Raw genomic sequence first — 57,671 nt, forward strand, 5'->3', positions numbered from 1 at the left:
GCATTCTGCACTGAGCATTCTGCACTGAGCATTCTGCACTGAGCATTCTGCACTGAGCATTCTGCACTGAGCATTCTGCACTGAGCATTCTGCACTGAGCATTCTGCACTGAGCATTCTAATCGCACAGCGAGCGAAATCGCCCATCCATGAGACGCTTCGCCCGACGGCACTCTCGACAAAACTTGCTTGCCTTGAAATTTTGCTGCGATGTGTGCGGTGCTCTGAACTTTCCGTGGAATGGCACAGTCTTCGCATTCAGATGTGACCCAACCCGAATTCAACTCTTATCAGGGAGACTCACAGTGCGGCATATAGATAATCGGCTCATCACAAAACTTGGTTTGAGCTGCGGTTTCGTTCTTACTCTTTTATTTGCAGCCATGTCACTCACTCATCAGAATGTCGTCGCTGACGATGCGACAGATTCTGCTGAGATGGACCAAACTCATGCGGTACATCCTCCCAACGCGATGTCACTGGTTGATCAATTGCGTGAATTGCAACAAAAGGTAGCAAAGCTCGAAGCAGCGTTGAAACAAAACCATTCTGGCCAAGGTGAAAGCACCATGAATGGCATGGGTATGGGAAAAATGGGCATGGCGAAAGGGATGCAAGGGATGAAGATGGGGATGGGCATGCGAGGCATGGGCATGGGGCAAATGCAAGGTGGAAGCATGCAAGGGATGTCTGATTCAAACAACTCGGGTACCGGTATGAATATGAAGGGGATGGGTGGGATGATGCCCGAAAAAGGGAAGATGGGCGGTGGGATGATGTCGATGATGGGCATGCAGCCGGGCGGCATGAAAACAATGACCATGACCACAGCCTTACCTGGTTTTCCGGGAGCGTCTCACCTCTACCATGTCGGCTCAACGGGGTTCTTTCTTAACCATTCTGATCACATCACACTCACAGCCAAACAGCAGAAGTCACTGAATGAGATCAAACAACAAGCACTCCTAGAGCAAGATGAAGCTGATCGGAATACTGAAGCTGCTGAGCAAGAGCTTTGGAAATTAACGAGTTCTGACGCTCCCGAAATCGATGAGATTGAAAAGGCGATTCGTAAAATCGAATCGTTGCGTGGAGGTCAGAGAATTGCCTTCATTCGTCGTGTGGGTGAGGCCGCAAAGATCCTGACCGATCAGCAACGGAGTGAACTCGTTGGTGCGATTTCAAAAGACCATGCCAAGGAAGAGTGACCCATCTGGAAGTCGTGAAGTTCCCAATTTTTCAATTCGTTTCCTTGAGGTGTGAAATGTCCAAACAGTCGAAGAAATCTATTGAATTTCAGTGTTTCGCAGCAGAGGCACAAGAAGTATTCCTCGCAGGCACGTTCAACGATTGGCAGCCCAATGCGACTCCCATGAAAAAGGACGACGATGGAATTTGGTCGATCAAACTGAAGCTGTCTCAGGGGCACCATGAGTACAAATTCGTCGTTGACGGAGAATGGTGCTGCCTGGCTCTCGACCAACAATCACATGATTGTCCCAACTGCGTTCCGAATGAATTGGGCTCTCTGAATCAGTTTGTTGACGTGTGATGATGCTAGTGAATTGTGCCGCCACGAGCAGCACTTCTCTCGTTGAAACTCATGTCAATGATCTTCTCCTTCAACCTTAACTACGAAAAGCAAAACCATGAATTCATTCTCAAAGTATTATCCCAGCGTCATTGTGTTCGCGTCGATTGCTGTCGCTGGTGTTTTGTTTATCAAGACAATGAATCCTGCACAAGCCGCACATGAACAACATGAGAAGGCACATCCTGTTCCGCAGCACCTGACACATATCAATACCCAGGCAGAAGCAGAATCGCTGAAGCCAGGGGACTCCCTCGCCATGGTGTGCAGTCATTGCAAGATTGTCACCGTACATCAAGTCGGGAAAGATCAATCTCATGTCAGGATGATGACCATTGGCAACAAGCATAACTGTCACGTCTGCAAAGGTTCTGTTGAAGTGGTTGGGACGGGTGATGGTCAAGGAAAACACAAGCAAGTCAAACATGTTTGCTCAAAATGTGGTGATGACGCCATGTTTATTTGTGCGACGAAAACAGGTCACAAGCATCAGCATGAAGACCATGACTAGAGGGTGTTCTTACTGGATTGAATGAACTCCGACGCTTGCTTGTCTGAAAGAACTCCTTATGAATCAAGAGCTTACTCACAGTCTCTTCTCGGATGCATTGAGCCGCCTCGATAAGGCTTCTCAGTACATTGATTTCGACACCGAGGCTTTCCAACGGCTTCAAGAACCGATTTCAATGCTCGAAGTCGTCGTCCCGGTTCGCATGGATGATGGATCTCTGAAATTGTTTCATGGATTCAGAGTACGTCACGATGACACGCGGGGTCCGACAAAAGGAGGGCTCCGTTTCCATCCCCAGATCAACCTCGATGAGATTAAGACGCTCGCATTTTGGATGACATGTAAATGTGCGGTCGTTGGAATTCCATTTGGTGGTGCTAAAGGAGGAGTGCTCGTTGACCCCAAACAACTTTCACGACTGGAGCTTGAACGCCTGAGTCGTGGCTTCATCCAACGCATGGCAGACTTCATTGGCCCTGCAACAGATGTCCCTGCGCCAGACGTGTACACAAACCCAATGATCATGGGCTGGATGATGGACGAGTATTCCAAAATCCACCGTGAACGCACACCCGCAGTGATCACCGGCAAACCGATTCCGTTGGGAGGGAGTTTGGGGAGAGACGATGCAACGGGTCGAGGAGCGTATTACTGCATTAAAGAACTGGAGAGAATTCGGAACTGGAGTCCAGAGAATATCCGAGTGGCAGTCCAAGGGTTCGGAAACGCAGGACAGCACGTGGCAAGATTGTTGTTCAATGACGGCTACCGCATCATCGCTATTAGTGACTCTCAGGGGGGGATCCTTCAACCGGAAGGAATTGACATCCCCACGGCAATTCAACGTAAAAATGTCGGTCAGGGATTCTATCCTGAACAATCGGTTTGCGATTGCCAACTCTGTGGCAAAAATGACTGTCACTGCGAGACGGAAGCCAACGCTTCACGCACGCGAATCTCAAATCAAGAGTTGTTAACACTCGATGTGGACATTCTTATCCCGGCAGCACTTCAGGAGCAGATCGTTCTCAGCAACGCCAAAGACATTCGGGCCTCAGTAATCATCGAAGTCGCAAACGGTCCAACCTCCGCGGAGGCAGACGAGATCTTGAAGGAAAATGGAATTCTCATTGTCCCAGACATTATGGCGAACGCGGGTGGAGTCACCGTCAGCTATTTCGAATGGGTTCAAAATCGAACAGGAGACCCTTGGGAAGTCGAGAGGGTCACGTCGCGACTGCAATCGATCATGTCGAGAGAGTTCAACAACATCTACCATTTGTCAGAATTGCATCAAGTTGATCTGAGAACAGCCGCATACATCCATGCTCTCTCTCGGCTTGGTGAAGCAGTGAGTTCGCTTGGCACCAGTACATACTTTTCTGCACGTCCCGCTGCCTCGTCCCCATCAATAACTCCAGAGCAGCGAACCGAATCCGTCCTCTTGAAAGATCCTGATGATTGCTGAAGTCACCCATTGGTCACCCAAACCTGTTCTCGTGGGATACTGGCGTGAAATGTTGAATCAACTTATCAAATCTGATTTCGACCATCACGATCATCATACGCGACTGATGATATTGATTATTTTGATCTGCTTGAGCATGGCAGGCGATATTCATGCTCAGGTCTCTCCCGAAGAACATGCGAAGCACCATCCTGAACAAGCGAACGCTGCGCAGTCCCAAGGCGGAGGTGAGATGCAAGGTAAGGGAATGCAAGGTAGTGGAATGATGGGCGGTGGTGGAATGATGGGCGGTGGCGGAATGATGGGCGGAGGTGAGAATGGCGGTGGAATGATGGGTGGCATGATGAAAAAGATGGGAGCCCCCAAGCCGAAGGAAATGTATCCCCGCTTGATGGGACTGCCCGATCTCCCTATGGAAGAACGCATGCAGATCGAAGTCGAAGCTCATCAGCGGATGATTGATGGAACACAATTCATGAATCAAGGATTCGATCAACTGACAGATGCAGCGCCTGGCAATGACTTTACAGCCATGCAAACTGCGACCACTATGATCAGCGAAGGTCTCGCTCAATTTGAAAGTGGTTTAGCAGCACATCGCGCGATCGCCGAAGGTCAAGCACCACGAAATGTGGCCGTTCAGTGGTTTCGGAAAGAAATGAACCTCTTCCCCCCTGCACCAGAAGCAAGGGGTTTTCAAATTTTAGGGATGTCAGCCTTTCACACGTCGATCATGCTGTTACTATTGCTGTTCTCAGGTGTGATGATCTGGATGTATTTCTTCAAGATGCGGCGAGCAACTGAGTTGATGCAGATGCTGGCATCGGGCGACTCAGCAGGTATGAGCACAAGCACCGCTGTTGATCCTTCTGTGGCAAAGCAACGTGCGGTCGTCGAGCTAAAGCCAACCAGCCAACCAACAACAACCAAATCAGGTACAGGAAGTGACACCTCCGCTGAAGCTGATTGTTGCTCGAATACTGATGATGATTGTACCGCTGGTACGATCGACATTGATGCCGAAAATCTCTCCGAAGGAGTATTACGAGTTGCAAAACGCAAACTCTGCCGCTTGCGCGTTTCTCAAATGTTTCAGGAGACCGAAGATGTCAAGACCTTCCGACTTGTCGCCTGTCACGGGGGACCGCTGCCTTTCAGTTATCTACCAGGTCAGTTCCTGACACTGAAACTTCCTGTCGGTGACAAGCCGATTCGTCGTAGCTACACGATCTCTTCGTCTCCCACCCAAGGGTATTACTGTGAAATTACCGTCAAGCGGGAAGACCAGGGAATCGGGTCACGGTATCTCTGCGACACGGTGAAAGAAGGTGACATGCTCGAGGTTCAGGCCCCGAGTGGAAAATTCATTTTCACTGGGAGTGAAGCGAACAGCGTCGTGCTCATTGGCGGTGGAGTCGGGATCACACCAATGATGAGTATTGCCCGAGCATTGACTGACATGGGATGGCCAGGAGAGATCCAATTTATCGCGGCTTGTCGCGACCCAGAACATTTCATCTTCAAGGATGAACTCGAACGTCTGCAACACAAACATGCGAATGTTCATCTGCATGTCGCCATGAGTCGTATTGAGAAGGATGTCGCTGGTTACCGAAAAGGGCGACTCAGCAAAGAACTCTTCAGGGAATGGATTCCTGACATTGAGTCACAGTGGGTTCATCTGTGTGGTTCACCAGCCATGATGGACTCGACAAAAGAGATGCTCGTCGAACTCGGTGTTCCCGCTGATCGAATTCATACCGAAAACTTTGGCTCGCAACAAAAGCCCCATATTAAGGCTGCGGCACGGCAGGCAAAGTCTGAAACGACCGAGTCTGCAGCAGCCAGTTCCTCGACCGGGAAAGTGACTTTCAGCAAATCGGAACTGTCGACGTCATTGGAGGCAGATGAAACGGTTCTCGAAGCTGCGGAACGCGTTGGAGTCGATATCGATTACTCCTGCCGGGTCGGCACCTGTGGAATTTGTGTAGCGAAGCTCCTGGCTGGAGACGTGACGATGGAAGTCGAAGATGGTTTAGAGCCTGACGAAAAAGCAGCCGGAATGATTCTCACTTGCCAGGCGAAGTCAACAGGTGACGTAACTGTGGAGGCCTGATATGAAAGAGAAAGAACGTCTGATTGTATCCGGGCTCGTATTGCTCCTGCTCGTACTCTGGCTTGGGTTCCCGTTTCATCAGTCGCCCCGCTTTGCGGGGAGTTGGCTCGGAGGCATTTTCGGGGTGAGTGGAGCATTGCTCATGATGGTTCCATTACTCTACCTCATTGTCAAAAGAGTCAAATCGTTAAAACAACGTGTTACAAAATACGTTTCCATGAGAACACTACTGGCATGGCACATCTATGCGGGAGTGCTTGGTCCAGTCTTGGTCGTCATTCACAGTGGTCACAAATACGAAAGTCCATTGGGGATTGTGTTGACAGCGATGACAATTCTCGTGGTCTTGAGCGGGTTTGTGGGACGGTATTTGATGAAACAATTTTCATCGGAAATTCGTGAAAAAGAAGCATTGCTGGCAACACTGCAAACCACCTATCAGGCAGCGATAGCTGACGTCTCCGCAAATCCGGAGCGCGCCCAGCAACTGCAACAATCGAGCGGGATTGTCCAACGTCTTGTGAACTCCATGTTTCACATTGAGACTACGACAGCTTCGGGCAGAGATGTCGAGAACATGATCCGTATGTCTGAGTCCATCGCGGATGTTGAATATGCGATCAAAACACATGAGCATTTTAAATTGTGGTTTGGAAAATGGCTTAAATTTCACATCTTGATTTCATTCGTGTTGTACATCCTCATGGCGCTACACATTTGGGCTGCTATTCATTTTGGTTTGCGCTGGTTCGATTGAAGGAATCAGTCGTTAGTTTTTCGTATCCACTGAATTTGTTTGGAGTCGAGATGGCAAAGCGAGGCAAGAATATCGTCATCGCTACTGGTATTGGAGTTCTTCTGATCACCGTCTGGCTATTGACACCTGCCGATTCTGGTTTCAAACAGCCAGCGACATGGCAACGTATGACGGAACCTGGCGCACTCTCCGCGGCCCATTCACATTTAGAGAACAACTGTGCTGCTTGCCACACGTCGGTTGTGGGGGTCGAGACCTCCAAATGCATCGTGTGTCACGCGAACAACGAGTCTCTTTTGAGGCGTCAACCGACTTCATTTCATGCCAACGTCAGTAGCTGCAAGGAATGTCATATTGAACACCTGGGGTTGAATCATCGCCCCACAAACATGGATCACTCACAATTGGTCAAGATCGGTTTACGACAACTCAAGGCAGAGCACAGGCCAGATCACCAATCACAACAGATTGCCCAGAAAATCGAAGACTGGATACTTAGCGGAAGCCTCAAAGCGAATCCGCCTCATCCACACATCACACCCGGAGAAGTCCTCCTGAACTGTGCCACTTGCCACGCGAATGATGATCGGCACTTCACGCTCTTTGGCCAGGACTGTGCACAGTGCCATGCCACGGATCGCTGGACAATTCCGGAGTTCCGACACCCCTCTCCCACATCAACCGATTGCGCTCAGTGCCATCAAGCTCCTCCCAGTCACTACATGATGCACTTCAATATGATCTCTGCACGCGTCGCTGGGAAACCACACGCCAAAGTGAACCAGTGCCATCAATGCCACCAGACAACATCCTGGAATGACATCCTGGGGGCTGGTCTCTATAAGCATCATTGACCTCATCAGAGCGTTCTCCATAGAAGCGGTTGGGGCCGCCTCATCGGCTTGATACGGTCATGGTGAATTCCGTGGGTGAGCAGTAGAGCAGAAGGTTCTAAATCTCTTTTCTGTGTGATCGATTCGAAGACGTTTGTGGTCGATGCGATTAAGAGCTGTTCAGCTCAAGCCACTCTCAACGCAGTGACAATTGCTTACCTGCACGGAATCCCACTAACCATTTCGCGAATCCGTTTTTGGTCGATTCATGGCACGTTACTTGCCTTTATCACCTGCGAGACAAAAACCTCAACATCAAAGGGATCGGTTGTGCAGGAAGCACCAGGTGATTTGTCACAACAATTACTAAGGAACTTGAATATGTTCGATTTGAAACACAGAATTCACCTGGGAATTATCGCTTCACTCGTTGCAATATCGACAACGTCGTTTGCACATGACGGTCACGATCATGGTGACCAACTTCCAGGAAGTCACCCACCCGTGCCCAACTTTTCGACTTCAACGATTCAATCTGAGCGTATGCAATCCGTACCGAGCGGAATCGCTCCTGCACAACAATTTTCAAATGCTGCTCCGCTAGGAAGCTGTACAACAGGTTGTTGCTCCGGAAACAACAATGTGCAGGTCAATTCTGAAATTCTGCCGTCCCGTTACTTCGGCAACTCTCAACTTACAACTTTCAATCGCTCGCGGACAACAGAACTTGAACAACTGGCGACCCGCCTTGCCAACTCATTGCGTTATGAAATGCAGGGGCATCAATACCTCTCCAGCATCATGGCTGATGCGAATAGTATCGTCACTGTCACACAGACTCTCGGTCAAAGTGAAATTCGTGGAGCAACTCCAGACATGCTTATTAACGAAGCACGCCCGATTGTCATGCCGTTACAGCGTTTGAGCCAATTTCTGAGAAGTTCACAAGCAGGGCAAAGTCAGCAGGCGGTCGATCAGCTGGGACAATCACTCGTACTGTGGGCGCGGGAAAAACAAAGTCCTTCGATGATCGGATCTCCTCCACCGCTTCCTACTGGAAATGTGAGAACTCCAATTTCGCCTGGCCGTGTTCCTCAGCAGCAAGTTGATATTCCCTCAGAAATGAAAGGCGTTGCGTTGTTACCTACAAATGAACAACCGATCGCCTTGCGACAAAAAACGTGCCCAGTTACAGAGGGACCTTTGGGATCGATGGGCAAGCCGATTCGAGTGAGTGTGGGAGGCAAGTCGATCTATGTCTGTTGCCAAGGATGCGTCGGGACCGTCCAGAACAACCCCGAGAAATACCTTTAGGATTTCCTTGTCACGATCATGAGAGTCAATGACGCCCACACCCTTTGCCAGGTGTGGGCGTTTTCGCTCGCACTGAAGTTACTTTTCAAAGAATTGCCGTTTTCTCGAATTCATTGCGAGACACAAAAATGGCGGGTCGTAGAATAAGAAAGTCGCCGGATGGAATCGGTTCAATTGCAGGAAGCAGAAAATGTAACTCAATTTAAGAGGTCTATTATGAAACATCTTCTACTCGGATTTGCAATCTTGGGGCTAACTATGTCTGTTGCTGAGAATTCAGCAGAAGCTGGTCGGCGAGCGCATCGCCGTCACGGGCATGCCTACTCAACGGCTGGATATTCATACGCCCCTGCGTATAGCACTTACTACAGCCCTAGCTTGAGTATTGGAATCGGTCATGGGTACTACGGAGGAGGTCACGGATACTACGGTGGTGGACATGGCTACTATGGTGGCGGTCATGGGGACTACGGTGGTGATCACGGTTACTACGGCGGTGGACATGGCTACTATGGTGGCGGTCATGGGGACTACGGTGGTGATCACGGTTACTACGGCGGTGGACACGGCTACTACGGGCACTAATCTTCGAATCTTACAAGGAACGTCGTCATCACCGTTTCAATTGGCTCGACTGAACGAAACAATGCGGCAGTCGGGCTTTTTGTTCGTGGTGCAAACAAAACACATCGCGACAGAACGAGAAGATACGGAGCTAAGAAGTTAAAAATAAGCCTTCACTACGTATTGCTGCATCATGCGTTGCGTATTGAAAAACGAGCCATTCAGAGAAATGGCGTGTCTCATCACTTCCGCGTAGTCTTGCGTGACCTGCAAATAGAGCGGGAAGATGACATGCTCAAGTTTATCGTAGAGTGAGTTCGCGTCTTCGCAACGATCAGTTGCATGTTGTTGATGATCGTCTTCGCCGATCGCCCAACCGGTGACACCTTCCGTACAGCCCTCGATCCACCAACCGTCAAGGATGCTGAGCGACGGAACACCATTCAGGGCTGCTTTCATTCCACTCGTCCCAGAGGCTTCCAGGGGTGGTTCAGGTGTGTTAAGCCAGAGATCGACACCAGATGTCATCAGCTGACCCAACTTCATTTCATAGTTCGGTAAATAGACGAGCCGAATCTTCTCACCGAGGGATTTTCGTGACTGGTACACATGATGAATGATCTCCTTTCCTTGATCATCATGCGGGTGGGCTTTGCCTCCATACACAATTTGCATGGGACCAAATTGGTCTGTGAGCTTCTGCAAGCGGTCGATGTCATCCAACAATAGGTCAGGGCGTTTATAGGCAGTGGCTCGGCGGGCAAAACCAATCGTGAACACATTCGGGTCGAGTGTCTCGTTGGTTAATCGCTCCACTTCATCCAGTAATTGCTGCTTGGCTACTTGATGCGCTTGTGAAATTTCGTCTGTCGGAATTCCTGATGCGTAACGCAAATTGAAATTATCTTCGCGCCAACCGGGGATTCGGCGATCAAATAGGTCTTGGAATGCCGGAGAAACCCACGTCGCTGCATGGACACCATTGGTAATGGAATCAATTTTGTATTTTGCGAACATATGTTGCGATACTTCACCATGACGTTTGGCAACCCCATTGATGTAGCGACTGAGATTCATAGCCAGAAACGTCATGTTGAGTTTCCCTTCGCAGCAGAAGATGTTTTTCATTCCGTAGACATCTCGATCTCCCAGGACACGTGACACCAAATCCATCGGAAACTGATCATGTCCTGCAGGAACTGGGGTATGCGTCGTAAAAACGCACTGATCGTGAACCGTTTCGACATCTGCGTCAGTTAGAATAGACTGACCTGATTGTCGTAACCTTTCATCGAGAAGCTCCAATGTCAGTAAGCTGGCATGACCTTCGTTCATATGAAATGTTTGAAGATTACTGTACCCCAGCGCCCGCAGCATTTTGACCCCGCCGATTCCTAGAATCACTTCTTGACAAAGTCGATAGTGTTGATCACCTCCATACAGGTGATCTGTCAAGGATCGATCCCACTCGGAATTCTCTGGTAGATGACTATCCAGTAAAATGACAGGAACGCGGAATCCAAAACAACCGATAACTTCGTACTTCCAGGCGCGGAGATGAACCGTGCGGTTTTCAATGAGTACGTTGACACGCTGTGGAAGTTCGACCAGTTTACTTTCTACCTCCCACGCGGCGGGTTGCTCGAATTGTCGCCCTTCCGAATCGATTCCTTGAGTGAAATATCCTTTGCGATGCAACAACGAAACAGCCACCATGGGAATCTTCAGGTCAGCGGCAGAGCGTATCGTGTCGCCAGACAGCATCCCCAAGCCACCACTATAAGTCGGAATCTCCGGGGCAAGGGCGATTTCCATCGAAAAGTATGCTACTGAATTCTTGTTGGGAAACATCATTGATGCCTGACTAATTTGCATGAAGAGCAGTTATTGAGTGTGCAGCGTAACGACATTGACAAGGCAAGATTCTCTCAGTCCGAGGAATCATTCCTCGAAGCACTATTGTTCTAAAAGTGACAAGCGATGACCTGGGTATCACGAATTTGAGAGCGACTATTGATCGCAATGCGAATCCGATTCACCATTCTATGACGATGGGAGTTCGAGACTGCTCTGGCAATCAGTGGGAAGAAAATTTGTCGAGTTGCCATCGACGCGGTGAATCGGAATTGAGGGATCAGCACGAATGCCAATGGTCACGCGGCGACCACGAACGCGAACAACCGAGAGTTCGATGTCATCGGAAATTCGAATTGTCTGACCTTGTTTGCGACTGAGAACGATCATCCTTGCGTCCCTGATAGGTTTGGTGGTGAGAAAACAGAGCCTATTGAGTTCTGACTGTGATCAAGTTTTGCACAGAGTGTACTCCAGTGATCGCGAAGACGGTTTCCTGAGCGAGTTGCTTTCGGTACCAACTGGATACGTTGCCACGAAGAACGACCTGGCCCATGGCAACATCAACTGAAATTTCAGATTGAGAGAATCGACGAATTTCGAAGAGCTGTTTTTGAACAGTCTCTTCGATATGTTGATCCTCCCCACAATTGCTTTCGAAACAACTCCTGATCATGCCTCACTCCCCTTGCCTCATACAATTCTTGACGAGCAAACCTCAAGGCAAAGTCCATACCAGTCATCAAATTTTTGACGATGGATTTCCGACGTTGGTCTGAAACTATCCCAGAATGAGAAATCACCAGCTTTTCTTTATTCGTGGCAGTACGCTCAGGATCGTAAGAGTCTGGAAATGATGAGCGATATCGCCTGCGGGGCTCCGACCAAGGAGTCAATTTGGTATGAACACCAAATTACGACTCATTGATGAGTGAGTACAACCACCGAACGTGGCTGGAGAACGTAGTACGGTTGATCGAGAACGCTCGCTGTCTCGGAGAGCGAGATATATTGAGAATCAATGCGGGCAGTGTCGATTCTCAGTTGCCAATTCATTTCCTGTTTGGCACTGATTTTAAATTGTACTTTCTCAGCACTTGAGTTGACCATCACGTAGAGATCCTCGTCCTCTGGAATTTCTTTCTCCAGGAAGAAGGCGAGGGTCCGTGAGGGGGCAGACATGTCGACAGTCCCGTGAGCGCCGTACCACTGGATATCGTTGCGCCAGAAGTGGGAACGTGAGAGTGTCGGATGTGACTTGCGAAAAGCAATCATCTGAGATACGAACTGAAAGACGTCCTGATTTTCTTCGAGTAAATTCCAGTCCAACCAAGAGGTTTCATTGTCTTGGTTATAGGGATTACTATTGCCCTGTTGAGTGTTTAGAAATTCGTCGCCCATCCGAAACATCGGAGTACCGTTCGACAGCATTAACAGGCAAAAGAAGTTTCGGACCTGTAGTTTTCGGAGTTGAATGACGTCTTGCGAAAGATTGTCGTCACCTTCTGCACCACAATTCCAGCTGAAATCGTCGTGTCCATCCATGTTGTTATGCCCGTTAGCTGCGTTCCGCTTTCGGTTGTAGGAGACAAGGTCGTAAAGCGAAAAACCATCATGTGACGTTACATAGTTGATGCTTTGAAATGGTCGAAACGCTTGTGACAAGTCGTCAGAAAAGAGGTCAGCGCTGCCGTACAGACGCGTCATGAGGTCGCCAATCATACCGTCATCTCCACGGACGAATCGCTGTAGTGTGTCACGATAGCGACCGTTCCATTGATGCCAATGAATCCCAGGAAAAGCACGACCGAGCTGATAGGCACCGCCAGCATCCCACGGCTCGGCAATCAATCGAACACTCTTGAGAGCAGGATCGTCTGCGATTTGGGCAAACAAGGGTGGGTCTTCAACGTTGATTCCACCGTCAGGATTTCGTGTAAAGATGGACGCCAGATCAAAACGAAACCCATCAACGCCCATTTCAAGAGCCCAATAGCGGAGGCTGTCCAGAATTAATTGCTGTACAACTCGATTTGACGTCTGCAGAGTGTTGCCTGTTCCGCTGAAATTGGCATACGGTTCGTGATTTGTTGAAGCTTCATTTGCGATGTAAGTTGAAGCTTCATTTGCGATGTAATATGTTCCATTGTCAAATCCCTTATAGCAGTAGGTCGGACCGGATTGACCACCTTCGCTTGTGTGGTTGTAAACGACATCAAGAATGACCTCGATTTCAGCGGCGTGCAGGGCATCGACCATCTCTCGGAAATTCGTATGTTGCTGGCAGGCGTCTCCTTCAGTGGCATAGCTCTGATGGGGAGAAAAGAAGTTCAGCGGCATGTAACCCCAGTAATTCTGCTCATCTGGATCGAACTGAAAGACTGGCATCAATTCAACAGCAGTGACCCCGAGTTTTTTTAGGTAAGGGATCTTGTCGATGATCCCCGCGAAGGTCCCCTGTCTCTGTTCGGAAACTTCGGAACTCGCATGTCGAGTGAAACCCCGCACATGCAATTCATATATGATGAGATTCGCACCGTGACGAATTCGATGAACCGGTCGGTTCGGCGATGGGCACTGACAGACCGTCAACAAGCCCAGCGGTGCTTTCCCATCGTTCGCTCCGGGCTGACTTGCGGATTCACGGTCGAAATTCTTGGGAAAGTGTACTGATTTGGCATACGGATCTAGCAGAATTTTACTGGGGTCGAATGCGATGGCGTGGAAGCCGTTGTCATTCTCTGGTCCCGCTACTCGATAGGCATAGTATTTTGCAGCGGGACAATTAGAGCGTAAGATGCGAGCGTGCCAGACTGGACCAGACTTGTTAAGGATGCCATCAAATTGAAATGTGAGGAGTGGATCAACGAGGTCGTCTTCGGAGTACAACAGTAGTGACAATGATGTTGCGTGCTTCGAATAAAGTGCAAAATTCCAGGCTTGCTGCGGTACGATCCAAGAAACACCAAGTGGAAATGGGGTTCCTTCAGAAGCTTCCCAATCAGGAACGATTGGACTTTGCAATTCTGCTTCACTTGCGTGTTTCTTACAATGCAGGCAGGAGTACTGGGTAGGCTTCATTTTATCTCAGTTTTAAAGTGGCTCGCCAGCTCAAGGCTGAATGAGCGATATCGCCCCTCCGCTCGGTCACATCCGCTCAGGGCGAGATTGCGTTTTTGAATGCCTGACTTCTCCAAGATACGATATTGGTGTTTCTTCTTCGTAAGTAACAAAGAGGTATGTCGTATGCTGGTTAAGGAATCACAAACAGTCATGGGCAATTTGCACTTCTTATTCCACACATCACTTGACTTATTGAATTCAATTTCGCAGGAAATGTCATGGCACCATCTTCATCTACAGAAACCTTCTCTCGAATCGATTCCTGGTGGCGAGCAGCGAATTATCTTTCTGTCGGGCAGATCTATCTACTCGACAATCCGTTATTGAAAACGCCTCTGTCCTTTGACAATGTTAAGCCTCGATTGCTTGGACACTGGGGAACGACTCCAGGGTTGAACTTCATTTATGCTCATTTGAATCGTGTCATTAAGAATCATGATTTAGACATGATCTATATCACTGGTCCCGGGCATGGTGGACCGGGAATGGTTGCCAACACCTACCTGGAAGGGACCTACTCCGAAGTCTATCCGACGATTTCTCAGGATGCGGAAGGAATGAGCTTGTTGTTTAAACAATTCTCTTTTCCTGGTGGAATTCCCAGCCATGTCGCTCCTGAAACTCCAGGTTCGATTCATGAAGGGGGGGAACTGGGGTACGCCCTGTCCCACGCCTACGGGGCAGTCTTTGACAATCCAGACCTGATTGCCACTTGTGTGGTCGGTGATGGCGAAGCAGAGTCCGGTCCGCTGGCGACCAGTTGGCATTCCAATAAGTTTTTGAATCCCGTTTGCGATGGTGCTGTCCTCCCGATTCTCCATTTGAATGGTTACAAGATCGCAGGTCCGACAGTTCTCGCGAGAATCAGTCATGAAGAGCTTGATCAGCTCTTTCGAGGTTATGGGTACACACCTCACTTTGTAGAAGGTGATGATCCGGCAGCCATGCATGTGAAGATGGCGGAGACGTTGGACCAAGTTGTTCGCGAGATTCGTCAGATTCAACATGAGGCGCGCGGGAATGGTTTTCGTTCGCGTCCCAAGTGGCCCATGATCGTCTTACGCACTCCCAAAGGCTGGACATGCCCCTCCGAGATTGATGGTCATCCCGCAGAAGGGTCTTGGCGGTCACATCAGGTTCCTCTGGGATCGATGCATGCAAACCAGGAACACCTAGAAGTGCTGGAGAATTGGATGAAATCGTATCGACCGGAAGAACTCTTCGATGAGAATGGTCGACTCCGAGGAGAGATCGCTGAACTTGCACCAGTGGGTCAACGTCGGATGGGAGCGAATCTTCATGCAAATGGTGGCGCACTTTTACGAGATCTCAACCTGCCTGACTTCCAGAACTATGCCGTGGACGTCCCTCAACCGGGACGGGTTGTCGCTGAAGCGACACGAACTCAAGGCAACATGATTCGTGACATTTTCAAACTGAACGAAGAAACTGCTAACTTTCGAGTATTCAGTCCTGACGAAACGGCATCCAATCGTTGGGGAGCTGTTTTTGAAACAACGGCTCGGTGTTCGACAGCAGAGATTACCGAATCCGACGACCATGTCGCTGCCGATGGTCGTGTCATGGAAATGCTCAGCGAACATCAATGCCAAGGCTGGCTCGAAGGGTATTTACTCACCGGTCGACATGGATTTTTTTCCTGCTACGAAGCATTTATTCACATCGTTGATTCCATGTTTAACCAACATGCGAAATGGTTGAAAATCACTCGGCAGATTCCATGGCGAAGGCCGATTGCCAGTTTGAATTACTTACTGACTTCGCACGTTTGGCGACAAGACCATAACGGCTTCAGCCATCAGGATCCCGGTTTCATTGATCATGTTGTCAACAAAAAGTCGGAAATCATTCGCGTCTATCTGCCTCCCGATGCAAATACTCTCCTCAGCGTCACGAACCACTGCTTGAAAAGTCGTGATTACGTCAATGTTGTTGTTGCTGGAAAACAACCAGCATTACAATGGCTGGATATGGATGCTGCGATCAAGCATTGCACAGCTGGCTTAGGGATTTGGGATTGGGCGAGTAGTGATCAAGGCTCGGAACCTGATGTGGTCATGGCTTGTTGTGGCGATGTTCCCACACTCGAAACTTTAGCTGCTGTCGATTTGTTAAGAACGCATCTGCCTAATCTCAAAGTGCGCGTGATTAATGTTGTGGATCTCATGAAGTTGCAACCGCCGAGCGAGCATCCGCATGGACTCAATGATCGAGAGTTCGATGTCCTGTTTACGACAGACAAACCGATTGTTTTTGCTTACCACGGCTACCCCACGCTCATTCACAGGTTGACCTATCGTCGATCAAATCACAGAAATTTACATGTTCGTGGATACAAGGAAGAAGGAACAACAACCACACCGTTTGACATGGTCGTTCTGAACGATCTTGATCGATTCCATTTGGTTCTCGACGTCATTGAGCGTGTTCCTCACCTACGAGCAGCTGCGGCAAATCTCGAACAGAAAATGCGAAACAAGCTCATTCACCACAAACAGTACATTGAGGAGCATGGCGAAGACCTTGCTGAGGTGAAAAACTGGAAGTGGCGAACATCAGATGAAGTCTCTGCCACAAAGAATGGTGAGTAAACATGCTGGTTCTCGCTTTAAATGCAGGGTCGAGTAGTTTGAAATTCAGCCTGCTTGATTCCATTGATGAACGACAATTGTTCCACGGTCAATTCTCCTGGGCTGGTTCCGAGGCTCGGTATCTCTGCCGATCGGGGCAGGAAGTCGTGCAGGATTTCGAGTTGGAATGGAGAGGTTTTCCGGTTGCGTTGGAACGATTGGTCGCTGAGTTGAGTCTTCTTCTGGACGAGAGGCCAATTGAGTTCGTCGCCCATCGAATTGTTCATGGTGGACCCGAGTTTACAAAGCCGCTTCGTATCACATCAGCGGTGGAAACCTCACTCGAACTGCTCGTTCCACTGGCGCCACTACACCTCCCCGGTTCGCTTGAGGTGATCAAAGCCGCACGTAAGGCTCTCTCTCAAATTCCTCACATCGGAGTTTTTGACACCGCCTTTCATGCCACGATCCCGGCTGTGGCGGCAACTTATCCGATTCCTCAACAATGGACAGAGCGATGGCAAATACGTCGCTTTGGTTTTCATGGATTGAGTCACGAATATTGCACAAATCGAGCTTACAAAATACTGGAGGACGAGAGTCCGCATCCGCGTTTGGTGATTGCCCATATTGGCAGTGGAATTTCAATCACAGCTGTGGAAGATGGGAAGTCAATCGACACGACAATGGGCTTCACGCCGCTGGAAGGGATGATGATGGCAACTCGTTGTGGAAACCTTGATCCAGGCCTCATGCTCTACTTGCTGCGGGAATGCAGTTTTACTCCGAACGAACTTGCGGATGGGCTAAACTTTCAGTCTGGACTGCTGGGCGTCTCAGGTGTTTCGGGGGATCTCCGTCGAGTCATTGGAGAAGCGACGAACGGTCACAAACCTTCGCAGCTGGCGTTCCAGATCTACGTGCACCGCTTACGACAAGGAATCGCAAGTATGGCTGCGTCGATGGATGGCCTGGACAGTCTGGTGTTCACTGGCGGCGTCGGGACACATTCCCCACTTGTGCGATCTGCAGTGAGCGATGGACTCAGTTTTTTAGGAATTGAAATCAATCCGGATCGCAACCGGGACTGTGTGAGTGATGCCCTCATCTCTACGGAGGAATCTGAGAAGCAAGTTCTAGTTATTGAAACCAACGAGGAACTCATGCTCTGTCGTCACGCAGTGCAAGTCATCATGGAGAATTAGGCGCAGCGTGAGTCTGCGCTCTCTAGGATTTGTTGGCGAGGAAGCGGTGGTTCATAATCAAATGGAGATCGGGCGGAAAATGTTCTATTCGCCAGTCGTCGTCACTTGCATCGTACAAGCGTTCAAGTGCTTTTAAGATGTCATGGCGGCTGACTAACCCCAAGAGGTCATTCTCATCGTCGATCACCGGCAGATGTCTCATTCCGTGATGTACGAAGATCGAGGAGAGTGAGAAAACATCGGTTTCAGGTGACACACAAATCGGATGTTTTTTCATGATGGTTGCCCCCGTCTGGGGTGGGCGGGGGTTTCCGTAAAACATTTCGTTAGTCAAAAACTCCAGACAATCTTGTTCAGAAACAAAACCGGCGAGTTGTTTTCGATGATCACCTGTTTCCAAAATCACCGGAGCGCAAGAAATCTTGTGATGCGTGAGGAAAGTGACGATTTCCCACAATGTCATTGATGGCGTCACTGTATGAACGCGACGGTTCATAAGCGAATTCGCACTAGGAATCGTGGGCTTGGATGTCATGGGTAATTCTCCTCTGGATTGATGTTGTTTTCATCCTTGTTTTCCAGACCATATTTGTTGATCAGTCGATACAAACTACGGCGATTGATCCCCAGCGCTTCGGCAGTCCGCTTCCGACTTCCACGTTCGCGGAAAAGTACCTTGGCAACGTGTCTCCGTTCACGTTCTGCCAGATTGTCTGTCTCTTCACTGTCAAGGGGCATGCCTGACACACCGGAGTAAAGGGTACGCCCAATCACTTCCGGCAACTCGTGAAGAGTGATCGTTTTGTCTTCACTGAGAATGGTGGCACGTTCAAGAATGTTTGAAAGCTCTCGAACGTTTCCGGGCCAATGGTAGTTGCACAAGGCTTGGCGCGCTTCATCAGTCATCTGCCAGCGATCAGGACCAGATCGACTTAGCAGGTGGTCGATTAAAAGAGGAATGTCGTCTCGTCGCTCCCGCAAGGGTGGAATCTCTATAGGGAGAACATTGATGCGGTAGAAAAGATCTTCGCGAAATCGATGTTCGTCAACTTCCGTTTGTAAATTACGATTGGTCGCAGCGACAATCCGGACATCAACATGTTGTTCACGTGTTGAACCGACACGACGCATGCTTCCATCCTCCAAAACCCTCAGCAGTTTGGCTTGCAGTCCCGATGCTAGTTCCCCCAGTTCATCGACGAAGAGAGTTCCGCCGTTTGCCACTTCAAACAAACCAGGCTTAGCAGCACTGGCGCCAGTAAAAGCTCCTTTCTCGTGTCCAAACAGTTCACTTTCTAGCAACGTCTCTTGAAGGGCAGCGCAGTTGATCGTCACCATAGGTTTGGTGGCACGTTGACTATTTTGGTGGATCGCTCGTGCGACCAGTTCCTTTCCGGTTCCGCTTTCTCCCAAGATCAGAACAGGGCTGTTGGTAGGAGCCGTTTTCTCGATCAATCGCAACATTTGCCGCATCGGCTGTGTGGCTCCTACGATTTCTGAAGCCGCTGATGTTCGATGCAAAGCAGCTTTCAACTGGGAATTCTCTCGACCAAGCTGTTGGCGTTCATACGCCTTTCCCAGTGTGATCAGCAACTCGTCAAAGGAGCAAGGTTTGGTGACATAGTCATAGGCTCCCAATTGCATCGCTTTGACAGCCGTCTCAACACTCGCTTCCCCCGTGAGCATGACCACTTCACATGCAGGATCAATCTCTTTCAGCCGAGTCAGGAGTTCGATGCCATTCATTTCCGGCATCGAGAGGTCAATTAAAGCGACTTCAAACTGTCGTTTTCGCGCGGACTCGATCCCGAGTAACGGTCTCTCGAAATCCATTACCGAGTGTCCAAGTCTCGCAAGCCGTCGGGCAATCGATCCTCGCAACTCATTGTCATCATCGACGAGCAACAAATTTATTTTTAAGGATTCAGATTTCATTCCCACAATTCACTTTTTCACCTTTGCCAGATTTTTAAGACACATTCTGATTCACTCTTGAAAGGGATGAGTTGAGGTTTACCGCAATCGATGTTCCGATTCGCTTGGTGTCCATGCCGCTAGAGGTCGTGGACAAAGACTGAGCCAATTTCGTCGCTCGACCCTGAGGCAGCGGGCGGTTCAGGGACACGGACTGGGCGATATCGCTCACTTCTGTGTTCCGGGTTTGACGGGTGGGTAATACGTATCGGTCATCCTTGAATCCCTCATTCCTCCGGTCAGGATGGTCGACGGATACAAGGGGAAAATGTCGGAAAATGTATCAATAGGGGATGTCATGGTGTCTGTTCGAACAATTGTCTTGTGTTGTGTTCTGCCGTTGTCGCTTTCAAATTTGACCAACGGCGAAGAGCCTTCCCCTCAAAAGGGAAATCTAGAGACAGATGTTTCGTATGAAGCAATTCGTCCCTGCATTGGAGTTGGCTATCAGCCCTATACTTATCCTGCCGTCGGAACATGTCCTTGTGGGGATAGTCCCTGTTTCCATCCGCAACGCTATTACTGCGGAGGAAAGACCTACAAAAAGTCTTGGATGAAGAAATGGATCGGAACACAATTCGGAAAACGTTCGATGCTGGATGACTACTGTTGTGACTGTCTCGTTCCGACGGCGGTCCCCCGAACCTATCTGAAAACCATCGCCGTCGATTCCGCAGTTGGATCTCAAGTTCCACCAGCACCTGCCGCGGAAGGTGCGAGAGAATAGGATTCTTAATGGAACATGGAATCGCTCAGTCATCAATACGAGTCCTGCTGCGGAGTTGATCTGGAACACATTTTGTGCACTTGCCATGGCGATCTAAAGATTTTTGAATGCGTGATTCGTGGGCTCCCAGAGTGATTCTGTGGGAAGACAGAAGGAAAAACGACTGCCTTTCCCAACGACTGACTCGACCCAAACTTGCCCTCCATGCTGTTCAGTAATTCGCTTTACGAAATACAGACCGAGTCCCTTTCCGTCGTGGTTTCGGCCATCACTTCGATAAAACGGCTGGAATATTTGTGTTTGCTGCTCTGGGGGAATTCCAGAACCATTATCAGAGACTGTGAATATGTGTCGTTCACGAGTCGTCTGAGCTTCAATCTCGATGCGCCCTCCAGTTGGAGAAAGATGATGCGTGGCATTGGAGACAAGATTTGCGAAAACTTCTCGTAGTCCGATGGGATCAGCCCAAACGCGAGGAGCTTCACTGGGCAAAATGAGTTGAACGTCAGTTCCATCAGCGTACATTGGTAGCCGGTCCTGAATCTCGGCCAGAAGGCGACCTGTTTCAACCCATTGTGGAGTTCCCGTGAGATCAGACTTCGACAAAATATCTTCAACAACTTTCATGACCTGATGACATCTTTCATTCGCTGACCGCAATGCATCCCGTGCAGCGACTGGAATCTCTTCCGAAAAATCATCGACCACTTCCTCAATAACGTTACCGATTGCATTGAGGGAACCACGAATTTCATGCCCCGCAAGTTTGGCATATTGGCGAGATTTCACTTCCGTGTGGTAGTACATCTGCAGAGCCTGTTCGAGTTCTGAATTGTGTCGTTTCAGCGACTTCTTGGATTCCGCGAAATATGTCTCCAATGTCAAACCAATGTCGAGCAAGATCACTTTAAGAAGAGACAGAAGTTGTTTGGGGACTTCCTTGCCCAGAGACGCAGCAAAGGCCGGAAAGCACTCTTGCAAATAGATGTTGTATGCACCGAGATACCAACGCGGTTCCAAACCAATCTGTTGGTGTTTCTGCCCAATCTGCAATCGCTTACGAGCGTATTCAGCATCATATTTCCCGGAAAGCAATTCACTGAAGTACTCAATTTGCATGCTTTTAAGACGCGCAATAAGTCGCGGATCTTTTAAAAACTTACTTGTCGTCGTATATGACAACAGGTGGTCGTAGAAGTTTTCGATCAGTTGTGAGGCGATACTCGTAAAACTGCTCTGTAGCTCCGCGACAAATTTTTCATCTTCTCCAGTCAGCTTTAGGAAATGTTTCTGTTCTTCGAGTTGTCGTTCATTGACGGTGTTGTCGTCCATTGACTGGGCACTCATAGTTGTTCCTCACGACTCAAATTTGACAGTGAATTCCCTGAATTGGACGATTCATAGGCGGGCTCGATGCACGCAAGCTGCTTTTCACTCTCTTGGCTTATGAGCCCTTTCGTGAACACGTTTGAACTGTGCTCCCGAGAAGGGCTCCAGAAACACATTTTCTCACTCACCCGGATTTTGGTCACCATGCTCGCCAGCTTGGTGAGCAGCGTGGTCATGGTGCTCCTTGAGTTTCGCCAGGTATTCTTCTGGGTTTTCAGTCACTTTTTTGACACAGCCCTTACAGCAGACCCAGACGTCTTGGTTTTCGAGGCTGACCTTGAGCGGAGTTCCCATCGACCCCAGCATCTCTTCCGTCACAGGACAGATGTGCTGCTGCATGGCTGCTTTTTGGTCCGTCTCGGACAACTCGGCCAGACCTTCTTTCATGGCCTGGTGGTCGTGCCCTTCATGACTGTGGTCTCCATGGTCATGATCATCTCCAACATCCTCATTGGGAGAAGTAGAGACCGGAGAAGGTGATGTCGATGAAGTGGTTGAGGCGGAATCACTGCAGCCTGCTAGCCCGATCATGAGACCAGTGCCAACAACTGCCAAGATAGCGAAAGACGCAAATGTGAAACGGTTCATCTTAAGTTGCTCCTGTTATGGAAAATGATTGAAATCAATCACCGAGTGGGGATCTGGCGCGACATGCGCCAAATCGTGTGTTGTTGCGGTTTGAGAGTGAACTCGCTCTCAATACGACAAAAAGAGTTTTGACCGAATTAAAGAATCGTCCGCTTCTTGAAGCACTTGCGGACACAACGGTGCCATTAGAGTTGTAAGCGGCATAGAAGAACGGTGGCTGACGTTCCTTGAGTCGCAAGCGAGGCTAACCAGACGTCCCCATGCCTTGCGCCACTGAGTTGGTCAAAGATTGAGAACAGCACATGCGTCGAATCACTGTTAGTCTCAGCATCACTCCCAAGGCTGTCTTCGATAATGAATATTGCAACAGGCTGATGATGGCAATCGCAAGGATGATTCAAAGACTTGCAGCAGTTGCCTGCCTGGTGACATCGGGATTGTCGAGAGGCACATCTCGGACAGTTCTCTAGAATTTGACCGGACTTCTGTACATTCTCGCTGTCCCTACTCGCACTCATGCTGCCCTCACTCACACTACTCTCACCCACTGTGCAACAGCGACAGGCCTCGGATGGGATTCCTGAGGCGAGCAAGGCTAAGATTGTGAGTATGACTGTCATGAGTAGGTCTGTTCTCCTTAACCTTTTGATGCCAGAAAGGAGGAGCTTCTTCACAAGAATCCAATTTTTTTGTAAAAACGGTGCTCATCGATGAAAACGTTTCGTTGAGAAGCCTCAGCACTCGCTCAATTTTCAAGAAATCAAAGAATCTCCCGAAGGAAATCTGGTCTCAGATCATCTAAATCAGGTGTAGATGAGTGCCGTTCAAACAACTCATGGCGACTTCACAACTCCATCTCGACATTTCCGCTTGTCAGCGTGGTGACCGTGAAGCACAACGCCTCTTGTTTGAAGAGTACAACCAGCGAGTTTTCCGACTGGCAGGGAAGATTGTCGGAAAATGTGATGCTGCTGATTTGACTCAACAAATTTTCCTCAAAGTCTTTCAGAAAATTTCACAATTTGAACATCAATCACAGTTTCAGACATGGTTGTATCGTTTGGCCACCAATGAGTGCTTACAGCATCTCAGATCGCGTGCACGCAATCGAGAATTTTCTGCGGATGTCGATGTCGCAGCAAAGACCTCCGATAGCACGATGGGATTAGATGACTGCGAATTGCTTGAAATGGCAATGAATCGGCTGGATCCAGACTTGCGCATGATTTTTCAGCTCCGCGAGATTGAGATGCTCAATTATGCCGAGCTTGCTGAAGTACTTCAGATATCAGAAGGGACAGTCGGTTCACGACTCAACCGCGCGAGAAAGTTATTGCGAGAGCATCTTATAGATCTAGGTTGGGAAAGCTGACATGAGCGAGCATGAAATGACATGTAAAAATACACAAAGCTTGCTTTCGCATTTTTTCGATCATCAACTCGATGAACAACAGCGAGAGACCATCTCAGAACACTTGGAACATTGTTCGGATTGTTCACGGGTTCTGAATGACTATAAGCAACTCTCAGTTTTAAACCAGGCAATCGAGAGCCCTCAACCGCCAGCCAACCTTTGGGCGAAAATTCAACAAGACTTAGATGGTCAACCAGCAGATCCCGCTCCGCTGATCCTGACAACTCCTCGAAGACAGGTGGCACGACCATGGGTGGTCGCAGTACTGCTTCTAATGGTCTTCGGCATTTCATTTGTCGCAATTCAGAGCCAATCTCATGACCATCAACATACGATGGTCACGATCGAATTCGATGAATATCTAGATTCATACGCCGCGAGCCCGCAGCAGGCACTGAAGGACCTTTTTAGTGAATACCCTCAGCGAACGGTCAGTGTTGAGACTGCAACAAAACAAGTCGGCTATCGTCCTGTCGTCGCGAATTCGCTGCCCAGCGGCTATACGGTCGAATCGATTCAATTACTGAAGATGCCTTGCTGTGAATGCGTCAAGACAATGTGCACCAGTGATTCTGGAGACCCTTTTGTCGTGTTTGAACATGATGCTGAACAAGCGATTTGGTTCGGTCATCGGGAAAAACGACAGTGCGACTGTGGTGGAAAACCGACGACGGTCATGGAGTTCGATCAGCAAATTGCTGCCACATGGCGAGTCGGTAAGCGGTCGGTTTCGGTCGTCGGCCTCAAAGATGTGCAGGAGGTCGAAAAGCTAATGCCCTATCTTGGGCGCGATCCATCCGCTGGTTAGAGCAGTCTTCTCGACAATCACTTCGATTCTAGACATTCCTCACTTTCTTTGTGAACTCGCACAGCAGAATGCATCACCCATTTGAAGATTGATTTAATTCTCCAATGGCTGTACGAAATCAAGCCCCTTCAGTTGCTGTTGGTGATTGTTTCAAGGCCGTTTGAATACAGAGCAACAGTTCATTGAATGAACATGGTTTCCGGCAATAGCAATCGGCTGGAAGCTTTGAGGCTTGCAAAACTTCTTCCGGAATCTCTTCGACCGCGGCTGTACAAATCACCGTGGCGAGGAATCGCCCTTGACTCATCAACGTGCGATAAAGCTCCAGACCAAAGAGCTGGTTCACTGCTGGCTCAAGTAGCAAGAGATCGATTTCATCCTCTGTACCGAGATAGGAAAATGCCGACTCCGCAGAGTTGGCTTCCAAAACACGAATCCCCATTCTTCTCAGTCGACGAGAAACGGTTGTTCGTGACAGTTCGTCATCGTCAACGTAGAGAATTGTGGTTTCTTGAGAGTTCATTGCGTTTGATCCTCGATCGAAAATCACTGAGGTGACAGGTGGATGAGGCACTTCTTGTGCCGAAATGACTGTGCTCAATAATTTTCTGAGAAAGTCTGCTTGCCACACCCTCAGAGCTTCTGATTAAAGTATCAACTCATATCTCCGATCAATCTGTTTCCAATTCTTAGGACCAAGCTGTCACCGTCCTCGGTCAATTCGCCCTGTGTTGAGCTACATCGCCGGTTAGAGGGGCGGAGATTGAACGGCAAACCTGGGTATGCCATTTGCTAACCGTTGATCCAGACAAGAACTTGTAGACAAAGAAAACGTAATGAACGATCAAAAAAGAGGCCTCCAAGCTGTTCCTGGTCAACGCATGTCATTGAAAATTGGAGTGATGGGAAGTGCGGCCACTGGACAGGATACTGAAACGCTTCAAACCGCTCGACTGCTTGGCGAAGAGATTGCCCGGGCTGGCTGCGTCACGATTACTGGTGCCTGTCCAGGTCTTCCTCTTGCCGCTGCACAAGGAGCACATACGGTTGGAGGGCAGGTAATCGGCATTTCGCCAGGGCTGAGTCTCGACGAACATCTTTATAAATATCATTCTCCCGCAGAGTTTCACGACGTACTCATATTCACGGGTAGCGGGTTGATGGGGCGTGAAGTTGTCAATATTCGGTCTTCTGACATCGTGGTGATTGTAGGTGGGAGCAGCGGGACGTTAGGAGAATTGGCAATCGCCTATGATGAAGGAAAGCTTATTGGCGTTCTCACGGGGACCGGTGGAATTACCGATGTCATCCCACAGATCTTGAAGGCTTGTCAGAAAGAGACAGGAGCTCGGTTGATCTATGATAACCACCCTCAAAAATTGATCGAGCAATTGTTGGAAGTTTATCGTACCGAACACTATCAACACCCTTCTTGCTTTTGCATGGCATGCGAGACGGTGGAAACTCAGGGAGATCTTGCGACTGTTCGCGACCCTGTTTGCGGGATGTGGCTTGATCCGAAGTGCGCTGGGACAACAAAGAAGATCAATGACGTAGTCATCTATTTCTGCTGTTCAGCATGTGCAACAGAGTTTGAAGCCAATCCTTCCAGGTATAGCGTCACTTAACCAGCTGGGTTGGAAACATGATCAGAGAACGTTAAGCGAAATGAACACACAACTCATCAAAGTCATTTTGCGGCGAGAACGAGCATACGTTTTGGTTCAAATTCCTATAACATGTTCTGAGCCTCACAGGATGCCTAAAGAATTTCGGATGACCTTTTTGAATAGGTCGAGAAGCAAATTATCTGATCTGTTTGCTTGCAGACCCGTTGCGGGCGAATACGCCCATCGCTGAGCGATTTTGCACTGACAGGTCGTGTGATCGCTACACGAGCGGGAACCTAAACCAAAGACTTTTTGCGAGGAACCAATAAATCTGTAAAACCTGGACATCGTTAAGGCGACAGGTATTGGTTTTGCGTTCTTGACCGTTTGATAAACATCAAACACAACATTTGGTAATTTAATCGTGAACCAACTCAATAAAGACACAAATCTGAACTCTGGAACGGTCGTTTCAGTCCGAGGGAGTGTTGTTGATGCTGAATTCAAAGAATCGTTGCCTCCGGTTCATCACGAGTTGCATACGGGGGACGATGGCGAGATCGTCATCGAAGTATTGACGCAACTCGACAATCAGACCGTCCGTGGAATCGCATTGACTCCCGCAAGAGGTCTTGCACGCGGTGCGAAGATTGAGGACACAGGTCATCCACTTCGTGTTCCGGTTGGGCGTGAATTGCTCGGGAGAATGCTGAACGTTTTTGGTGAACCTGTCGATCAAGGAGAGCGCTTTTCCAACTGCGAATGGAGATCGATTCATCACGAGTCACCAGAGCTCGTTGATCGTCCAACACATGCTGATATTTTTCTGACAGGTATCAAAGCGATTGACGTGTTGGCTCCACTTGAAAGGGGTGGAAAAGCGGGGCTGTTTGGAGGAGCTGGTGTTGGCAAAACGGTGTTAATCACGGAGCTCATTAATAACGTGGTGGGTGAGCACGAAGGTGTCAGTCTCTTCTGCGGTATTGGAGAACGCTGTCGAGAAGCTGAAGAATTATACCGGGAAATGAAAGTCGCGGGAGTCTTGGAAAACACGGCAATGCTTTTCGGCCAAATGAATGAACCGCCAGGAGCGCGTTATCGTGTCGGGCATGCAGCGTTGACGATGGCAGAATATTTCCGCGACGATTGCCGACAGGATGTCCTTCTACTGATTGACAATATTTTCCGATTTGTTCAAGCGGGGACCGAAGTCTCGGGCTTGATGGGCGAACTCCCTTCTCGTGTTGGTTACCAACCAACATTGGCGTCCGACTTGGCGGAATTGGAAGAACGGATTTGTACGACTTCCAATGGGTCAATCACTTCTGTTCAGGCGGTTTATGTTCCGGCTGACGATTTCACCGATCCATCTGCTGTGCATACGTTCGCTCATCTCTCAACGTCAATTGTGCTCTCCAGAAAGCGTGCCTCCGAAGGACTCTACCCTGCGATTGACCCTTTGCAATCCGGCTCAAAAATGTTGATGCCTCCCATCGTGGGGGAGCGACATTATCGTATTGCTCAAGACGTTCGTCGAACGCTTGCGCAATACGAAGACCTCAAAGACATCATCGCCATGCTTGGTTTAGAGGAACTTTCGAGTACAGACAGGAAAACCGTCAATCGGGCTCGGCGGCTGGAACGCTTCCTGACTCAACCGTTCTACACGACTGGTCAATTTACTGGTCACGAAGGGCGCATCGTCTCTTTAGAAGATGCGTTGAGGGGGTGCGAACGAATTTTGGAAGATGAATTCTATGACATGCCAGAACGAGCGTTATACATGATCGGTGCTGTGGATGAAGTTCAGCGGAAGGAGGTCTCCCCATGATACTGAAAGTCCTTTTACCAACATCAATCTTACTTGACGAAACCGTAACGAAAGTGGTCGCCGAGGGGCAAAACGGATTGTTCTGTTTATTACCGAAACATGTCGATTTTGTGTCCGCACTTGTTCCTGGAATCTTAACATTTCAAACAGAAGATCAGGTTGAACAGTATCTTGCCGTTGGAGAAGGGATCCTGGTCAAGACAGATTCGATCATTCGTGTTTCGACCAGACATGCCGTTCGCGGAACAGATTTGGGGCAACTCCGGCAAAAGGTGAAGTACGAGTTTGAATCACTCGATGACCGTGAACGTGCTGCACGCACTGCAATTGCACAACTGGAAGTCGATTTTGCACGTCGTTTTCTACAATTGAAGGAGCGCTCTCATGTCTAAATCAACGAATGAGAATCACAATACTGAACGCTCTGAAATTGAACGGCAGGTCGCAGCGAAAGAAGCTCGTAGACTCAGGGCGCAATCAGAAAAGAATCAGAGTGTCTGGTTTGGTTTAGGAATGATGGGACTCGTTGGTTGGTCGGTGGCGATTCCAGCATTGATCGGAGTCAGCGTGGGAGTTTGGATCGACACGACCTGGCGGAGTCCTTACTCATTTGCACTCATGTTGCTGCTTTTCGGGATTTTCATTGGCTGTCTCAATGCCTGGAAATGGGTGGAACGTGAACGATCTAAAGAGATCCCGCCGCATCGCAAACAAACTGAACATGCTGAGATGAAAGGCTCGGGAAATGCAAAGTAGCATTCTGGAACTCATGTTATCACTTCTCGCAGGTGGACTACTGGGACTCCTTTTTTATGGAAGCCTTTGGCTCACTATTCGTCAGTTGCCACGAACGAAGCAACCAGCATTGTTGTTTCTGGGAAGCTTTCTCGTCAGGATGTCAATCACATTATTCGGATTCTGGATTGTCATGGCTGGTCAATGGGAGCGGGCTCTTGCTTGCCTGTTCGGTTTTGTCATCTCTCGCATTCTGATGACACTATGGTTACAGCCGCATTCGCAGCATGCACCTGCTGAGGTAATCAAATGAACGCAATTCAGATCAATCCCGATACCCCAATCTGGGAATGGGGACCGTTCGTTTTAAATCAGACGTTGATCTTTACCTGGATTTCGATGGCGGTGCTGGTCGCTCTTTCCTGGTTGATGACGCGCACACTCTCCAGTGACACAAATTTTTCACGCGGACAGAACTTGTTGGAAGTGTTGGTCGAGACTTTACAGAATCAAATTCGTGAAGTCAGCGGTCAACAGACCGGCTCCTACCTCCCATTTATTGGGACGCTGTTTTTATTCATTGCAATTTCGAATTTACTAGCAATTGTGCCCGGTTATTATCCTCCGACAGGTTCGCTCTCGACGACAGCAGCTCTAGCGACATGTGTGTTTGTCGCTGTCCCGGTGTACGGAATCTCTAAAACTGGACTCAGTGCTTATCTACGACAGTACTTGCAACCTTCGGTGTTTATGCTCCCTTTTAATATCATCGGAGAACTCTCTCGAACTTTGGCACTCGCTGTCCGACTCTACGGAAACATGATGAGCGGTACAGTCATTGGAGCAATCCTGTTGGGATTCGTGCCTCTATTCGTTCCCATTGTCATGCAACTCTTCGGCTTACTCACTGGCATGATTCAAGCTTACATTTTTGCAATCCTGGCGATGGTTTATATCGCATCCGCAACTCAAGCACAGTCCACTTCAACTCTTGATTCAGAAGGAAACTAATTATGGATACGCAAACGGTGATCGCGGCAGCTTCCATTATCTCCGCAGGTTTGACGATTGCTATTGGTTCGATTGGACCGGCACTCGGAGAAGGTCGCGCGTTGGCTCAAGCTCTCAACGCCATCGCTCAACAACCCGATGAGGCTAACACAATCACCAGAACACTATTTGTTGGTTTGGCAATGGTGGAGTCGACTGCAATCTATTGCTTTGTTGTCTCGATGATTTTGATCTTTGCAAATCCATTTTGGAATTTTTTTCTCGAAGCCGCAGCGACTCAATAACCTCATCACCAGGACGAACAGATGTCGATAAACTGGTTTACATTTCTTGCTCAGATTCTCAACTTTCTGGTCCTGGTTTGGCTCTTAAAGCGATTCCTCTATGGACCAATCATACAAGCAATGAATGAACGTGAACAAAAAATCGCAGCGAAGCTCAATGACGCAGATGCAGCGAAACAACATTCAGAGCAACAAGCGTTGATCCACGAGAATAAAATTCAGGAGCTTGAGCAAGTCCGTGAAAAGCTGGTCGCAGAAGCAAAACACGACGTTCAGAAATGGCGTGACGAACAGATTCAGACTGCTCGAACTGATGTGGAGAAAACTCGCAAGGAATGGTTCGCAGGACTTCAACGAGAGCAAGAGGCATTTATTCAAGAGCTTCAGCGTCGGACTGCGGACCATGCCTATGACACAGCGCGAAAAATCCTGAGCGAACTCGCAGACGTAAAGCTTGAAGAACAGGTGATCACAGTCTTTCTTCAAAAACTTAAACAACTCACGCCTTCTGCCAAACAAGAGATCGAGAAGTTCCTGCAAGAATCGGATGACGGGGGCGCCATTGTCACCGCGTTTGCATTGTCTGCGACGCAGCAAACGAAAATTACTGATGCAGTTAAAGAAACCTTTTCGGTAGACACCGATTACGAATTCCGCTTTCGACCAGAGTCTCTTTGCGGGATTGAGTTGATGGTTCCGGGGCGCAAACTCTCCTGGACTGTCAACGAGGCACTTGAAACATTGCAAGAGGATTTGTCAGGACTGCTTCAAATTGGTTTCGCCTCAGTGAACCATCAAGATGCCCCCCTCGATCATCAAACAGAATTTGGCATTGCGACTCAATCATAACGCTCATTTTGCTGACTGAAATAAGGAGTTTACGTTGCGAGAAGATGCGACTGAAATGAATTCTGTTTTGAATGAGACATTTGCAGCATTGGACTCGCTGCAGTCTTCACATCCATTCGAGCTGAAACTGACAGAAACAGGACAAGTGACTTCAGTCGGACGGGGTGTCGCTCGTGTGAATGGTCTGAAAGACGCACGTTCAGAAGAACTCTTGCGTTTTCCTGGAAATCAGTTGGGGATGGCATTCAATCTCGACGCAAATGAGATCGGTGTGATCCTGTTGGACCAGAATGACTCGTTAGCAGCAGGTGATGAAGTCCGTCGAACTCATCGTGTCCTTGATGTCCCCGTCGGAAATTCTCTAATTGGACGCGTCGTTGATCCTGTCGGACGAGCATTAGATGGACTCGGACCAGTCCAGACTCAACAGCGAAGACCGTGCGAGCAGGACGCAGCACCGATTATGAATCGCGATCCTGTGACGGTGCCTTTACAAACCGGAATTAAAGTGATCGACGCGCTGATCCCGATTGGGCGTGGACAACGAGAATTGATTGTCGGTGATCGTCAAACCGGTAAAACAGCGATTGCGATCGACACCATTCTAAATCAAACCGATAAAGATGTGATCTGCATCTACTGTGCAATCGGACAGCGTAACACAGCGATAGCGAAGACGATTGCAGACCTGCGTGAGCGAGGTGCCCTTGAGTACTCTGTAGTCGTCGTCGCTGAAGGAGACTCCTCTCCAGGAATGCAATTTGTGGCTCCTTATGCCGCCACAACGATTGGCGAATACTTCATGGAGCAAGGCAAAGATGTTCTCGTTGTGTACGATGATCTGACCGTACATGCACGAGCTTACCGCGAGTTGTCCCTTTTACTGCGTCGCCCTCCCGGACGAGAAGCGTTTCCGGGAGATATCTTTTATCTGCATTCACGTCTTCTCGAACGTTCTACTCACCTCAACCAGCAGCATGGTGGTGGCTCGCTGACAGCGCTGCCAATTGCGGAGACTGAGGCTCAAAATGTTTCAGCTTATATTCCGACGAATTTGATTTCGATTACTGATGGACAAATTTATCTCTCACCCGACCTGTTTCAGAAAGGAATTCTCCCGGCGGTCGATGTCGGTCGTTCCGTATCACGAGTTGGTGGGAAAACACAACTCGCAGCGTATCGCTCAGTCTCAGGAGACTTGCGACTCTCTTACTCTCAATTTGAAGAGCTTGAGGCATTCTCTCGTTTCAGTAGTCGCCTGGATGAGGAAACTCGTGCCACTCTGGAACGAGGTCGACGTGTCCGGGAGATTTTCAAACAACCTCAGTATCAACCACTTTCTGTCGCTGAGCAGATCGCTGTTTTGGTTGCAACAACTTCGGGGTTACTGGATTCACTGGAAATGGCCTCATTGCAGTCAACGGAAATAGCAATTCGGCAATCAATGATCAATCACCTTTCCGATCTTTGTGAACGAATTGAAGCTGGTGAAAAGCTTACTGCTGAAGATCGGCAACTGATTATCGACGCTGCCAGGAAAACCTTATGAATCGACAAAATGCTTGTGTATCGTCTTTTTTCACCGCGGCGCTTAAAGCATGATCGATTGCTCTCGTAACTACGAATGTTTCTGAAATGCAAACTCTCGACACACTCAAGCGACAAATCAAGAATGTTGAAGATCTTTCCTCAGTCGTGCGGACAATGAAAACTCTGGCTGCGGTGAGCATTCGCCAATATGAACTCGCTGTAGAATCGCTCGCAGGCTACTACGGGACAATCGAAGACGGGCTACGTATTCTTCTCTGGAATCAAGCGACTGCCCCAGAAATTGACAAGCACCGCACAAATCCTCGGACGGGGGTCGTGATTTTCGGTTCAGATCAGGGAATGTGTGGTCAATTCAACGAGCAGATTGTGAATTTCACCACCGATGTGATGGCAGAGCGACTACAACAGAAAAAAGAGAAGTGGTCATTCATGGCGGTCGGTGCAAGAGTCGCGAGTCGACTCGAAGAACATGGCTACACAGTGGATCGAGTCTTTCCAGTCGCTGGCTCCGCATCAGAGATCACAACGATTGTGCAGGATTTGCTGCAAGGAATTGACCACTGGAGGTCGGAAGCGAAACTGGGAAGTGTTCAACTCCTTTACAACCAGCGACAATCTGCATCATCATATCAACCATTTCAGTTCGAGTTGCTGCCCATTGGTCCTGAAAAATTCCAGAAGATGCGTCAAAAACGCTGGGAATCTCGGACTCTTCCCCGTTACACGATGGACCAGCGTCAACTCTTTTCTCAACTGATCCAGCAGTACATATTCGTCTGCCTCTTTCGTGCTTCAGCGGAATCTTTAGCTGGTGAGAACGCCAGTCGCATTGCCAGCATGCAAGCTGCTGAACGGAATATTAAAGATCGTCTGAGCGAATTGCGGATGAGTTACCAACAAACCCGCCAAACGTCGATCACCGAGGAACTCTTAGACGTTGTCACTGGTTTTGAAGCACTTTCGGATTCATGAGCGAAACCGCTCGATTCTCTTGAAATCACGCGACGAACTTTAACGATTATTCCGATAATGGCATTCTCTTCTGCTTGCTTAATTGTGCATCAAGACTGATCGAAAATCGCGATCACTTTGTGTCAACAAATGGTCCGATCCACCATACGACATGATCATAAGATGACGACCGACAGAAGGGATGAATCGGTGAAAAACAAAGTTAAGTACAATGTCGTGGTGACCGGGAGTATCTTCGCAACGTTACTTTGGGGAAGCTCCATCGTTGCGCAAGAATCTCACCAACTTCATGTGCCTTCTGCACCCAAAGCTCTTCCGATTCCACTGGAGAGTGACACGGTGTCCAGTGATAAAGCTGGTCGTGAGTTCCTCGCTCCACCACCCACTCCCAATACCATTGGTCCAACTTGGGCTTTTTCAGATCCAGGGGAGGTGCTCGATAATCAAGATTACACATTGGAGGCGTTCCTCAGCATGGCTGCGGAATACAATCCGACCATCCGTCAGTCGCGATTGCACATCAATTCTCAGCTCAATCGTGCAATTCAGGCAGGACTCTATCCGAATCCGACCTTACGCTATCTCGGTGAGCAAATTGGGGTTGGCGGGACAGCTGGAGAATGGCAGGGAGCGGAGATCGAACAACGATTCGTCACGGCAGGCAAGCTCGAACTGAGTGAGAACAAGTATCTGCAACGAGCCAAAGTTGCAGAATTTCTCGCTGTCGCTCAGCAGTACCGTGTTTGCAATGATGTGCGAATTCACTTCGTTAAAGCTCTCGCTGCTCGCCAGATCATCGATTTGAAGAAGGAACTGCTCAAGAATGCAGAAGACAACCTCGTCACGATTCGAGAGCGATATAACGTGGGGCAGGCTTCCCGCGCTGAAGCACACCAAGCGAATGCATTGTTGCAACAGCATCGACTGGCAGTGATGAATGCTCAAAACGATTACCGTCAACATCTACTCGAATTGATTTCACTCACAGGTGCGGAATTATCAGTTCCCAGTTTGAACGGAGAACTCAAGTCGTCACGAGATCTCATTGATTTTGATTCAGCCTACGCAAACATTCTTGCTCAAAGCCCTGAATTATGTGCTGCTCACGCTAAGCTCCGTGAAGATTTGATTACTGTGCAGAGAGAACGAGTCGAGTGGGTCCCCGATATCGTTGCCGGTACTGGAGCCGGCTACAACTTTGATGCGCGGGAAACGACCTACAGCGCCATGTTGTCCCTCGAAATTCCACTTTATGATCGTAACCAAGGCACGATTAAGCAGGCGGAAGCGGACTACAGCCGTCAGCAGAGTGAGATTCGAAGAACCGAGCTCGACCTGCGTCGACGCCTGTCAGTTGAATATGGACGCTACCTGACAGCTGCACAAAACGTGCAGAATTATGAAACTGTCATTCTGCCCGAACGAAAGAAGGCGTACAGCTTGGTGCTATCAAGCTACAAAGCCAATCGTATTGCCTGGGATGACGTACTCACCGCCTATGACGACTACACACGGGCACGTGTCGAGTATGTGATGAATCTCTCTGCTCAACGGACCAGCGAAATTTTGATTGACGGTTTCCTGCTTCATGGTGGTCTACAAACACCGAGCGGTCCATTGCCAGGTGGACACATCGACTCTGTGCCGAAACCACGGTAATCGGCGACTCGAACTTCACCCGTTCTCGACTTCATCCATTCATCTATCATTGAGGGATCGTTACGCGAGTCCCGTCCTGTTATACCAAGGTCTGAATCATGTCAAACGAAATCCCTCCCCAAGGTCGGCGAGACTTCCTCAAGAAAGGAACTCTGGCTGCCGTCGCATTCTCTGCCGGAGCCTCTGTCTCACAAGGACAAGAACCAGCTCCAGAGGCTACAGGACCGGGAGTCCCGAAGAAGCCTCTTCCTCCGACAGTCGAACACAAGCATTCCCACGTTGAAGCCGAGTACGATGGTTTCTCTCGCTATCAACCCTCACGCGGTCACGATCCGGATAGCGACTATTACCTCGGTAAGCTCGTTCCCGGATTTCGCAAACCAGCCGATGGTCCCGCCCCTATCACAACTCCTGACCTGGAGAAACTCCCGTTCAAGATGGTCGATGGAGTGAAGGAGTTTCACGTTTCAGCCGAAGAAGTCAGTCGCGAATTCCTGCCTGGCTACCACATGAACGTCTACGGGTATAACGGCAGCCTGCCCGGTCCGTTGATCGAGATCAACCAGGGCGATCGTATTCGCATTCTGGTCACCAACAATCTCAGCGAAGCGACAAACTTCCATATGCATGGGTTCGAAATGCCGGTGCAGTACGACGGCGCTGCGGAAATGACGCAGAATCCGATCAAACCCGGCAAGACCTTCAAATACGAGTTTGATGTCCACGAAGAGGGCACGTTTTTCTATCACTCCCATGTCGCGATGCAGGAAGCAATGGGTATGGTTGGCCCGATTGTCGTGCATCCTGCCAAGCCGTTTGATCCGCCGGTCGATCGCGACTTCATGCTCGTCTTTCAAAACTTCTTCATTCTGCCGAATCAAACAGTCTCGGACTCATGGTCGATGGACTGGAACTGGCACACAATCAATGGACGTAGCGGACCATATACAACTCCTTGCGTGGTCAAACATGGCGAACGGGTGCGTGTACGGCTGATCGATTTCAGCCCGATGCAGCACCATCCCATCCACATGCACGGCCACACCTTCTGGGTCACTGCCCACGAAGGAGCACGAGCACCTAAAACAGCTTGGATTCCACGCAATACAGAACTCGTCGCGGTTGCTCAAGCCAGCGAATTCGAGTTCATCGCCAACAACCCCGGTGACTGGCAATTCCATTGTCACATGGTACATCACATGATGAATCATATGACCCGTCAGAACGGCCCCCGCATCCGCCAAAATGTTTCGGTCGATCACTACATGGAAAATCTCGACGTCCGACCGACTGTGACTGTGACGAAAACAGGACGCGGAACAGCCCCTCCCGGCTACCCTCAGAAGATGCAGGGCATGGAAATGAGCATGGAGTTCATGAAGAAAGTCTGGCAACCTAGGGAAATGAAAGGGATGCGAGAAGCGGCCCCCATGTCGATGAAAGGTCTGATGACCTCAATGCGTGTGCTGCCAGACGATCTGTTTCATCGCGTCATGGAGACCGATGAAAAGATCGAAAAAGGCTCCATCTTTGCCGAGATCGTCAACCGCTTCGGCAACCCCGCTGACTACAAAAAGACGCCACCCGGAATGATGGAGAAAATGATGATGCATGAAGGTCATTCGTAGACTACATTTTACCGATCAAAACTAGGTCTCAGCCTTCCCTGTACACGTCATTCCAATCTCGATGGTGCCACGCCAGCCATGCAGAAAGGCGATCTCGCTTTTCGCTGGTTGGTGGCATTTTCAGTTTCTCTTCGCAGTTCATCTGGGCGTTAAGTTGATCGAAATACGGCATCAACAATTGGGCTGAGTAGTCCGCCGACTCCTCACCGTTTGAATTGGTTTCACCTGTAATTAGATATACAGCTTTCCATAATGGATCGGTGATGACTTTAGGAAACGATTGAGCTGACGGCATCAGCTGTTCGCTCAGAAGGCAAGCTTCACCCAGTTTGGCGACGCCAATGGCAAAGGAATGCTGACGGTCAGGAACATGCGTATACTCGATGACCGGATACGCATCGGTCTTGACGCTCGCCAGTTGAAGCCGAAGTGTTAAATCTTGTAGTTGATTAGAAATCAACTGTCGCGACTCCGCGTCCAAGGCATACTTCAATAAGTCGACTGGAGTGTGCCCCAGATGTCCGATCGCCACCCCGATCGAACGCCTCTCATTCAACGCTGTCAGCACAGAGAATGTGTAGGTCACACAGATCGTAACGATGAAGAACCCATTTGCCGCGGCCGCTACGGATAGCAGTTGCCAGAGTGGTCCGTTCGGGATGTAATTCCCCGTTCCTAAAGTCGTAATCGTAAACCCGGCGAAGTAAATCCTGCTCAGCAGATCGGCAGGATCTTTGTTTTCACTCTCAATGACAGCCTCCGACGAGCCACAAAAAATCAACGCCCAGCCGGCCAGGAGTAGCAGCGACCACAGTACGAACGTCGCCAACAGTGCAAAGACCGATGCGTTCTTTGAAATGAACTCACGCTCACGGCTCATGCAAAATCGACCAATGAAACGGGTGAGATATTTCGAAAGAAAACCTGCTCCACTGAGTAGCAATGTCGTCACAACGGCATCGACGGTCAGGGCGAGCACAACCAAGCCGCCAATAACCGTCCAAAAATAATGAAACTCAAGCATGCGGTCGCCTTGTGATGGTCAAGAAGCTGGTTCATCGTCGTGATGTGAGGAATCGTTACGCATATCATCTTCGGTCAGGTAGTCCGGTTTCCATTTCAGGAACCATTTCTCTCCTGCGAAGATCATCACCAAGCCGACTGCAGCCACAATCAAAACTTGTGGATCAGAGGAGACTTTGACAAAGAGAAAAGCTCCTAGAACGATCACATCGAGGACGATTGCCGAGATCAGAATGAAGCCGTTGGCTTTGACGTCTTCCTTGAGATGACGAAAGACGCCCCAATGAATTGCGATGTCCATGATGATGTAGAAGATTGCTCCCAACGAGGCAATCCGGCTCAAATCGAAAAAGATTGTGAGCAGGATCGCCAAGACGATCGTATACACGAGCGTGTGTTTCTGAACGTCCCCCGGCATGCCAAGATGGCGATGTGGCACAAGCCCCATCTCGGAGAGCATCGCCAACATGCGTGAGACAGCAAATGTACTTGCAATCACTCCGGAAACGGTCGCAACAATCGCGATGCCGACAGTGAACCACACCGCATACTGCCCCAGCACGGGCCGTGCCGCTTCCGCCAACACGTAGTCCTTGGCCTTGATAATTTCGTCGAGGCTCAGACTTCCAGCGACGGCAAACGCCACGAGTAGATACAAAGCGACGCAGACCGAGATCGAAATGATGATCGCCCGGCTGACATTTTTGTGTGGATCCTTTAGTTCTCCACCACTGTTCGTAATGGTCGTGAATCCCTTGTAGCTCAGAATCCCCAAGGCTGTGGCTGCCAGAAAGCCTCCTCCGCCTGCTTCTTTCATACTGGTGACGGTTTGAAACGAAAAACCCGAGAGCCATAGCCCAATGCCCGCGAAGATGGCAATGCCGCCAATCTTGATGACAGCGGTGATCATCGACATCTTCCCGATGAAATCGTTGCCCATGATGTTCACAATGAACGCAAACACTAACAGACCTACCCCAAGCACTGGGACAAGCCAGGAATCTTCCCCGACGTCGAACAACTGCAAGGTGTAAGTTCCGAAGGTCCGGGCGACCAGGCTCTCGTTGATGACCATCGAGAAGTACATCAGCATCGCGCAGCCAGCGGTGACTGTCCCTTCTCCGTACGCTTTCTTTAGATACATCGCAATGCCACCCGCAGATGGATAAGCATTCGACATCTTGATGTAGCTGTACGCGCTGAATGCCGTCACCAGAGCAGCCGACAGAAACGCAAAGGGAAACAGGCTCCCCGCCTGATTCGCCATCTGACCGGTGAGAGCAAAAATTCCTGCCCCAATCATCACGCCAGTCCCCATCGCCACTGCACCGGGGAGGGAAAGACTTCCTTCTTTGTACTTGGAATTGCTGCTATTGATTTCGTCGGTCATATTGATCTCAGTTTGTGTTTGTGAGCAATCTCGTAATTGCCACCAAGCAATGAAATGCTTCTTCCTGCCTCACGAAAACTTCGCAAGCTCAGATACGATTTAATGGGCGAATTCGCTCGCGAAGCGAAAGTTGTTGTGTTTCTACGATCTACGCAAACACTGTACCGTGAGATTGATGAGTTATTTGGGGGGATAGGAATTCTTCAAATTCCGTACAGATGTAGCAAGAATTTCCAACGTTACGAATTAAAGATCTCTTGAAATCTTAGGTCTGCTCCGTAGATCCTAATCGCGGCATCAATATTACTTAGTGTACGGACTAGCAAAATATCAACGTCAAAAACGATCAATCAACCCGATAGCAGAAGCCGTCATTCGAGTCACATGACTGACTATCTATGTGACAAACTTATTCTATAACGCCTTGAGCTCCTTCACGACGTGGCAACATTTTGTTTGCTCTTGACCCTGACACTGGTCCAGAGCAGACTTCAGCACTTTGCGAACGTGCCGCAGGTCTTTGAGGCGTTCTTCGACATCGGTCAATCGTGCTTCAATGAGGTCCTGAACGTTGCCGCACGTTGGTGCTTTGCCTTCGCCGTCGGCAAGCAGTGATTTGACGTCTTCCAGTGTGAAGCCGATGGCTTGCGCCGCTCGGATGAACTTCAGTTTCTTAAGCGAATGGTCACTGTAGAGTCGGTAGTTCCCAAAGCTACGATCTTCTGGTTCAACGAGACCGATCCGCTCGTAGTAGCGAAGAGTGGATATGGGGATGCCAGCGGCTTTCGCCACCTCACTAATTGTCAGTCGTTTGCTCATTTCAATTCTTCACCGGCCATGTGCAAAAACGGCGCAACGCTGACTTTCTCAGGAAAAAGTCAAGAAATCGCGAATCCGGCTTGACCTTACACGTAAGTGCAACCTCGATAATACAGGAGAAATGTCCATGAAGCAATCAAGGTGAGCACGAACACGGAGTAACGATGTGATGAGCAAGCAGACCGAGACAACGAAGAGGGTTCAGTGTCCGTCCTGTGGACACAAGGCCAAACGAGTGAGCACATTGACGCTCGGCGCGTTGCTCGATGACGAGTTCGCCGAAAAGTTCACAGCAGACAGTCGATCCTGCTGTGCTACGGCAAGTGAAGATTGCGCATCCGTCAAAGATGACACTGGCTGGCGGTTTTGCCCATCGCAGGACTGCGACGTAGTGTACTTCGCTGAGGAAGAAGACACGCAGTTCACCGAGTCGCAACTGAAAGTTCCGGTCGGTGAGAAGGAGTCCAGCGGGGAGCGCGCCCTGTGCTACTGTTTCGGGCATTCGGTTGGCAGCATCAAAGAGGAACTTGGCGCGAAGGGCCGCTCCGACGCTCTGGAAGACATCCGGGCGAAGATGAAAGACCCCGGCTGTCACTGTGAGACTTCCAATCCGAGCGGTTCGTGCTGTCTGGGGAGTGTGACGAAAGGTATCCAAATCGCTCAGGAGGAAATACGGATGAATGACTTGAACGTGACGCCCACATCGACGGCGAAATCATCGACAGGCCGTGGCGAGAAAATCGCCAAGATCGGCACTGTCGTCTCGGCGATCATGGCCTCGGCCTGTTGCTGGCTACCGCTGCTTCTGCTGGCGGTTGGCGTGTCCGGGGCCGGGATCGCAGCCACGCTGGAAACGTATCGCCCACTATTCATGGTCGTGACGTTCGGATTTCTCGGCGCAGCGTTCTACTTCACCTACCGTCCCACGAAAGCTGTTGCCGAATCGGGACACGACTGCTGTACCACGGAAAGTGAAGTGGCGGACGACTGCTGTGCCACGACCGGTAAACGTCGCTTCAACATGATGTCGATGAACAAGGTCATGTTGTGGGTTGTGACGGTGCTGGCGGTCGCCTTCCTCTTCTTCCCCAGCTACGTCGGTGTGTTGTTTGGCACGAATGATGCCGCCGCCGTGACAGAGGATATGAACCGGGCTATGTTCCAGATTGAAGGCATGAGTTGTGAAGGCTGCGCGACGACGGTCGCTCAAGCGATCCGTCAGGTGCCCGGCGTCGTCGCCGTTGATGTCAACTACGAGAAGGGACAGGCGGTCGTCGGCGTGAAACCTGGCGACCCAATTCCCGAGCTCGCGATATTGGCTATCTTGAGTCATGCTGGTTATCGTGTACAGCCTGCGAACTCAGAGTCTCTTTGAGTAGGAACAAAGGATGCCTTGGGTTGACTTTAGAAGCCGCAGTCCATTGCCGATGACCAGCAGTGAGGCTCCCATGTCGGCTGCGATGGCGGCCCAGAGAGAGGCGAGTCCTGCGAACGTGAGGATGACGAACAGGACCTTGACCCCCAGTGAGAAGGCAATGTTCTGGCGGATGATCCTCAGCGTTCGTCGCGAGTGGTGAATCAGCCACGGTAGCTTCGACAAGTCGTCCGACATCAACGCAATATCGGCCGTTTCGATTGCCGCATCGCTTCCGGCGGCGCCCATTGCGAGCCCCAAGGATGCGCGGGCCAGCGCGGGAGCATCATTGACGCCGTCGCCGATCATCGCGACGAACTGGTACTGCTCGACGAGTCGCTCGACGGCGGAGACTTTGTCCTCGGGCAATAACTCTGCCTGAACTTCGTCGATTCCCGCCTCTTGTGCGATCGCTTGTGCAGTGCCTGCGTTGTCGCCGGTCAGCATTACGATCTGTTTCACGCCCGCTTCATGAAGTTGGTGAATCGCCTCACGAGTCTCTTCACGGATGGCATCGGCCAGGGTGATGAATCCGCAGACATGTTCATCATTGCCGACAACGACGACGGTGCGACCGGCTCCTTGCATCGCTTCCAGTTGATTGTGAACTTCGGGCGTTTCCTGACCGCGATCTTCCAGATAACGGTGTGAGCCAAGCCAATAAGGTTTTCCGTTGATCACGCCGGAAGCACCTTTTCCTTGAATGGTCGCGAATCGTTCCGCAGCTGGAATCGTCATGCCGCGCTGTTTTGTTTCTTCGACGATCGCTCTGGCCAGCGGATGATTGCTGTTCAGCTCCAATGCCCCGGCCCGAGTCAGCAGTTCCGTTTCGTCGTGTCCGTTCATCGGCACTACGTCTACCACAGTCGGTGCCCCCTGTGTCAGTGTGCCGGTCTTATCCATGGCGATGGCCTTCAGCTGGGCTGGCAGTTCGACGAATACGCCGCCCTTAATGAGAACACCGTTGCGAGCCGCTGCTGCGAGTGAAGCCACCACGCTCACCGGTGTTGAAATCACCAGTGCACACGGACAAGCAATTACCAGTAGCACCAGCGACCGGTACAGCCAGACCGCCCACTCCTCGCCGAATGCCAGAGGCGGAATCACCAGCATCAACAGAGCGACGATCATAACGGCAGGTGTATAGACCGCAGCAAACTTCTCAACCCACTTTTCCGAGGGAGCACGCTTGGAGCCGGCGTCACCGACCATCTTGATGATGCGAGCCAGCGTCGTATCGTCAGCCGCCTTCGTCGTTTCGATTTCCAGCAGGCCGTCGCCGTTGATTGTTCCCGCGAAGACTTCGTCACCGTTTTCTTTTTCAACAGGGACGCTCTCACCGGTGATCGGTGCTTGATTCACACTACTGGCTCCTTCGCTGACGAGACCATCCAACGGAATCTTCTCACCCGGTCGCACGATCACGGTTGAACCGACCGGCACTTCCTTCGGAGCGACATCGCTGACATGACCTGCTTCATCCCGCAGGTGAGCGGTCGGAGGTGACAAGTCCATCAGCGAAGCGATGGCCCGACGGGCACGCCCGACACTCCATGATTCCAGTAGCAGCGAAAACGAAAACAGGAATGCGACGGTCGCACCTTCGAACCATTCACCGATCAGCACGGCTCCGACGACGGCCACGGACATCAACAGATTCATATCCGGACGCAATGAAACAAGCGACCGCCATGCTTTCGGCAACACCATCAACAGGCCAGCGGCAATGCCGGTGCTGTACAACGCGATTGCCGTGACCGGCACAACTGCAGATTCACCAGCGACAAGTTGCACCACTAAACCCGCAAGTCCGCACACCCCACTGACAGCAGTCAGGACGAGCCGTTGATGGCGTTGCCAAAAGGAAAGATCATCTCGGCTCTGCGACTTATCTTGCCACGGCTCGGCCTTTAATCCGGTTCGCTCAATGGCCGAAAGGATGTCCGCCTCTGAGACTTCTGCGGGTCGCTCAACGACCAGCTTTCCGTTGAGAACATCAAATCCCAGCCGTTCTTCGCTACCCACCATCGGCAACAGTTCACGCTTGAGCAACGTGACTTCCTCAGCGCAATCCATTCCGCGTATTCGCAGTTGCATTTCTGATGACATGATCAATCCCTAGAGTCCTTGCCAGGCTGGTGTATGTCTGACCCACGGGCAGAGGACGAAGCCGAGGTAAAACAGTGCCAACAGAACCGCCGACGCGATCCATAGATTTCGGTCGGGCTTTTTGATGGTGACCAGCAGATAGTAAATGAAGAAGTACCAGACCACCGCTTCCATCAGTCCAAGGATAATGTGTTTCGGTTCCATATTTTTTCGGTCGATAAGGAGGTTATCGGAATTTGGACTTACATTGCCCGAATTGAACGCTCATGCTGGCTCATCGGTTTGTACTTTCCGCGCATCGCGACCAGCATTGAATGCCTCCCAGGCAACATAGGGCACGATTAGCAAGGCCGCCACTGGATCAGCCCACCACCAACCTTGCCATTGCACCAGCCCAATTCCAATCAGCACGACGATTGTCTGGTATTCGCAGATCATCGTGTCGATGGCATCGTACTTGAGCGTCGGCGAATCGGTCTTCTTGCCATAGTGGTACTTGCCCCACGCCAACAGCGGGTTGACGACGAGCGAGACCAGCAGGATGCCGATGCCCCACCATGACATCGACGCGGTTTCCTGGCTGATGAACTTGCTGATCGCTTCATAGAGAATGAAGATCACCGCGATTGAGAACGCGCCTGATAACACGCCCAGGGCAATCTTTTTCCGTTTGAGTACCTCTCGCTGGCTAATGCCTTTTTCTTCGCCGCGAAGACGCCAAATCATGAACGCCGCCGAGTTGCCTTCGACAATGCTATCAACTCCCCAACTGACCAACGCCGAACTTCCGGTTGCGAAACCGGCTGTTAGCGACACCACAATTTCGGCGATGTTGTAAAGCAAGCTCGCGACTTCAACGTAACGTCCCTTGCGAAGATGTTCTTTTCGTTCGTCGCTCATTAAATCCCCTACAGTAGCTCGACGTTTTTCATCACAAAGTGATCCACTGGAATTGCCGGTAGCCTGCCCACATCGATTTGCAAATTCTGTTCCGGCACCTCGTAATCGCACCGGTTCACGAGCACATCGGTTGCCACTTTCATCTGTTCCATGGCAATCCATTCTCCGGGGCAACGGTGATTTTCGTAGTGATCGCCTCCCCCTTGAGGAATCAACGTATAGGGGTTGCCATCCCAATCGTGGAAACGCTCGGGATCGAACTCGTCTGGTCGATCCCAGATTCGCGGATCATGGTTGGTGCCATAGAGGTCCAATAAGACTTTACGACCAGTGGGAAACGGATACCCTTGCCAGGCGAACGACTCTTTCACCTTTGCTGCAGCAAACGGAAAAAAGGGGTAATGTCGTCGGACTTCCTGCACAAAGCATTGAAAGTCGTCCGGCGTACCGTTCGTGAGTTGTTCTCGCGTCGCGGGATGCTCGTGCAAGGCGTGAGCACATTGAACGATGTAAACGGCAACTGCCACCGTTGGACGCAGGATGTTGTTCAGTTCGACCGCCGCAATTTGCGAATCGAGAAAGTTTCCCTCCAGATCACGATGATTGGAAACAACAAACGCGGCGGAGTCTTCGGGCGGCTGATACGCTCCGTCGCGAATTTGTTCGACGATTCCACGCAACCACGCTTCGTTTCGCTTGCGAGCCAACCGTGCCCACCAGTGCTTTGGACCGACGTTTCCAGCGTAGTCGAATAACGCCGCTAGCTCACTGGTCCGTCGGTCAACGTCGGCGGGATCAAGCGGCACGCCCGCCCACTGACAAACCGCTTCGGTCAAGATCTCTTGTGCCTGCCGGTAGAGCACCACCTGATCGATCCGCGACCATTCCAGCACTCGACGGATCCAGATGTCGCGGGCAAGCTGCGTCAGTCCGCCGATCTTATCTTCCGTCAGTAACGACATGAACATCATCTTGCGATGGCGATGGGCCTTACCATCCATGCCCTGAACGCCGCCGCGACCGAACAGCGTCTTAGAGATTCGCGAGGGTGCGACTCCGACACGCGAAAAACGTGTTGTATTGTAAAAGACCTTGGCAGCTTCTTCGCCTCGAATGCAGATGGTTTTCTGTAGCAGTAGCCGAGTTGCATAGGCGTCTGAATCGTGCTTGTCGCAACGTTTGGAGATAAAACGATAAGGATCGCGGGCGAGAGCGAGCGTGCTGTCGAAGGAGTTGTCAGATGGAAGCGTCTTCATGTTCTGCTCAATTGTTTCCTTCAAGGTGAAGCGCTGTCGATGTCGCTACGGCTTCAACTAACTCATCATGTGTCTTCATCCCAACGAGCCGCTGCACTTCTTTGCCATCGATGAAGATCAACAGCATCGGGTACTTGTCGATGTTGTATTTCTCTTTGATGAAAGGGTTTTCTTCGATGTTTAATTCACCAACCTTGGCTGTGCCATTGAGGTCCTCCGTCACGTCACGAATTGTGGGTTTCATCGCGATGCAGGGCTGGCACCACGGTGCCCACATGTCGACGAGAACCGGCACTTGACTTTCAATCACTTCCGTATGGAAGTTGGTATCCGTCAGATGGACAGGTTCAACGCTCCCCAAAGACTGCATGTCCTTTGGCGGCTGTCGATCACAACCAATCACGATAATTGCGAACGCACCCGTGAGTATCTTGAAGTCTAATTTCATATAGTATGTTTATAGTCTCGTCACTTTTTCGATCCACTCGTTCGGACGAACAAGGAACCGGTTCAATCGGTGTTCATCAAGGAGTTGGGGACGATTTAGTAGCCTGGAGACACCTCAATCGAACGACTGACACGCTAAAGACAGTCTTCGAATGATTGCACACTCAGCCGAGAATGTCAGCAACACAACGACACGTGCCATGTTGCCGACACCCGACCGATTCATTCAATTTCTCATCCCGTTGAGTTAAAATCACGTCCTACTCGGTAGGCTCCGGTGGTTTGTGACCGGTTTTCGCTTCATATTGGGCAATGAACTTCTCCGCCCGTTTCGGGCTGCAAATGAAGCATTGCGATTCTGGTCGATCATGCTCTTCACACCAGTCACCCGCTTCCTTAAATTCTGCGACCAGTGATTTGTCACAGCGAGCGCACTCACCTTCAGGCACTCCGTGCTCTACACACCAATAGCCACCATGGCTGTGATCCACTTCCGCAGTGGCGGCTGCCGAGGATTCATCAGGTTCGGAAGCAGTTTCGCTATTACTACATCCGGCCAGTCCAATCGCGGCCGTTGCCAGCAAACCCAGCGACAGACCACGCATACTCATCATCCAATTCATTTCGTTCTCCTTCGGCTCTGTGCCGAATTTCTAATTTGTGACCGTCATTGGTTCGGACCATTGCTGTGACTCTGGATTTGACGCAGAATCCAACTGCAGTCCGTCCTCCGGTTCGGTCGGTTCATCTGGTTCAAGACGATGACCATCATCGTCTCCTCCATCTTCATCGTGGCTCTCTGTGGGCAGATTGAAGACCACGTAAAGCACTCGTAATACGAGTAGGCTCATGATCATGGCGCTACACACACCACCGATCACGACCGTTGCCAGTGGTCGTTGCACTTCCGCGCCCATCCCCGTACTGAAGGCCATCGGCACGAAGCCGAGACTGGCCACCAAAGTCGTCATCAGGATCGGGCGTAATCTGGTCATCGCAGCCTCTTCAACGGCTTCATCCAGCGAACGACCACGCCTGCGCAGCTGTCGAATGGTTGAGACCAACAGCATGTCGTCGAGCACGGCTACACCGGACAGTGCGATGAAGCCCACCGCCGCTGAAATCGAAAACGGCATGTCACGAATCCAAAGTGCAAGCACTCCGCCGATCCAGGCAAACGGAACACCTGTAAAAACTCGCAATGAGTCGATCCAGTTGCGGTACGTCATGTAGAGCAATGCCATGATCATCATCAGGGCAATCGGCACGACTATAAGCAACCTTGTTTGTGCACGTTCGAGATTCTCGAATTGACCACCCCATTCCACGCGATAGCGTCCCGCGGGCAGCTGAACTTTCTCATCGATGACTCGCTGAGCCTCAGCGACAAAGCTGCCCAGGTCGCGACCACGAACGTTGGCTTCAATCGTGATGCGACGCTGATACCAGTCGCGTTTAATCGTGTTGAAACCTTCCACTCGCTCAATAGAAGTTAGACGCGAGAGCGGGATGCGTTGCCCAGACGGCGTGGCTACTAATATGTTGCCGATAGCTTCCGGGTTAGCTCGGGCTTCCTCTGGGAGTCGAATGACTAAAGGAAATCGCAGCTGTCCTTCATATACTTCGCTAACATGGTTGCTACCAAGAGAGCGAACAATATTCATGACCGAACGGGCGGAGACTCCGTAGCGGGCAATCTGATCCTGTTTGACTTGAATCTGAAGAACCGGCTGACCGGAAATCTGTTCGATCTTGACGTCTTCAGCACCATCGATTGAATTGAGGGCACGCTCAATCTCGACGGCCTTTTCGCTCATCAGTTCGAGGTCGTCACCATACAGAATCGCTGCGACATCTGATCGAACACCCGAAATCATTTCGTTCATTCGCATTTCAATCGGCTGCGACAACGCCAGGCGAGGACCGGGGAGGTCACGAAGTTCTCGCTGAACGAGAATGGTCAGTTCTTCTTGCGTCTCCGCTCGCGTCCACTGTTCACGCGGATGCAGGGTGATAAACAGGTCTGTCAATTCTGTGCCCATCGGGTCGGTCGCGACTTCCGCCGTACCGATCCGACTCCAAACCTGATTGACCTCGTCGGGGAACTTCTCCAGGAGAACTTGCTCCATGCGTGTGTTGTACCGCATCGATTCTTCCAACGGTGTCCCGGCGAGTCGAACCACGTTGAGTGTGATGGCTCCTTCTGAAAGCCGGGGCACGAACTCGCTGCCAAGGTTGGGCGCAACGAGACCGAACACACTGACCAGCAACAACAGAGCTGAACCGATAATGAATGCCTTGTGGTGCATCGTGAATCGCAGCACGGGAGCATATAGCCGTTTCAGCACCCGGATCAGGAGCGGCTCTTTCTCTGTGATGTTCTTCGGAAGAAAGATGCTTGCCAGGACAGGCATCAGAGTCAATGACAGCACCATCGATCCGGCAAGAGCCATAATTACCGTCAGCGCCATAGGGCGAAACAGCTTACCCTCGATGCCTTCGAGCGTGAGGATCGGCAGATAGACAATCATGATGATCAACTCGCCAAACATCGTGGGCTTACGCACTTCAATCGCTGCTTCACGAATGATTTCAAGACGACTCTTGCCGTCTCGATTGTGAGCCAAATGCCGCACACAGTTTTCGATCATCACCACCGAACTGTCGACGACCAGTCCGAAGTCAATTGCCCCCAAACTGAGCAAACTGGCGGCAATTCCAAATTTCAGCATTCCCGAGAACGCGAACAGCATGGACAACGGAATCGCCATAGCAACGATCAATCCGGCTCGGAGATTGCCAAGGAAAATGAAAAGAATGGCAATGACGAGCAAACCACCTTCGAATAAGTTTTTTTGTACAGTGTGAATGACATGGTCGATCAACTCAGTGCGGTCGTAGACTGTTTGAATCGCGACACCGGCAGGGAGACTTTCCTTGATCTGTTCGAGTTTCTCCTTGAGTGCCCATGTGACTTCATCACTATTCTCACCCATCAGCATGAAGCCGAGGCCGAGTACTGCTTCTCCTTGACCGTTAGCCGTAACGGCTCCGCGACGAATCTCGTGTCCGATCTCGATGGTCGCGACGTCGTGAAGATGCACTGGCACGCCATCTTTTGCCGTTACGATAATTTCTTCAATTTGTTCGATGCTCACGGTTCGACCGACGCCGTGAACGAGCAGCATCTCGCTGCCGTCGGTGACCGTCCCGCCCCCGACGTTCTCGTTGTTGGATTCAATGGCTTCACTGACCTGCTCGAACGTCAGTCCATATTTGAGTAGCAGGTCCGGGTCGATCCGCACCTGATACTGCTTCTCGTAACCACCCCAGCTGTTGACTTCCGCGACGCCTCGAACAGAACGCAATTGCGGTTTGATGACCCAGTCGTGAATGGTGCGGAGTTCAGTGAGTCGCTTGACCCGTTCCTCACGAGAGACTTGAGAAAGATCGACTCCTTCGTAGACCACCACGTAATGGAAGACCTCGCCGAGCCCCGTAGAAACCGGTCCCATCTGTGGTCGCTGAATCCCATCGGGCAGTTCGACCGTCGATAGTCGTTCGTTGATCAGTTGACGTGCAAAATAGATGTCAATGCCATCGTCAAAGATCAAGACCACCTGCGACAGTCCGAACTTCGAGATTGAACGGAGTTCGTGCAGTCCCGGCAAACCACTAATGGCTTGCTCGACAGGAAAAGTAATCTGCCGCTCAATCTCTTCAGATGCCAGTGATGGCGCGACTGTGTTAATCTGTATTTGAACCGGAGTCGTGTCCGGAAATGCGTCAATATCGAGCTGTTGGAGCGAGAAAACGCCGACGACAGCAAACAGCAACGCCGCCAGAATCACCAGCCCGCGGTGCTTGAGTGAAAAATCTATCAGCCAATTCAGCATCCTTGCTCTCCTTATTCAGCGACGCAGTCACAGCCTGCACCAAGATTGTTTTTCAGTAACTGTGCTTTCAACACATCGCTGCCCGCAGTCGCAATGACTTCGCCGGGCAACACACCGGAGAGAACTTCGGTGACATCACCGTTAATGGCTCCCAATCGGACGGAACGAACATGGAAGACTTTGTAGCTTTCTGGGCTGTCGAAATAGTTTTTATCACGCACGAAGACGACCTGACAGCAACCTTCCCAGTGCGATGATCCGGTCGGAATCACGATGGCATCGGATTCTTCGCGCAGGATGATTTCCCCCATGCCGAAGGTTTCGTTCCGCAGCTTTCCATCTGTGTTGGCGAGAATGGCGCGCACTCCCACCATCCGTGTTTCCTTGTCAACCGATGTGCTGACCCAGTCCAGTTTCCCCTCAACAACACGACGACTCCCGTCTGGAGTAAATCGGATCTGCTGCCCCACTTCGAGTTGATCCATATTCTCTAGCGGCACGCTCAGTTGCAGCCACATCTGCTGGGTGTCGGCGACTTGAAATAGAATTCGAGATGGATTGACGACCTCACCGGGGGTCACAGATCGTTGAACGACAATCCCGTTCATTGGTGAGAGAATCGGCAACAAATTCGTCGTGGCAGTTTCTAAGTTGATCTGGTTGCGTAACGATTCAGGGATTCCGAGCAAGCGAAGTTCGTTAAGTACCTGCTTCTCCGATAGCTCGCGCAGCCGATCTACATCGACCGGCAATCCCAGGTTGATCAGTGATTGTTCAGCACTGAGGACGTCGGCGTGTGCTTTGGCAAGGGCAGCTTCGGCATCAAGGATTCTCGAACCAGCAATCGCTCCACTTTTCCCAGCTTGCGACAACCGGATAACGTTTTGCCGCTGGAGTTTTTCTTCAGCGAGTGACCGCAACAACATTGTCTTCAAGTCACCCACTTCCACAGCATCGATGACCGCCAGTACTTCTCCTTCAGAAACTGGATCACCAATGTTTTTGGAAACGCTCCAAACGCTCCCCGGAACACGAGACGCCAGGCTGGCGAGTCGCGTTGGATCGTAGACAATTTCGCCGTTGCCGAAGATCGACTCAACAATCGACTGTCGCTCGATCAACTCGACATCAACTCCCGCCTGTTGCACTGCTTCGATCGATGCGAATTGAATCCGGGTCTTGTAGATGCCACAGCTGCTGTTGTTTTCTTTGCGAGGTGCGATCTCGAATGCTCGCGCTGCTCGTTGCAAGTCCGCAACAAGCTCCTCCTGAGAGGGCGGTTCCTTGATTTGGGATACGTCCGGGTGATCAAGTGTACAATTGTGGACGCCATGCTCGGCACACCAGCCATAGTCGGGACCTTTGGGCTTTAAGGTCGGATCACACGCAACGCAGATCGACTCCGGGACAGCATGTTCTTCACACCAGTCATCGACTGAGGTTTCTACTGGTCCCGTCAATGCAGCGAACTTGGGGATTCGCCAATCGTTGTGGTGTCCATAATAAAACACCGCTGCGAAGCCAATCAGAACTAGCGTCGGTCCTAAGCTGGAAACCACGAGTCTGGCGGTACGTCCGAAGACTCTCCGAGATCGCCCCTGAGGAGCCGATTCAACCGGTTTGTTATCGACTTTTTTTGGTGGAGAAGATGTGGCGTGCTTGGTCGTCACATCCATCATAGAATTGGACATTATAAATCTCCTGCTGGATAAGGTTCAAAGAAAGATCGTTTCCCAGTTTTTCGGTCGTTATTGCGACAAAACCAGCGACAGCAGAACGGTCGACTTATGAACGGGAAGATACAGTTGTCGACGCAACGAGAAACGCGTCTCAACGATGATCGAGTCCGTCAAAAAGCCAATGGTCGACTCGGAACGTGAAAAATCCGCAGTGATGACCAATTAATAGGACGGACTGCCAGCAGAGAGTTACACTGTCAGAGAGCTGAAGACGAGGCGCACCGACTGACCATTAAGGAGATCTGGTCGACCCTCGCGCCATCGGTAATGGATGGAAAACGGTTTCTCGACATCCACATCGTGCAATACGGCAGGAAGAAGTTCCGTCAACTGTTCATAAAAGACCACTACGTCTCGATGCTGAGACTCGTGCGTGCCCTTACAGATACAACTTGAATCACAAGGAACTGGGCAATTGCCTGGAGATTCGGAGGGTTCCGGATCAGAAACGTTTTCACAAGCCTGCGAGGAATTGTTCTGAGAGCAATTGCAACTGCTCTTTTCGACTTCTGCGCAAACCACATCACAACCCGCCGCACAAAAGATTGGGCAAAGCAAGACTCGAAAAACGAGAACTGTGATGAGTGAAAACTGAAACATTTGTAATCTTTAAGGGGGGCCGATATGCAACATCATTCATCGGACCAGGACGAAGTGTTAATTCAGTGTACCAGCGATAAAAGTACCAAACAAGAGAGAATTTTTGAATCAGACTCCTCCCATCTTCCAGTCATATCGAATTTCACACTCAACTCGGATCCTGCCTCTTGCAAACTGAGAGGAAGAGTTGTGACGACCCAAATAAAGTTTAGCGATTGCATCAGTTCTCCGGAAGCAAGGTTTTCTGAGCAAGTTGCTGATTGAACATGTCCGAAGAGTGATGATGAGGAATGTTCCACCAACTCCCAGACGTCTGGGGGCCAACTTCTCAACCTCAGTTTTCGTTTTGCATGGATGCAGATCGTGTCGATTCGTCAGTTCTTGCCTGTTCTTCTCATCGCCCTGCTGGCGTATCAGGCAGTGGTACCGTGTTGTTCGTGTATTCCACTTAAAACGACAAGTTTGATTGGTGCGACAGACTCATTTACGGTCCCATGCAGCTTCCACTGTTGTCACCATGTTCACTCTCAAACGGGTGTCAAAAGTGGGACACGGGATGGCGAGACCCCTGAAGCCCCTCACTGCCCTTTTTGCGATGATATCGCAGACGTTCACGTTTATTCTCGTGAACATATTCCGCTGCACAGTACCGATTGTGATGCGCACTCCCGTAATGTCATCGATGGAGTTGCACCACAGATAAGAATGACTCGAAACAACGAGTGTCGTTGCTTGCACAGGCTGGTGAGAGGTCCATTGGGAGTCAGGCTTCAGGTTTAGAATGACGTTCGCATGATTTCATCATTACTAAATCGAGACTTTCTTCCCAATACAATCCCTTTACAGGAGACCGGTCATGACCAAGTCACCGTATCGTCGTCGTATTCTTTCTATCGGACTTGTTCCCTTTGTGGGACTGGGATGTGCTTCGGCGCGAACTCAGGTCGCTCAAATAATCATGCCAGCTGAGACGACCTCCCAGGTTGTGGCTGCTGCAGATAAGCCAACTACGGAACGACCAACTCTCGAATTGGCCAGTCCGTCCATCAATTCTGTTGACGCCACACCAAGTTCGGCTGAGCAGATTGAGATTGAAGTTGTCAATCATCAGTCTGAGCTGAACCAAAAATCCAACTCTTCAGTGGAACCTGCCAAACTTCCTCCCGCACCACCCGCGAGTTCGATTCCAGAGCAGAAAGGATTGACTCTGCAAGCGTTGGAAGAGTTGGCGCTTCAAAACAATCCCTCGATCCAGCAAGCAAACGCTGTGGCAGCGAAAGCGTCTGGAATCCATTATCAAGTGGGGCGAAAGCCGAATCCTTCGATCGGCTACTTCGGGGAAGAGATTGGGAACGATGGAGCAGGCGGGCTGCATGGTGCATTTGTCTCACAAACCTTTGTCCGTGGCGACAAACTCGCCTGGAACGAACAGGTGATTGGCCATGATGTTGAGTCGATTCGATGGCAGACCGAAGCACAACGGCAGCGTGTCCGCACCGACATCCGCATTCAATTTTATGAAGCCCTCGCTGCCCAAAAGCGTTTGGAACTGGCCCGTGACTTCCGAGACATTGCAGAGAAAGGAGTGGAAGTTTCCCAACAGCGCGTGGATGCTCAGGTGGGAACTCGACCAGATGTCCTTCAATCGGAAATTCAGCAGAATGAAGTTGAGCTGATTATTCAGCAGGCGGAGTACGACTTTGAATCGGCCTGGAAGCAGTTGGCTGCCATCGCAGGGGTTCCTGGTATGGAAACTCCGACACTATCAGGAAAACTTCAACCGTCTGATTTGGAGCGAGAGGCCGATGCATTATACCAACAGATTGTCTCGCAGAGTCCGTTGATTTCCGCGGCACAGGCTCGTGTTCACCGCGCCCAGGCGAACATGCAGCGACAGAATGTCCAGGCAATCCCCAACATCAATGGTCAATTTGGAGTCGGACGAGATGACGGAACCGGTGACGCATTTGCCAATATCCAGTTGAGTTTGCCGATTCCTTACAACAACAAGAACACTGGGAACATCTCAGCAGCTCACGGCGAATACTGTGAAGCTACTCAGAACGTCCAGCGGCTCAAGATGCAGATTCGACAGAATTTAGCCATCGCATTGCGAGACTATCAAGTTGCTCAGGCGAACGTACAACGGTACCAATCAGCAATTCTGCCCAAAGCCCAGGAAACGCTGGACCTTGTTCAGGAAGCACAACTGGCGGGGGAGTTTGACTTCCTGCGAGTGCTGACAGCACGCCGGGCTTACTTCGACGCAAACCTCAATTACGTGAGGAGCCTGGGAAATCTCGCGACAGCGAACGCCAGAATCGAGGGTCTTCTGCTGACTGGTGGGCTTTCCAACACCGTTACCTATGATGGAGACGATGGTCTGCGTGGACAAGCGTTGAGTGGTCAATGAGTCTTGTAATGTGAGAGATCACGATAGGGTTTCGTCACCAGAGTGATCGTTATGATTACAATTCCCATCACAATGACGACGTATGTCGGAGGGAGCTTCGACTTCGCAAACCAAAAATGTACGGATTGCCTGTTCATTCTAGTCTTTTCACATGAGTCGATAATTTTTAGACACGAATGGCATCACAGTTGCTTTTGCTGATTTCTGAAATTCCTCTAGCTTTGTTCTTGAGAGACCGATAAAAATATAAATGAATTGGTTTGTCCGACTTGATGGACAGTTCATTGAAAGTTTGAGATTTGCATGTTCCGCAGCACAGTCATCTTATTGACCTCCGCAACAGTCATGTTTCATGCACTGTTGGGGTGTTGTGCGCACCATGGACACTCTCATTCTGCCTCAGAAAAAGTGACATCGTCAGTTCACAATCATGCCCGCGGTGACGACCATTCCTCAGGTCATTGCCATTCGCACAGTGATCATGAGGACGTTACCAGTGCTGGCGGCACAGTCCCTGCGACTCCGCAGCCTTGCGACGGTAATCATGAGGGCGAAGACGGACCGTGTGACGAAGCGGATTGCCAGTTTGTTTCCACTCTACGATCAGGTGAATGTCTGACATCGTTTTCCTTTTCAACACTTCTTGCCTTCGATGCAAGTTTGCCAACGACCGATGCTCTCGTTTCCCCTCTCAATTGGGAACGATTCGAGCAGTCAGTGCCCCTCGCCGCGACGCCCAGACCCCTGCATGCTTTGAAGCAGGTTTGGTTGCTCTAACAGCAGTGCGTCCGAAATTCAGAGATTTGCTCGTACCATCCTTGCGCTCGAAATGAGTGTTTGAAGAATGGTTGCTCGTGTCATTCGTTGACTGCAGCTCATCGCGCTCTCCCAATTTCTAATCTTGGACGCTTCTTCTACTTCCTACGCCGGACGTGCATCTTTGCGCGTTGGGACGAGGGTTGATTTCTGTTCGCTTTAAGTAGTTGAATCAAGGGTTCTGACGATGAAATCGCGCATTCCGCAACTCCCTGTCAAATGGATTTGGACGACGGTCGTCATCATGACGATCGGCGCCCTGGTACTCACTGTGAATCGCTGGTTGCCGGTCACCCAAGACTGGGTGAATCAGACAATTAGTACATTCCGTGGGGGAGGCACCTCTCATGGCGACGGAGACTCTCACAGCGAAGAAGATCCGCACGCAGGGCATGATCACGGTTCGCACGAAGGACATGACGAAGCCACATCATTAGAACTCTCTGCTCAGGCGCTTCGCAATGTGGGACTCGGACCCGAACAAATTCAACCGGTGAAACTGGAGACCTTCCGAAAGTCGATCACCGTTCCAGCTGTCATCGTCGAACAGCCAGGTCGAACGCGTATCCAGGTTGCAACTCCGATGACGGGCGTTGTCACGAAAGTCCATGCGTTGGAAGGCGAGGCTGTCAAACCGGGAACACTCCTGTTTCAGATTCGTTTGACACACGAAGACCTGGTGCAAGCCCAGACAGAGTTCCTGAAGACACTAGGAGAACTGGATGTCGAAGAACGAGAGATCAAGCGACTCGCCGATGTGACCAGTAGTGGTGCGGTCGCTGGCAAGGTTCTGCTGGATCGCCAGTATGCCAAGGACAAACTTTCGGCACTGCTCAGTGCTCAGCGCGAAGCCCTGAAGCTCCACGGGCTTTCTGAAGAACAGGTGAACCAGATAGCCGAAGAGCGACGTTTGTTGAGGGAACTGCAAATCTTTGCTCCTTCGCTCGAAGGGCATGACGATGTTGAACTGAAACTGACAAGAAATCTGGTGCAGCCTGTGTCGCTGTTTCAGGAGGAGAAAACTCAAAATCCCTCTGGAGATCGACATTTCGGGCCACTGATTCTACAGGATCTTGACGTCCATAAAGGCCAGTCAGTCACCTCTGGCGAGACGCTATGTGTCTTAACGGACTATGACGAACTTTTCATCGAGGGACTTGCGTTTGAACAAGACATTGCCAGCTTGCGACAGACGTCGGATCAAAACTGGAAGGTCGATGCAATTTTCCAGCGCCCCGGTTCAGAAACAGAGGTCGTCGAAGATTTGGAGATTGCCTACCTCGCCAATCAGGTCGATACCGACTCACGAACGCTGCATTTCTATGTGCGGTTGCCGAATGAGGTCGCCAAGGACAACCGTGTCTCGGGGAATCGCTACCTCGAGTGGAAATACCTCCCCGGCCAGCGCTTGCAGTTGCGTGTCCCGATTGAGGAAATGCCAGACAAAATTGTCCTGCCAGTCGATGCGGTTGCCCGGGAAGGTGCGGAATATTTCATATTTCAACAGAACGGAGATCACTTTGACCGAGTTCCGGTTCATCTGACGTACCGAGACCAATATTCGGCGGTCATTGCCAACGATGGCTCAATCTTTCCAGGTGATGTCGTCGCCCGACGCGGTGCCCATCAACTTCAAATGGCTCTTAAGAACAAAGCAGGCGGCGGAGTCGATCCTCATGCCGGGCATAATCACTAATTCGCACCGGCAACGATCGTGCTGACATGAGGAGAGATGAAGAATGTTAAATGCAATTATTCGATTCGCACTGCGGCAGCGGATGCTCGTCATCGCGGCGGCTCTATTCCTGGTTGGATACGGAACGTGGCAGGCGTTGCAGGCGCCCATTGATGTGTTCCCCAACTTGAACCGTCCCCGTGTTGTGGTGATGACCG

51 protein-coding genes (1 of these 51 running past the window's edge) are annotated in these 57,671 nt (G+C 50.4%); 31 read left to right on the top strand and 20 right to left on the bottom strand.

Annotation, left to right across the window (positions count from 1 at the left end):
- The first annotated feature begins 382 nt into the window (after window positions 1–382).
- From ACN0YR_RS15855 to ACN0YR_RS15895, 9 genes are all read left to right on the top strand, one after another.
- Window positions 383–1,207: a hypothetical protein gene (locus tag ACN0YR_RS15855; protein ID WP_417850223.1), complete on the top strand. Its 825-nt coding sequence runs from the start codon at window positions 383–385 to the stop codon at window positions 1,205–1,207.
- Between the two features lie 56 nt (window positions 1,208–1,263).
- Entirely contained in the window at window positions 1,264–1,551 is a 288-nt protein-coding gene (locus tag ACN0YR_RS15860) for a glycogen-binding domain-containing protein (protein WP_417850224.1), read from the top strand.
- A 97-nt stretch (window positions 1,552–1,648) separates the two neighbouring features.
- A complete protein-coding gene (locus ACN0YR_RS15865) occupies window positions 1,649–2,101 on the top strand; it encodes a hypothetical protein (RefSeq protein WP_417850225.1) in 453 nt (150 codons plus the stop codon).
- 58 nt (window positions 2,102–2,159) lie between these two features.
- A complete protein-coding gene (locus ACN0YR_RS15870) occupies window positions 2,160–3,569 on the top strand; it encodes a Glu/Leu/Phe/Val family dehydrogenase (protein ID WP_417850226.1) in 1,410 nt (469 codons plus the stop codon).
- On the top strand, window positions 3,559–5,685 hold the full coding sequence (locus ACN0YR_RS15875) for a 2Fe-2S iron-sulfur cluster-binding protein (RefSeq protein WP_417850227.1): 2,127 nt from the start codon (window positions 3,559–3,561) through the stop codon (window positions 5,683–5,685). Before ACN0YR_RS15870 ends, ACN0YR_RS15875 begins: the two co-directional genes overlap by 11 nt.
- Window position 5,686: 1 nt before the next feature.
- Window positions 5,687–6,442, top strand: coding sequence for a hypothetical protein (locus tag ACN0YR_RS15880; protein ID WP_417850228.1), 756 nt, complete (start codon window positions 5,687–5,689; stop codon window positions 6,440–6,442).
- Window positions 6,443–6,492: 50 nt separating this feature from the next.
- Window positions 6,493–7,296, top strand: a complete 804-nt coding sequence (locus ACN0YR_RS15885) for a hypothetical protein (RefSeq protein ID WP_417850229.1) — start codon at window positions 6,493–6,495, stop codon at window positions 7,294–7,296.
- Window positions 7,297–7,656: 360 nt separating this feature from the next.
- Entirely contained in the window at window positions 7,657–8,589 is a 933-nt protein-coding gene (locus ACN0YR_RS15890) for a hypothetical protein (protein ID WP_417850230.1), read from the top strand.
- A gap of 216 nt (window positions 8,590–8,805) precedes the next feature.
- Window positions 8,806–9,174, top strand: coding sequence for a hypothetical protein (locus ACN0YR_RS15895; protein WP_417850231.1), 369 nt, complete (start codon window positions 8,806–8,808; stop codon window positions 9,172–9,174).
- Between the two features lie 138 nt (window positions 9,175–9,312).
- On the opposite strand, the gene glgP is transcribed toward ACN0YR_RS15895, so the two are convergent.
- The 4 genes from glgP to ACN0YR_RS15915 all read right to left on the bottom strand — a co-directional run bounded on the left by glgP (window position 9,313) and on the right by ACN0YR_RS15915 (window position 14,088).
- Window positions 9,313–11,028, bottom strand: coding sequence for an alpha-glucan family phosphorylase (gene glgP / locus ACN0YR_RS15900; RefSeq protein WP_197442089.1), 1,716 nt, complete (start codon window positions 11,026–11,028; stop codon window positions 9,313–9,315).
- A 168-nt stretch (window positions 11,029–11,196) separates the two neighbouring features.
- Complete coding sequence (locus ACN0YR_RS15905) at window positions 11,197–11,397, bottom strand: carbon storage regulator (protein ID WP_145196976.1); 201 nt, start codon at window positions 11,395–11,397, stop codon at window positions 11,197–11,199.
- Window positions 11,398–11,437: 40 nt separating this feature from the next.
- Window positions 11,438–11,683, bottom strand: coding sequence for a BON domain-containing protein (locus ACN0YR_RS15910; RefSeq protein ID WP_145196974.1), 246 nt, complete (start codon window positions 11,681–11,683; stop codon window positions 11,438–11,440).
- Between the two features lie 245 nt (window positions 11,684–11,928).
- Complete coding sequence (locus tag ACN0YR_RS15915) at window positions 11,929–14,088, bottom strand: glycogen debranching protein (protein ID WP_417850232.1); 2,160 nt, start codon at window positions 14,086–14,088, stop codon at window positions 11,929–11,931.
- A 260-nt stretch (window positions 14,089–14,348) separates the two neighbouring features.
- Between ACN0YR_RS15915 and ACN0YR_RS15920 the strand changes: the two genes are divergently transcribed.
- Window positions 14,349–16,742 carry a phosphoketolase gene (locus ACN0YR_RS15920; protein WP_417850233.1) on the top strand — a complete coding sequence of 798 codons (2,394 nt, stop codon included), beginning with the start codon at window positions 14,349–14,351 and terminating at the stop codon, window positions 16,740–16,742.
- 2 nt (window positions 16,743–16,744) lie between these two features.
- Window positions 16,745–17,926 (top strand): acetate/propionate family kinase, encoded by a 1,182-nt coding sequence (locus ACN0YR_RS15925; RefSeq protein WP_145196968.1) that lies wholly within the window; start codon window positions 16,745–16,747, stop codon window positions 17,924–17,926.
- A gap of 22 nt (window positions 17,927–17,948) precedes the next feature.
- Here ACN0YR_RS15925 and ACN0YR_RS15930 read toward each other — a convergent pair whose 3' ends face one another.
- The gene (locus ACN0YR_RS15930; RefSeq protein ID WP_145196966.1) at window positions 17,949–18,461 is read right to left on the bottom strand and encodes a CBS domain-containing protein; all 513 of its coding nucleotides are present in this window, start codon (window positions 18,459–18,461) and stop codon (window positions 17,949–17,951) included.
- The gene (locus tag ACN0YR_RS15935; protein WP_145196964.1) at window positions 18,458–19,861 is read right to left on the bottom strand and encodes a sigma-54-dependent transcriptional regulator; all 1,404 of its coding nucleotides are present in this window, start codon (window positions 19,859–19,861) and stop codon (window positions 18,458–18,460) included. The genes ACN0YR_RS15930 and ACN0YR_RS15935 overlap by 4 nt, the downstream gene beginning before the upstream one ends.
- 337 nt (window positions 19,862–20,198) lie before the next feature.
- Here ACN0YR_RS15935 and ACN0YR_RS15940 point away from each other — a divergent pair, with 337 nt between their 5' ends.
- Window positions 20,199–20,627, top strand: a complete 429-nt coding sequence (locus tag ACN0YR_RS15940; RefSeq protein ID WP_417850234.1) for a hypothetical protein — start codon at window positions 20,199–20,201, stop codon at window positions 20,625–20,627.
- A gap of 93 nt (window positions 20,628–20,720) precedes the next feature.
- On the opposite strand, the gene ACN0YR_RS15945 is transcribed toward ACN0YR_RS15940, so the two are convergent.
- Both ACN0YR_RS15945 and ACN0YR_RS15950 read right to left on the bottom strand, forming a co-directional pair.
- Window positions 20,721–21,974 (bottom strand): protoglobin domain-containing protein, encoded by a 1,254-nt coding sequence (locus ACN0YR_RS15945; protein ID WP_417850235.1) that lies wholly within the window; start codon window positions 21,972–21,974, stop codon window positions 20,721–20,723.
- 162 nt (window positions 21,975–22,136) lie between these two features.
- Window positions 22,137–22,604, bottom strand: a complete 468-nt coding sequence (locus ACN0YR_RS15950) for a hypothetical protein (RefSeq protein ID WP_145196958.1) — start codon at window positions 22,602–22,604, stop codon at window positions 22,137–22,139.
- An 817-nt stretch (window positions 22,605–23,421) separates the two neighbouring features.
- On the opposite strand from ACN0YR_RS15950, the gene ACN0YR_RS15955 reads away from it, so the two are divergent.
- Window positions 23,422–23,976 (top strand): RNA polymerase sigma factor, encoded by a 555-nt coding sequence (locus ACN0YR_RS15955; protein WP_197442088.1) that lies wholly within the window; start codon window positions 23,422–23,424, stop codon window positions 23,974–23,976.
- Window position 23,977: 1 nt separating this feature from the next.
- The gene (locus ACN0YR_RS15960; protein ID WP_417850236.1) at window positions 23,978–24,826 is read left to right on the top strand and encodes an anti-sigma factor family protein; all 849 of its coding nucleotides are present in this window, start codon (window positions 23,978–23,980) and stop codon (window positions 24,824–24,826) included.
- A 118-nt stretch (window positions 24,827–24,944) separates the two neighbouring features.
- Here ACN0YR_RS15960 and ACN0YR_RS15965 read toward each other — a convergent pair whose 3' ends face one another.
- Window positions 24,945–25,349, bottom strand: a complete 405-nt coding sequence (locus ACN0YR_RS15965; protein ID WP_145196954.1) for a response regulator — start codon at window positions 25,347–25,349, stop codon at window positions 24,945–24,947.
- Between the two features lie 358 nt (window positions 25,350–25,707).
- Between ACN0YR_RS15965 and ACN0YR_RS15970 the strand changes: the two genes are divergently transcribed.
- The 12 genes from ACN0YR_RS15970 (at window position 25,708) to ACN0YR_RS16025 (ending at window position 36,956) form a co-directional block, all read left to right on the top strand.
- Window positions 25,708–26,454, top strand: a complete 747-nt coding sequence (locus tag ACN0YR_RS15970) for a protein containing YHS domain protein (RefSeq protein WP_417850237.1) — start codon at window positions 25,708–25,710, stop codon at window positions 26,452–26,454.
- Window positions 26,455–26,860: 406 nt separating this feature from the next.
- Window positions 26,861–28,267, top strand: coding sequence for a F0F1 ATP synthase subunit beta (gene atpD, locus ACN0YR_RS15975; RefSeq protein ID WP_145196950.1), 1,407 nt, complete (start codon window positions 26,861–26,863; stop codon window positions 28,265–28,267).
- Window positions 28,264–28,659 carry a F0F1 ATP synthase subunit epsilon gene (locus ACN0YR_RS15980; RefSeq protein WP_145196948.1) on the top strand — a complete coding sequence of 132 codons (396 nt, stop codon included), beginning with the start codon at window positions 28,264–28,266 and terminating at the stop codon, window positions 28,657–28,659. The genes atpD and ACN0YR_RS15980 overlap by 4 nt, the downstream gene beginning before the upstream one ends.
- Window positions 28,652–29,023 (top strand): AtpZ/AtpI family protein, encoded by a 372-nt coding sequence (locus ACN0YR_RS15985; RefSeq protein ID WP_145196946.1) that lies wholly within the window; start codon window positions 28,652–28,654, stop codon window positions 29,021–29,023. The genes ACN0YR_RS15980 and ACN0YR_RS15985 overlap by 8 nt, the downstream gene beginning before the upstream one ends.
- The gene (locus ACN0YR_RS15990; protein WP_417850238.1) at window positions 29,013–29,315 is read left to right on the top strand and encodes an ATP synthase subunit I; all 303 of its coding nucleotides are present in this window, start codon (window positions 29,013–29,015) and stop codon (window positions 29,313–29,315) included. Before ACN0YR_RS15985 ends, ACN0YR_RS15990 begins: the two co-directional genes overlap by 11 nt.
- Complete coding sequence (locus ACN0YR_RS15995) at window positions 29,312–30,013, top strand: F0F1 ATP synthase subunit A (protein ID WP_145196942.1); 702 nt, start codon at window positions 29,312–29,314, stop codon at window positions 30,011–30,013. The genes ACN0YR_RS15990 and ACN0YR_RS15995 overlap by 4 nt, the downstream gene beginning before the upstream one ends.
- 2 nt (window positions 30,014–30,015) lie before the next feature.
- Window positions 30,016–30,297 (top strand): F0F1 ATP synthase subunit C, encoded by a 282-nt coding sequence (locus ACN0YR_RS16000; RefSeq protein WP_145196940.1) that lies wholly within the window; start codon window positions 30,016–30,018, stop codon window positions 30,295–30,297.
- Window positions 30,298–30,318: 21 nt separating this feature from the next.
- Complete coding sequence (locus ACN0YR_RS16005) at window positions 30,319–31,146, top strand: hypothetical protein (protein WP_145196938.1); 828 nt, start codon at window positions 30,319–30,321, stop codon at window positions 31,144–31,146.
- Between the two features lie 55 nt (window positions 31,147–31,201).
- Window positions 31,202–32,695, top strand: a complete 1,494-nt coding sequence (locus ACN0YR_RS16010) for an alternate F1F0 ATPase, F1 subunit alpha (protein ID WP_417850239.1) — start codon at window positions 31,202–31,204, stop codon at window positions 32,693–32,695.
- A gap of 86 nt (window positions 32,696–32,781) precedes the next feature.
- Complete coding sequence (locus ACN0YR_RS16015) at window positions 32,782–33,669, top strand: F0F1 ATP synthase subunit gamma (RefSeq protein WP_145196934.1); 888 nt, start codon at window positions 32,782–32,784, stop codon at window positions 33,667–33,669.
- 189 nt (window positions 33,670–33,858) lie between these two features.
- A complete protein-coding gene (locus tag ACN0YR_RS16020; RefSeq protein ID WP_417850240.1) occupies window positions 33,859–35,328 on the top strand; it encodes a TolC family protein in 1,470 nt (489 codons plus the stop codon).
- A gap of 98 nt (window positions 35,329–35,426) precedes the next feature.
- The gene (locus ACN0YR_RS16025; RefSeq protein WP_417850241.1) at window positions 35,427–36,956 is read left to right on the top strand and encodes a multicopper oxidase domain-containing protein; all 1,530 of its coding nucleotides are present in this window, start codon (window positions 35,427–35,429) and stop codon (window positions 36,954–36,956) included.
- A gap of 28 nt (window positions 36,957–36,984) precedes the next feature.
- On the opposite strand, the gene ACN0YR_RS16030 is transcribed toward ACN0YR_RS16025, so the two are convergent.
- The 3 genes from ACN0YR_RS16030 to ACN0YR_RS16040 all read right to left on the bottom strand — a co-directional run bounded on the left by ACN0YR_RS16030 (window position 36,985) and on the right by ACN0YR_RS16040 (window position 40,188).
- A complete protein-coding gene (locus ACN0YR_RS16030; RefSeq protein ID WP_417850242.1) occupies window positions 36,985–37,980 on the bottom strand; it encodes a potassium channel family protein in 996 nt (331 codons plus the stop codon).
- Between the two features lie 18 nt (window positions 37,981–37,998).
- The gene (locus ACN0YR_RS16035) at window positions 37,999–39,369 is read right to left on the bottom strand and encodes an APC family permease (RefSeq protein WP_417850243.1); all 1,371 of its coding nucleotides are present in this window, start codon (window positions 39,367–39,369) and stop codon (window positions 37,999–38,001) included.
- Between the two features lie 414 nt (window positions 39,370–39,783).
- Entirely contained in the window at window positions 39,784–40,188 is a 405-nt protein-coding gene (locus tag ACN0YR_RS16040) for a heavy metal-responsive transcriptional regulator (RefSeq protein ID WP_145196924.1), read from the bottom strand.
- A 235-nt stretch (window positions 40,189–40,423) separates the two neighbouring features.
- Here ACN0YR_RS16040 and ACN0YR_RS16045 point away from each other — a divergent pair, with 235 nt between their 5' ends.
- The gene (locus tag ACN0YR_RS16045; RefSeq protein WP_197442086.1) at window positions 40,424–41,563 is read left to right on the top strand and encodes a mercuric transporter MerT family protein; all 1,140 of its coding nucleotides are present in this window, start codon (window positions 40,424–40,426) and stop codon (window positions 41,561–41,563) included.
- Here ACN0YR_RS16045 and ACN0YR_RS16050 read toward each other — a convergent pair.
- The 8 genes from ACN0YR_RS16050 to ACN0YR_RS16085 all read right to left on the bottom strand — a co-directional run bounded on the left by ACN0YR_RS16050 (window position 41,549) and on the right by ACN0YR_RS16085 (window position 51,886).
- Window positions 41,549–43,711, bottom strand: a complete 2,163-nt coding sequence (locus tag ACN0YR_RS16050; protein WP_417850244.1) for a heavy metal translocating P-type ATPase — start codon at window positions 43,709–43,711, stop codon at window positions 41,549–41,551. The two genes, ACN0YR_RS16045 and ACN0YR_RS16050, sit on opposite strands and share 15 nt — an antisense overlap.
- 9 nt (window positions 43,712–43,720) lie before the next feature.
- Window positions 43,721–43,915: a hypothetical protein gene (locus tag ACN0YR_RS16055; protein WP_417850245.1), complete on the bottom strand. Its 195-nt coding sequence runs from the start codon at window positions 43,913–43,915 to the stop codon at window positions 43,721–43,723.
- 60 nt (window positions 43,916–43,975) lie between these two features.
- Window positions 43,976–44,611, bottom strand: coding sequence for a cation diffusion facilitator family transporter (locus ACN0YR_RS16060; protein ID WP_417850246.1), 636 nt, complete (start codon window positions 44,609–44,611; stop codon window positions 43,976–43,978).
- An 8-nt stretch (window positions 44,612–44,619) separates the two neighbouring features.
- Window positions 44,620–45,867, bottom strand: a complete 1,248-nt coding sequence (locus ACN0YR_RS16065; protein ID WP_417850247.1) for a cytochrome P450 — start codon at window positions 45,865–45,867, stop codon at window positions 44,620–44,622.
- A 7-nt stretch (window positions 45,868–45,874) separates the two neighbouring features.
- Window positions 45,875–46,315, bottom strand: coding sequence for a thioredoxin family protein (locus tag ACN0YR_RS16070; RefSeq protein WP_417850248.1), 441 nt, complete (start codon window positions 46,313–46,315; stop codon window positions 45,875–45,877).
- A gap of 259 nt (window positions 46,316–46,574) precedes the next feature.
- Window positions 46,575–46,937, bottom strand: a complete 363-nt coding sequence (locus ACN0YR_RS16075; protein ID WP_417850249.1) for an RND transporter — start codon at window positions 46,935–46,937, stop codon at window positions 46,575–46,577.
- A gap of 30 nt (window positions 46,938–46,967) precedes the next feature.
- Window positions 46,968–50,210 carry an efflux RND transporter permease subunit gene (locus tag ACN0YR_RS16080; protein WP_417850250.1) on the bottom strand — a complete coding sequence of 1,081 codons (3,243 nt, stop codon included), beginning with the start codon at window positions 50,208–50,210 and terminating at the stop codon, window positions 46,968–46,970.
- Window positions 50,211–50,221: 11 nt separating this feature from the next.
- Complete coding sequence (locus ACN0YR_RS16085) at window positions 50,222–51,886, bottom strand: efflux RND transporter periplasmic adaptor subunit (protein WP_417850327.1); 1,665 nt, start codon at window positions 51,884–51,886, stop codon at window positions 50,222–50,224.
- A 1,519-nt stretch (window positions 51,887–53,405) separates the two neighbouring features.
- On the opposite strand from ACN0YR_RS16085, the gene ACN0YR_RS16090 reads away from it, so the two are divergent.
- The 4 genes from ACN0YR_RS16090 to ACN0YR_RS16105 all read left to right on the top strand — a co-directional run.
- The gene (locus tag ACN0YR_RS16090) at window positions 53,406–54,962 is read left to right on the top strand and encodes a TolC family protein (protein WP_417850251.1); all 1,557 of its coding nucleotides are present in this window, start codon (window positions 53,406–53,408) and stop codon (window positions 54,960–54,962) included.
- A gap of 430 nt (window positions 54,963–55,392) precedes the next feature.
- Window positions 55,393–55,581 (top strand): hypothetical protein, encoded by a 189-nt coding sequence (locus ACN0YR_RS16095; RefSeq protein WP_417850252.1) that lies wholly within the window; start codon window positions 55,393–55,395, stop codon window positions 55,579–55,581.
- Window positions 55,582–55,965: 384 nt separating this feature from the next.
- Entirely contained in the window at window positions 55,966–57,474 is a 1,509-nt protein-coding gene (locus tag ACN0YR_RS16100; protein ID WP_417850253.1) for an efflux RND transporter periplasmic adaptor subunit, read from the top strand.
- Between the two features lie 43 nt (window positions 57,475–57,517).
- A protein-coding gene (locus ACN0YR_RS16105) for an efflux RND transporter permease subunit (RefSeq protein WP_417850254.1) crosses the window boundary here: on the top strand, window positions 57,518–57,671 show its beginning. 3,056 nt of this gene lie beyond the right edge of the window; 154 of the gene's 3,210 nt are visible here — the first part of the coding sequence; the start codon lies at window positions 57,518–57,520; the stop codon falls past the right edge of the window.

The sequence above is a fragment of the Thalassoglobus sp. genome, from assembly GCF_048270125.1.
Classification (GTDB): Bacteria; Planctomycetota; Planctomycetia; order Planctomycetales; family Planctomycetaceae; genus Thalassoglobus.

Excerpts from the sequence above, each read along its gene's own strand:
- ACN0YR_RS15855 (WP_417850223.1), top strand. The coding sequence starts at position 383 with ATGTCACTCACTCATCAGAATGTCGTCGCTGACGATGCGACAGATTCT.
- ACN0YR_RS15860 (WP_417850224.1), top strand. The coding sequence starts at position 1,264 with ATGTCCAAACAGTCGAAGAAATCTATTGAATTTCAGTGTTTCGCAGCA.
- ACN0YR_RS15865 (WP_417850225.1), top strand. The coding sequence starts at position 1,649 with ATGAATTCATTCTCAAAGTATTATCCCAGCGTCATTGTGTTCGCGTCG.
- ACN0YR_RS15870 (WP_417850226.1), top strand. The coding sequence starts at position 2,160 with ATGAATCAAGAGCTTACTCACAGTCTCTTCTCGGATGCATTGAGCCGC.
- ACN0YR_RS15875 (WP_417850227.1), top strand. The coding sequence starts at position 3,559 with ATGATTGCTGAAGTCACCCATTGGTCACCCAAACCTGTTCTCGTGGGA.
- ACN0YR_RS15880 (WP_417850228.1), top strand. The coding sequence starts at position 5,687 with ATGAAAGAGAAAGAACGTCTGATTGTATCCGGGCTCGTATTGCTCCTG.
- ACN0YR_RS15885 (WP_417850229.1), top strand. The coding sequence starts at position 6,493 with ATGGCAAAGCGAGGCAAGAATATCGTCATCGCTACTGGTATTGGAGTT.
- ACN0YR_RS15890 (WP_417850230.1), top strand. The coding sequence starts at position 7,657 with ATGTTCGATTTGAAACACAGAATTCACCTGGGAATTATCGCTTCACTC.
- ACN0YR_RS15895 (WP_417850231.1), top strand. The coding sequence starts at position 8,806 with ATGAAACATCTTCTACTCGGATTTGCAATCTTGGGGCTAACTATGTCT.
- glgP (WP_197442089.1), bottom strand. The coding sequence starts at position 11,028 with ATGCAAATTAGTCAGGCATCAATGATGTTTCCCAACAAGAATTCAGTA.
- ACN0YR_RS15905 (WP_145196976.1), bottom strand. The coding sequence starts at position 11,397 with ATGATCGTTCTCAGTCGCAAACAAGGTCAGACAATTCGAATTTCCGAT.
- ACN0YR_RS15910 (WP_145196974.1), bottom strand. The coding sequence starts at position 11,683 with ATGATCAGGAGTTGTTTCGAAAGCAATTGTGGGGAGGATCAACATATC.
- ACN0YR_RS15915 (WP_417850232.1), bottom strand. The coding sequence starts at position 14,088 with ATGAAGCCTACCCAGTACTCCTGCCTGCATTGTAAGAAACACGCAAGT.
- ACN0YR_RS15920 (WP_417850233.1), top strand. The coding sequence starts at position 14,349 with ATGGCACCATCTTCATCTACAGAAACCTTCTCTCGAATCGATTCCTGG.
- ACN0YR_RS15925 (WP_145196968.1), top strand. The coding sequence starts at position 16,745 with ATGCTGGTTCTCGCTTTAAATGCAGGGTCGAGTAGTTTGAAATTCAGC.
- ACN0YR_RS15930 (WP_145196966.1), bottom strand. The coding sequence starts at position 18,461 with ATGACATCCAAGCCCACGATTCCTAGTGCGAATTCGCTTATGAACCGT.
- ACN0YR_RS15935 (WP_145196964.1), bottom strand. The coding sequence starts at position 19,861 with ATGAAATCTGAATCCTTAAAAATAAATTTGTTGCTCGTCGATGATGAC.
- ACN0YR_RS15940 (WP_417850234.1), top strand. The coding sequence starts at position 20,199 with ATGGTGTCTGTTCGAACAATTGTCTTGTGTTGTGTTCTGCCGTTGTCG.
- ACN0YR_RS15945 (WP_417850235.1), bottom strand. The coding sequence starts at position 21,974 with ATGAGTGCCCAGTCAATGGACGACAACACCGTCAATGAACGACAACTC.
- ACN0YR_RS15950 (WP_145196958.1), bottom strand. The coding sequence starts at position 22,604 with ATGAACCGTTTCACATTTGCGTCTTTCGCTATCTTGGCAGTTGTTGGC.
- ACN0YR_RS15960 (WP_417850236.1), top strand. The coding sequence starts at position 23,978 with ATGAGCGAGCATGAAATGACATGTAAAAATACACAAAGCTTGCTTTCG.
- ACN0YR_RS15965 (WP_145196954.1), bottom strand. The coding sequence starts at position 25,349 with ATGAACTCTCAAGAAACCACAATTCTCTACGTTGACGATGACGAACTG.
- ACN0YR_RS15970 (WP_417850237.1), top strand. The coding sequence starts at position 25,708 with ATGTCATTGAAAATTGGAGTGATGGGAAGTGCGGCCACTGGACAGGAT.
- ACN0YR_RS15980 (WP_145196948.1), top strand. The coding sequence starts at position 28,264 with ATGATACTGAAAGTCCTTTTACCAACATCAATCTTACTTGACGAAACC.
- ACN0YR_RS15985 (WP_145196946.1), top strand. The coding sequence starts at position 28,652 with ATGTCTAAATCAACGAATGAGAATCACAATACTGAACGCTCTGAAATT.
- ACN0YR_RS15990 (WP_417850238.1), top strand. The coding sequence starts at position 29,013 with ATGCAAAGTAGCATTCTGGAACTCATGTTATCACTTCTCGCAGGTGGA.
- ACN0YR_RS15995 (WP_145196942.1), top strand. The coding sequence starts at position 29,312 with ATGAACGCAATTCAGATCAATCCCGATACCCCAATCTGGGAATGGGGA.
- ACN0YR_RS16000 (WP_145196940.1), top strand. The coding sequence starts at position 30,016 with ATGGATACGCAAACGGTGATCGCGGCAGCTTCCATTATCTCCGCAGGT.
- ACN0YR_RS16005 (WP_145196938.1), top strand. The coding sequence starts at position 30,319 with ATGTCGATAAACTGGTTTACATTTCTTGCTCAGATTCTCAACTTTCTG.
- ACN0YR_RS16010 (WP_417850239.1), top strand. The coding sequence starts at position 31,202 with ATGAATTCTGTTTTGAATGAGACATTTGCAGCATTGGACTCGCTGCAG.
- ACN0YR_RS16015 (WP_145196934.1), top strand. The coding sequence starts at position 32,782 with ATGCAAACTCTCGACACACTCAAGCGACAAATCAAGAATGTTGAAGAT.
- ACN0YR_RS16025 (WP_417850241.1), top strand. The coding sequence starts at position 35,427 with ATGTCAAACGAAATCCCTCCCCAAGGTCGGCGAGACTTCCTCAAGAAA.
- ACN0YR_RS16030 (WP_417850242.1), bottom strand. The coding sequence starts at position 37,980 with ATGCTTGAGTTTCATTATTTTTGGACGGTTATTGGCGGCTTGGTTGTG.
- ACN0YR_RS16035 (WP_417850243.1), bottom strand. The coding sequence starts at position 39,369 with ATGACCGACGAAATCAATAGCAGCAATTCCAAGTACAAAGAAGGAAGT.
- ACN0YR_RS16040 (WP_145196924.1), bottom strand. The coding sequence starts at position 40,188 with ATGAGCAAACGACTGACAATTAGTGAGGTGGCGAAAGCCGCTGGCATC.
- ACN0YR_RS16050 (WP_417850244.1), bottom strand. The coding sequence starts at position 43,711 with ATGTCATCAGAAATGCAACTGCGAATACGCGGAATGGATTGCGCTGAG.
- ACN0YR_RS16055 (WP_417850245.1), bottom strand. The coding sequence starts at position 43,915 with ATGGAACCGAAACACATTATCCTTGGACTGATGGAAGCGGTGGTCTGG.
- ACN0YR_RS16060 (WP_417850246.1), bottom strand. The coding sequence starts at position 44,611 with ATGAGCGACGAACGAAAAGAACATCTTCGCAAGGGACGTTACGTTGAA.
- ACN0YR_RS16065 (WP_417850247.1), bottom strand. The coding sequence starts at position 45,867 with ATGAAGACGCTTCCATCTGACAACTCCTTCGACAGCACGCTCGCTCTC.
- ACN0YR_RS16070 (WP_417850248.1), bottom strand. The coding sequence starts at position 46,315 with ATGAAATTAGACTTCAAGATACTCACGGGTGCGTTCGCAATTATCGTG.
- ACN0YR_RS16075 (WP_417850249.1), bottom strand. The coding sequence starts at position 46,937 with ATGAATTGGATGATGAGTATGCGTGGTCTGTCGCTGGGTTTGCTGGCA.
- ACN0YR_RS16080 (WP_417850250.1), bottom strand. The coding sequence starts at position 50,210 with ATGCTGAATTGGCTGATAGATTTTTCACTCAAGCACCGCGGGCTGGTG.
- ACN0YR_RS16085 (WP_417850327.1), bottom strand. The coding sequence starts at position 51,886 with ATGGATGTGACGACCAAGCACGCCACATCTTCTCCACCAAAAAAAGTC.
- ACN0YR_RS16090 (WP_417850251.1), top strand. The coding sequence starts at position 53,406 with ATGACCAAGTCACCGTATCGTCGTCGTATTCTTTCTATCGGACTTGTT.
- ACN0YR_RS16095 (WP_417850252.1), top strand. The coding sequence starts at position 55,393 with ATGCCCGCGGTGACGACCATTCCTCAGGTCATTGCCATTCGCACAGTG.
- ACN0YR_RS16100 (WP_417850253.1), top strand. The coding sequence starts at position 55,966 with ATGAAATCGCGCATTCCGCAACTCCCTGTCAAATGGATTTGGACGACG.